Here is a 56,257-nt window from a genome sequence, read left to right on the forward strand (position 1 = left end):
GCGCCGCCGTCCCAAGGCAAAAAGCGCCCCCGCAGGGGCTGCGGTCTTCGCAGCGGTGGAGCGTGGCGCTCTTCTGCTGCCCATCCGGCCCTCCGTCCTGCCTGGCGGGTGCCGGAAGCGGATTCGTGCTTTCCAGGCGGCCGGGAGTGGCAGTATATTGCTGCCGTGCACAATCCTATCGACGGGGATGAATCATGCAGACGACGGCTGTCATCGACCATATCGTCCGGTGGCTGAGGGACTACGCTGTAAAGGCCGGTGTGAACGGCTTCGTGGTGGGCGTGTCCGGCGGCATCGATTCCGCTGTGGTTTCCACGCTGGCCGCGAGGACCGGGCTGCAGACACTGGTGCTGGAAATGCCGATTCGCCAGAAGCCGGACCAGGTCAGTCGTGCCCAGGAACACATCGGCCAACTGAGAGAGCGTTTCAGCAATGTGGAAGAGCAGTGGGTCGACCTGAGTGCCACGTTCGATGCCTTCGTCCGCGCCGTCGGCATCGACGATGAGAGCCAGCCGCATACGCATCTGGCGCTGGCCAACGCCCGCAGCCGGCTGCGCATGATCGCGCTGTATTACCACGCCCAGCAGCATGGTTTGCTGGTGGCCGGCACCGGCAACAAGGTGGAGGATTTCGGCGTCGGCTTCTTCACCAAGTATGGTGATGGCGGCGTGGATATCAGCCCGATCGCCGATTTGCTCAAGACCCAGGTCTATGAACTGGCCAGGGCGCTGGACGTACCGCAGAGCATCCAGGAGGCGCCGCCGACCGACGGCTTGTGGGATACCGACAGGACCGACGAAGAGCAGATGGGCGCCAGCTACCCCGAGCTGGAATGGGCGATGTCGGTGTACGACAAGCACCGCGCCGAGGATTTCGACGGCCGCGAACGGGAAGTGTTCGAGATTTACCACCGCCTGCACCGTGCCATGCAGCACAAGATCAATCCGATTCCGGTGTGCGCCATTCCGCCGGAGCTGCTGCGCTGAGCTGAAAGAAACGGCGGCCAGCCGCAGCAGCGCTGCTGGCCTTCAGCCGGCCGCAGGGCTCACCAGAGCTGCCACCACGGCTTGTCGCTCTCGGGGCCGCCGGAGAAATAGACGCTGTCGGGGAAGTTGGTGCGCATCACCCGGTCGGCGTCGTCACGCAGCTGGGTCATGCCGAGCGCATCGTAGCTCTTGACCAGCAGGAACAGCGCTTCTTCGTTGACGGGCGCCTGCGGGAAATTGGCCACCGCCGTCTGGGCGCGGTTGATCGCGGCGACGTAGGCGCCACGGTTGTAGTAGTAGCGCGCGACGTGGACTTCGTGTGCCGCGAGCGAATTGATCAGGTACTGCATGCGCGCCCGGGAGTCGTCCGCATAGCGGCTTTCCGGGAAGCGGGTGACGAGGTCGCGGAAGCTCTCGAAGGCTTCGTGCGCGCCCTTGGGATCGCGTTCGGACAGATCCTGGCGCGACAGGCCGGCGAGCAGGCCGAGGTCTTCGTTGAAATTAACCAGGCCCTTCAGGTAGTAGACATAGTCCACGTTGGGGTGGTTGGGGTGAAGCTTGATGAAGCGGTCCGCCGCGGCCAGTGCCAGTGCCTGCTCGCCCTGCTTGTAATACGCGTAGGCGACTTCGATCTGGGCCTGCTGTGCGTAACGGCCATAGGGATAGCGCGCTTCGAGTTTTTCGAACATCTGGATGGCGCGATCGTAGGCGCCCTCGGACATCGAGGTCTTGGCTTCGGAATAGAGCCGCTGTGCGTTCCAGCCGGTCGTCTCGTCGATCTGCTCGGGCAGCAGACCGCAGCCGCCGAGCATCAGCGCGCCGATCAGCGCCGCTTTTCCCGCTACACTTCCAAGGGTGAACCTGGCCATCGAAAAAACTCGCGTGAATGAACGCGTCGATTATATAGCAGCGGACGAGTCGAGCCCGTTCGCGGTGCAGACGATTCCTGTCGACCTGGCGGGGCTGCGGCTGGACCAGGCGCTCGCCCGGCTTTTCCCCGAGCATTCCCGCAGCCGCCTGCAGGCCTGGCTGAAGGAGGGGCGCATCCGTGTCGATGGTGCGTCGCCCGATGCACGCAGCAAGGTGCATGGCGGCGAGTGCGTCGAACTCGACCCCGCGCCCGCTCCGGCACCGGGGAGCGAACAGCCCGAGGACATTCCGCTGCAGGTGGTGTTCGAAGACGCGCACCTGCTGGTGATCGACAAGCCTGCCGGGCTGGTGGTGCATCCGGGCAGCGGCAACTGGAGCGGAACCCTGCTCAACGCCTTGCTGCATCATGCCCCGGCGGTGGCGGAGGTGCCGCGCGCCGGCATCGTGCATCGGCTGGACAAGGACACCAGTGGCTTGCTGGTGGTGGCGAAGACGCTGCAGGCCCAGACCGATCTGGTCCGCCAGTTGCAGGCACGTACGGTGAAGCGGCATTACTGGGCCTTGGTGCAGGGGGTGTTGCGTTCCGGAGGGAGCGTCGACGCGCCGATCGGGCGACATCCCGCTCAGCGGACGCGCATGGCGGTGGTCGGCAACGGACGCCCGGCGCTGACCCATTACGTGGTGGCCGAGCGTTTCGCGAAAACGACCTTGGTGGAGTGCCGGCTCGAAACGGGGCGCACGCACCAGATCCGGGTTCATATGGCACACATCGGCCACGCGCTGGTGGGCGATCCGGTCTATGGGGGGCGGCGCTTGCCCGACCCCGCATGTGAAGGTTTTGCCCGCCAGGCCCTGCATGCCTTCCGGCTCGGCCTGTTGCATCCGGCCAGCGGCGAGTTCATGCAGTGGGAAGTGCCGATGGCAGCCGATTTCGCCGCGCTGCTGCAGTGCGTGAGGGCAGGGACATGAGCAGCGCATCGGACGGAACCGTCGCCGGCGTGATCCGGCCCGACTGGACCACGCCGGCGAACGTGCGGGCCTTGCTGACCACACGCCTCGGTGGCTGCAGCCGGCCGCCATATGACGGTTTCAACCTCGGCGAGCATGTCGGCGACGAGCCGCAGGCGGTTGCGCGCAATCGGGCGATGCTGAGGGAATTGCTGCCGGCCGAGCCCCTATGGCTGTCGCAGGTGCATGGTTGCGCGGTGGCCGACGCGGACATGCCGGTGGCGGGTGTGCCGGCCGCCGATGCGGCGGTGGCGCGCGAGCCGGGGCGGGTTTGCGTCGTCATGACGGCCGACTGCCTGCCGGTGCTGTTCTGCGACGACGACGGTTCGGTGGTGGCGGCAGCCCACGCAGGCTGGCGAGGCCTGGCGGGCGGCGTGCTCGAGGCCACGATCGCGAAGATGGCGGTTCCGCCCGCTCGCCTGCGGGCGTGGCTGGGACCGGCGATCGGGCCCGGCAGCTTCGAGGTCGGCGACGAAGTGCGTGAGGTCTTCGTCGCCGCGGATCCGGGTGCTGCGCGGGCCTTCGTGCCGGCGCCGGCGCCGGCGCCGGGGAAGTGGCTGGCGGACCTGTTCATGCTGGCGCGCAGACGCCTGCAGGCGGCGGGCGTCGGGCGCATCGAAGGCGGCGGCGTGTGCACGGTGAAGGACGCCGAACGCTTCTACTCATATCGCCGGGACCGGCGCACCGGGCGTTTTGCCTCCATCGTCTGGCTGGAGCCGGCAGCGCAGGCTGTCTCGAGGGGAGGGGAAGAACGGTGCGAGTGCGAAAAGCGTGCAGGCTATTGATCGGCGTCCGATTCGGCTCTATCGTTGAGTCCTCTCGATTCCCGCTCGCGCTGGCGCCGCCGCCGCGTCGGCGTTCCGAACAGCCAGAAGAACAACGCCATTGGAGCAAGACCGAAAAAAATGAAGGTCAACACGCCCCCCACGACCGTGTTTTCGGTAATGCTTGCCAGCAGCGCGACATAAAGCCAGGCGATTGCGATAAGGTACATGGCGCCATTCTACAGCCCGGTCCGGCCGGGGTAGTCGGGCGCTGACAACAAGGCAAACCCGGGCGCAGGCATGCTGTTGCCCGTGGATAGAGGAGATGAGAATGTCGGATTCCGCAGGCAGTCAGTCGACGGCAGGCATGCAGGCGATGCTGGCCGCTGGCCAGGCCATGGCGCAGAACTTCTTCGATGCGCTGGCGCGCCAGCAGGTTGCGATGCAGGATTCTTCGGGTGTCGCAGTACCCAAGCTGCCGATGCCGGAGTCCGCTGAAATGGCGCGCATGCAGCAGGCGTTCGCCGAGAAGCATGTGGCGCTGTGGTCGTCGATGCTTGCGCGCAAGCCTGGCGGAGAAGCCACGCCGGTGGTGCAGCCCGAACCGGGCGATCGCCGCTTCACCGCGCCGGAATGGTCCGAGAGCCCGGTTTTCGATTACGTCCGCCAGGCCTATCTGCTGAACGCCGGTTTCCTCAAGGAGATGGCCGAGGCGCTGCCGATCGCGGACGGGCGCGCGAAGTCGCGCATCCAGTTCCTGACCCGCCAGTACATCGAGGCGCTGGCGCCGACCAATTTCGCCGCGACCAACCCCGAGTTCATCAAGACCGCGATCGAGACCAAGGGCGAGAGCATCGCGCAAGGCGTTCGCAACATGCTCGGCGATCTCGAGAAAGGCCACATCTCGATGACCGACGATGCCGCCTTCGAGGTCGGGCGCAATCTTGCGCTGACGCCCGGAGCGGTGATCTTCGAAAACGAGTTGATGCAGCTGATCCAGTACGCTCCGCTGACCGAGAAGGTCGCGCAGGTGCCGCTGCTGATCATTCCGCCGTGCATCAACAAGTTCTACATCATGGATCTCCAGCCGGATAACTCGCTGGTGCGTTTCATCATCGAGCAGGGTTTCACGGTGTTCCTGGTGTCGTGGAAGAATCCGCGTCCGGAGTCCGGCGGCCATCATACCTGGGACGACTACCTCGACAAGGGGCCGCTGACGGCGCTCGAGGTGGTGCGTGCGGTGACGCGGGTCAAGAAGCCGAACGTGCTCGGGTTCTGCGTCGGCGGCACCTTGCTCACTTCGGCGCTGGCGGTTGCGCGTGCCAGGGGGGAAGAGCCGGTCGCCAGCCTGACCTTGATGACGACCCTGCTCGATTTCGCCGATGCCGGCGAGATCGGCTGCCTGGTCGATGAAGCGAGCGTCACGGCTCGCGAAGCGACGATCGGCAAGGGCGGAGTGCTGCGCGGCCAGGAACTGGCCAACGTGTTCTCGTCGCTGCGCGCGAACGACCTGATCTGGCAGTATGTCGTCGGCAACTACCTGAAGGGCAAGACGCCTCAGGCTTTCGACCTGCTGTACTGGAATTCCGATTCGACCAATCTGCCCGGCCCCTTCCTGGCCTGGTACCTGCGCAACATGTATCTCGAGAACAACCTGCGCGTGCCCGGCAAGCTCAAGATGCTGGGCGAGAAGATCGATCTCGCGAAGGTGGACATGCCGGCCTATCTGATGGCCGCGCGCGAGGATCACATCGTGCCGTGGAAGAGCGCCTATCTGGCGCGCAACCTGCTCGGCGGCGATACCACCTACGTGCTCGGGGCCAGCGGCCACATCGCCGGCGCGATCAATCCGGCCTCCAAGAACCGCCGCAGCTACTGGACTTCCGATGCCCGCCCGACCGATCCGGACGAGTGGCTGGAGCAGGCCGGCGAGCAGAAGGGCAGCTGGTGGTTGCACTGGATCGAATGGCTGAGGCAGCATGGCGGCAAGCAGGTCGCCGCGCGTGGCCGCCTGGGCAGCACCAAGTACGAGCCGATCGAACCCGCGCCGGGACGCTACGTGAAGGAGCGCGCCTGAGCGGCGGAAGGCTGATCGATCAACGGGACCGCAGTGAGTGGGGAGGGCGCTGCCCGGTCCATGTTCCACCCGCCCCGATAAGAAACCCCATCAAGGGAGAGGAGAAATTCATGTCGAGAGTTGCACTGGTCACTGGTGGCATGGGCGGTCTGGGCGAGGCGATCTGCATCAAGCTCGCAGCTTTGGGCTACAAGGTCGTTACTACGCATTCGCCTGGCAACAGCAAGGCGGCCGATTGGCTGCAGACGATGAACAACATGGGCTATGGCTTCAAGGCCTATCCTTGTGACGTCGCGGATTTCGATTCCGCAAGGGCCTGCGTCGAGCAGGTGACGGCGGAAGTCGGTCCGGTGGATGTGCTGGTCAACAATGCCGGCATCACCCGCGACATGACCTTCAAGAAGATGAGCAAGGCCGACTGGGATGCGGTCATCAGCACGAACCTCGATTCGGTGTTCAACATGACCAAGCAGGTCATGGACGGCATGGTCGAGCGCAAGTGGGGCCGCGTCATCAACGTGTCGTCGGTCAATGGCCAGAAAGGCGCTTTCGGCCAGACCAACTATGCGGCTGCCAAGGCTGGCATGCACGGCTTCACCAAGGCGCTGGCACTCGAAGTGGCGCGCAACGGCGTGACGGTCAACACGATCTCGCCGGGTTACATCGGCACCAAGATGGTGATGGCGATTCCGCAGGAGATTCTCGACTCGAAGATCCTGCCGCAGATTCCCGTGTCCCGTCTGGGCAAACCGGAAGAGATCGCCGGCCTGGTCGCCTACCTGTCTTCGGAAGAGGCTGCGTTCGTGACCGGTGCCAACATCTCCATCAACGGCGGCCAGCACATGTTCTGATCCGCATCTGCGGCCCTGTGCGTACAGGCGGCATGCCCCCGAAAGGGGCATGCCGCTTTTTTTGGTGCGTGTCCCATTGCTCCGCGTATTGCGTTGCAGCAAAAATGGCCGGCAGTAGATATAATGCAGGAGCAAAGCAGCTGATGCGCTGCCGCAAGAACGCCGAGGGGGGCCGTCCGGATCGTGTTTCGTGATGGTTTCTCGGTCACGCAAACAGATCCAGAAGGATTTCAAGATGTCGCAGAAAATCGCTCTCGTCACCGGCGCCATGGGTGGTCTCGGCACCGCGATTTGTCAATCGCTGGCCAAGGAAGGCATGAAGGTCGTCGCGAACTGCCTGCCCAATTTCGACCAGAAGGAAGCCTGGCTCGCTGCTCAGCGCGACCTGGGCTTCGATTTCGTCGCTGCGGAAGGCGACGTTTCCAACTATGAATCCTGCGCCGGAATGGTCGCCAAGATCGAAGCCGAAGTCGGCCCGATCGACGTGCTGGTCAACAACGCCGGCATCACCCGCGACAAGTTCTTCCCGAAGATGGAGAAGAGCCAGTGGGATGCGGTGATCAACACCAACCTCAACAGCCTGTTCAACGTCACCCACCACGTGTCCGCCAAGATGGCCGAGCGCGGCTGGGGCCGCATCGTCAACATCTCGTCGGTCAATGGCGTCAAGGGCCAGGCCGGCCAGACCAACTATTCCACCGCCAAGGCCGGCGTGCTGGGCTTCACCAAGGCGCTGGCGGCCGAGCTGGCCACCAAGGGCGTGACGGTCAATGCGATCGCGCCGGGCTACATCGGTACCGACATGGTGATGGCCATCCGCGAGGACATCCGCCAGGGCATCATCGACACCGTGCCGATGAAGCGCCTGGGCCGTCCGGACGAAATCGGCGACCTGTGCGCCTACCTGGCGTCCGACAAGGCCGGCTACATCACCGGCGCCACCATCAACATCAACGGTGGCCTGCACATGTGCTGATGCTGCACCGTGCCATGCGCGAAATCACGGAACCCCGTCGGAAGGCGGGGTTCCGTTTTCGCAGCGCGATATAATCAGATTAGACATTCAAGACCAAAGAGCGGAGTGGCCACCGCCGAGGAGATGGGGAAATGCCCGAGCAGTCGCGCCTGATCAAGAAGTACCCGAACCGCCGTCTGTACGATACCCGCACCAGTTCGTACATCACGCTTGCCGACGTCAAGGAGCTCGTCCTCAATCACGAGGAGTTCCTGGTCGTGGACGCCAAGACCAACGAGGATCTGACACGCAGCATCCTGCTGCAGATCATTCTGGAAGAGGAGGCGGGCGGGGCGCCGATGTTCACCAGCGACCTGCTGGCGCACATGATCCGCTTCTATGGCAACGCCATGCAGGGCATGATGGGGAAGTACCTCGAGAACAACATCAAGGCCTTCACCGACATGCAGGGCAAGCTGCAGGAGCAGGCACGCTCCATCTACGGCGAGAACAGCCCCGTCGGCCAGGATCTCTGGGCCCAGTTCCTCAGCTTCCAGGGGCCGGCGCTGCAGAGCATGATGGGTGCCTACGTCGACCAGTCCAAGAAGATGTTCGAGCAGATGCAGGAACAGCTCGAAAGCCAGACGCGCAACATGTTCACCGGTTTCAAGTTTCCGAACTACGGCGTGCAGAGCGACGAAACCCCATCCGCCACCCGGCCGTCCTCCGACAAGAGCGGCTCGAACAGATAAAGACAAGCCTGCGCAGGCTTGCCGTCCCGGGCAGCCGCGCCGACCCCGACAGGCCAATCAAGCATGACCATTTTCAAGACCCCGGACCTGCCGCGTGTCGGCTTCGTATCCCTCGGCTGCCCGAAGGCGACCGTCGATTCCGAGCACATCCTGACCCGGCTGCGGGCCGAAGGCTACGCGATCACCGGCACTTATGACGACGCCGATCTCGTCGTCGTCAATACCTGTGGCTTCATCGACGCTGCGGTCGAGGAATCGCTCGACGCCATCGGCGAAGCCCTGAACGAGAACGGCAAGGTCATCGTCACCGGCTGTCTGGGGGCGAAGGACGATGTGGTGCTGGCCGCCCATCCCCAGGTGCTGGCGGTGACCGGCCCGCATGCAACCGAAGAGGTCATGCACGCGGTACACAAGCACCTGCCCAAGCCGCACGACCCCTTCACCGATCTGGTGCCGCCGCAAGGCATCCGCCTGACGCCGCAGCACTACGCCTACCTGAAGATTTCCGAAGGCTGCAACCACCGCTGCACCTTCTGCATCATCCCGTCGATGCGCGGCGATCTCGTCAGCCGCCCGATCCATGAAGTGATGCGCGAGGCCGAAGCGCTCGCCGCTGCCGGCGTCAAGGAGATCCTGGTGATCTCGCAGGACACCTCGGCCTACGGCGTCGACGTCAAGTATCGCACCGGCTTCTGGGGCGGCAAGCCGCTCAAGACCAGGCTCTACGATCTCGCCAGGGCACTGGGCGAGCTCGGCATCTGGATCCGCATGCACTACGTGTACCCCTACCCGAGCGTCGACGAGCTGATTCCGCTGATGGCCGAAGGCAGGATCCTGCCTTACCTCGACGTGCCCTTCCAGCACGCCAGCCCGCGCATCCTGAAGGCGATGAAGCGCCCGGCCAATGCCGAGAACGTGCTCGAGCGCGTGCGCAAATGGCGCAGCATCTGCCCGGAGCTGACGATCCGCTCGACCTTCATCACCGGCTTCCCGGGCGAGACCGAGGAAGACTTCGAGATGCTGCTGAACTTCCTCGAGGAAGCACAGCTCGATCGCGTCGGTGCCTTCGCCTATTCCCCGGTGGAAGGGGCGGCAGCCAATGAACTGGAAGGCGCGGTGCCGGACGAGGTGCGCGAGGAGCGTCGGGCGCGCCTGATGGACTTCCAGGAGGACATCTCCACCCAGCGCCTCGAAGCGCGGATCGGCCGCGAGATGACGGTGCTGGTCGACGACATTGACGAGGAAGGTGCGCTGGCCAGGTCGCCCGGGGATGCGCCCGAGATCGACGGCCTGGTGATCATCCCGGATGCCGAAGGCCTCGCGACGGGCGACTTCGTCCGCGTGCGGATCACCGATTGCGATGTCCACGATCTCTACGCTGAGCGGCTCGACTGATGTTGCGGCCGGCGTCAGGATGATCCGCCATGGATGAGCCTGATCCGCGGGCGCCGGCCAAGCCGCGCGTCAAGCCGCTCCACCGGCACGAGCCGGTCATCGGCCTTGCGCTGGGCAGCGGCGCGGCGCGCGGATGGGCGCATCTCGGCGTGCTGCGGGCGCTGGCGGAGGAGGGCGTCCAGCCCCGGATCATCTGCGGTTGCTCGATCGGCGCCTTCGTCGGCGCTGCCGCAGCGTCGGGCGATCTCGACAAGCTCACCCAATGGGCGGAAACGCTCAAGTGGCAGGACGTGGTCTCCCTGCTCGACGTGTCGCTGCGCGGCGGGCTGATCAAGGGCGACAAGCTCATCGGTTTCTTCGAGCGCAACTTCGTCGACCGTGATTTTTCCGATCTGGAAACCCGCTTCGCCTGCGTCGCCACCGAGCTGACGAGCGGGCGCGAAATCTGGCTGCAGGAAGGCAGCGTTTCCGCGGCAGTACGCGCCTCGATCGCCTTGCCGGGATTGATGACACCGGTGATGCACGAAGGGCGCATGCTGGTCGATGGCGGCCTGGTCAATCCCGTGCCGGTGTCGCTGTGCCGGGCGATGGGGGCAGACATCGTGATCGCCGTCGATCTCGGCTCGGACATGGTGGGCCGTGCTTTCCAGCGTGCCGCGATCGAGCCGGCACCGTCGGAAGAAACCGAAGCGGGCTGGAGCGAACGCCTGCTGTCGCGATTCGGCTTCGGCAATGGCAATGGTAACGGCAGCGGCGAGGAAGCGGCGCCGTCGCTGATATCGGTCATCAGTTCGAGCATCAACATCATGCAGGTGCGGATTGCGCGCAGCCGCCTGGCGGGGGAACCGGCGGACGTCATGATCTCGCCGCGCGTCGGCCAGCTCGGGCTGATGGACTACCACCGTGCAGCGGAAGCGCTGGCCGAAGGCGAAGCGGCAGTGATGCGCATGCGGCCCCTGCTGCGCTACGTATTGGGCCGCGACGCCGATTGAACACCGCCGGATGACGGCAGCCTCGTCCGCGCGGAACGCTGAGCAGGAGTTTGGGCATGGATGAGTTCATTCAGGAACTGCAGCGGATCGTCGGCGACCGCCATGTGCTCACCGATGCCGAAGACACCGCTGCCTGCCTCGTCGACTGGCGTGGCCGCTACAAGGGTGCGGCACGTGCCGTGGTGCTGCCGGCGACGACGCAGGAGCTTGCCGCGGTGGTACGCCTGTGCGCCGCGGCGTGCGTGCCGATGGTTCCGCAGGGCGGCAATACCGGCTTGTGCGGCGGCGCGACGCCATTGAACGACGGGCGTGCGGTGGTGCTGAGCCTGAGGCGGCTCGATCGCATCCGCGCCATCGATGCCGACAACGATACCGTCACTGTGGAGGCGGGCTGCACCCTGATGAGCGTGCAGCAGGCTGCCGCCGCAGCGGATCGGCTGTTCCCGCTGTCGCTCGCGTCCGAGGGAAGCTGCACGATCGGAGGCAATCTGTCGACCAACGCCGGCGGCGTGCAGGTCCTGCGCTACGGCAACATGCGTGAACTCGTGCTCGGGCTCGAGGTCGTGCTGCCCGATGGTCGCATCTGGGATGGTCTGCGTGGCTTGCGCAAGGACAACACCGGCTACGATCTGAAGCAGCTCTTCGTCGGTGCGGAAGGGACGCTGGGCCTGATCACTGCCGCGGTGTTGAAGCTCTTTCCGGCGATACGCAGCCGCTCGACGGCCTGGATCGTGGCGCCGGACCCGCAGGCGGCGGTCGGCCTGCTCGGCTTGATGCGTGATGCCTGCGGCGACCGGGTGACGGCTTTCGAACTGGTCGGCCGCAGCGCGCTCGAACTGGTGCTGGCGCATATCCCGGGCACGCGGGCGCCGCTGCCGTCCGAAGTGGAGTGGAGCGTGCTGCTCGAACTGTCGGACAGTGCCGATGTGCCCCTCGATGAGCTGCTCGCCCGGGCGCTTGCGCTGGCCGTCGAACGGGGGTTGGCGATCGATGGCGTGATCGCGGGCAGCCTCGCGCAGGCACATGCCTTGTGGGCCTTGCGCGAGAACATCTCTGAGGCCCAGCGGATCGAAGGCTTCAGCATCAAGCACGATGTCTCCGTGCCGGTGAGCCGCATCCCGGCGTTCCTCGAACGCGCCCGCATCGCCCTGCAGGCCGTCTGGCCCGATGTGCGCATCGTCGCTTTCGGCCATATCGGCGACGGCAACCTGCACTACAATCTGTCGCAACCCCAGGCGGTCGACAATCAGGAGTTCATGTCCCGGACGTCCGAAGCGAACCGGATCGTGCACGATCTCGTCGCCGAACTCGGCGGCTCCATTTCGGCGGAACACGGACTGGGGCAGCTCAAGCGCGAGCTGCTGCCGCGCTACAAGGCGCCGGTGGAGATCGACATGATGAGGGCGGTCAAGCAGGCTTTCGACCCGGGTGGCTTGATGAATCCGGGAAAGGTGCTGCCACCTGAAGAAAAGAAGGCTTGAAGCTGAAATTGGTGTTTACAGACCGAAATCTGCATCCTATAATTCGCGCTCTTCGGTGACGGGGGTATAGCTCAGCTGGGAGAGCGCTTGCATGGCATGCAAGAGGTCAGCGGTTCGATCCCGCTTACCTCCACCAAACGAAGTAGAGTGGTTTTGCAGCACCGCAGTCCCCATCGTCTAGAGGCCTAGGACACCGCCCTTTCACGGCGATAACCGGGGTTCGAATCCCCGTGGGGACGCCATACAAGGCGTTCCAGCCCGAGTGGCTGGAAGGCAGGGCCGGCAGGAATGCCGGTTGCAGGTCAGTGCGGAGTGGTAGTTCAGTCGGTTAGAATACCGGCCTGTCACGCCGGGGGTCGCGGGTTCGAGTCCCGTCCACTCCGCCAGTTTCATTCGGGCCATGCTCGAGCAAGGTTTTCAAAGGCCGAAAATCTTGCGAAGAGCGCCAGTGGTTGCTATAATCGCCGGCTCGTTGTGGGGGTATAGCTCAGCTGGGAGAGCGCTTGCATGGCATGCAAGAGGTCAGCGGTTCGATCCCGCTTACCTCCACCAAACGAAGTAGAGTAGTTTTGCAGCACCGCAGTCCCCATCGTCTAGAGGCCTAGGACACCGCCCTTTCACGGCGATAACCGGGGTTCGAATCCCCGTGGGGACGCCATACAAGGCGTTCCAGCCCGAGTGGCTGGAAGGCAGGGCCGGCAGGAATGCCGGTTGCAGGTCAGTGCGGAGTGGTAGTTCAGTCGGTTAGAATACCGGCCTGTCACGCCGGGGGTCGCGGGTTCGAGTCCCGTCCACTCCGCCATATCATGTCGTCAAAAAAGGGCTGCACACGCTGTGCAGCCCTTTTTTGTGCCCATTGCACGCCGTTCCGGCGCAACGAAGCCCGTAAAGAAGAAGGCGCAGCTCCGCAGTGCTTTCGCGATCGGCCGGACCTGGTGTCCTGGTGACGTCTTCGCCTCGCACGCCTGGCCGTCATGCCCGGCAGACGGGAAGCTGAACCCCGTTGCGCAGCATGGTTTCGAATTCGCCCGCAGGCACCGGCTTGCTGATGTAATAGCCCTGAATCTCGTCGCACCGCTGCTCGCACAGCAGCCGGCAGTGTTCCGCAGTCTCGACACCCTCCGCGATCACCTTGAACCGGAGATTGTGGGCAAGCACTATCACGGCTCGCACGATGGCGGCGTCGCCCGGCTCGGTGAGCATGTTGCGTACGAAGGACTGATCGATCTTCAGCGTATCCACCGGAAAGTGCTTCAGATAGCTGAGGCTGGAATAGCCGGTGCCGAAGTCGTCGATGGACAGCTTCACGCCGGCATTCTTCAATCGACCGAAGGTTGCGGTCACCTTGTCGACGTCCTGGGCGATCAGGCTTTCGGTCAACTCCAGTTCGAGCAAGTCCGGTGCAAGTCCGGTCTCGTCGAGAATCCCGAGCGCCCATTCGGCCACGTCATGCCGCAGAATCTGGCGCGCGGAGATGTTCACTGCCATCGTGGCGGCCGGCAGGCCTGCGGCGGACCATGCCTTTGCCTGCAGACAGGCCGTTCGCAGTACCCAGTCGCTGATCGGCATGATCAGGCCCGAATCCTCGGCGACCGGAATGAAGCGGCTGGGCGGCACCATGCCGAGCTCGGGATGCTGCCAGCGCAGCAGCGCCTCGCAGCCGATGATCGTGCCGCTTGCCAGGCTCACCTTCGGCTGATACACGAGCTGCAGCTGGCCGGCGGCCACGGCGCCGTGCAGGCAGGTTTCGAGCTTGACGCGCTGCTGCGTTTCCTCCTTCATCTCGTGCGTGAATTCCTGGTACATGTTGCGCCCCAGGCTTTTCGCGCGGTACATGGCGATGTCGGAACTGCTGATCAGCGCTTCGGCCGTCGTGCCGTCGTGCGGAAACATGCTCATGCCGACGCTGCCGGAAAGGTGGATCTCGCGGCCCTGCACGACGAGCGGTTGCCGCAGCGTCTCGGTGATGGCTCGCGCCACGGCGTCGGCGTCGGCAGGCGTGTGCAGGCCGGTCAGCAGGATCAGGAATTCGTCGCCGCCGTGGCGGGCGACGGTATCGCCGTCGCGCACCAGCGCCACGAGTTGCTGTCCGGCCGCCTTGAGCACGGCGTCGCCGAAGGGATGGCCGTAGGCGTCGTTGACGACCTTGAAGCGGTCGAGATCCAGGAACAGCAGCGCGAGCAGACGGCCCGTGCGGCCGGCGTGCGCGATGGCCTGCTCCAGGCGCTCCTGAAGCAGGTTGCGGTTAGGCAGGCCGGTGAGTTCATCATGCGTGGCCAGATGGCGCAGGTGCTGCTCGGCCATCTTGCGTGCCGAGATATCGTTGATGATCAGCGTACGTATGGCCTGCCCATCCTGATGCAGCGCGATGATGCGCAACTCCGCATCGAATGCGCCCCGGGCGCCGAGAAAGCGGAACATGCCGGTGTCCATGGTGGCCAGAATCGCCGCCCAATCGGCGGGGCCGCCAGGAAAGGACACCACTTCCTGGATGGAGCGCCCGAGTACCTGCCTCCGTGCCGCACCAAACAGGGTTTCGGCTGCAGCGTTCCATTCGATGATGGTGAGGCTGTCATCGAGACTGAAGATCGCCGTGTCCGTGGAATCGAATATCGCGCCTTTCAACGCCAGCGAGGCCATCTGCTGCTCCTGAGCCTGCAGTAGCTTGGCGGTGTTTGCTGCGAGCTTGCCTTCCCGATCCCTGATGGCCGCGGCCATGCGGCTGAGCGCTTCTTCCAGCAACTGCGTTTCCCGGAACCCCCCGGCGGCCGGGGTGATGATCGGTACGGTTTCCGCATCGGTGCGGCCGATGGCCGCCACGCTGCGTTCCAATGCGGTCAATGGTTGCCCGAAGCGGCGTGCCAGGCGAACCGAGATCAGCACGAGGCCCAGCCCCATCGCCAGCCCCATGCCGCCCACCTGATACAACTGGCGGCGCAGCGGGGCTTCGATCAGAGAGGCTTCGCGCGACGCAATCACCATCCAGGATGAGCCGCCCTTGAGTTCGAAGCGGCGCGCGGCGGCCCAGCGGCGCTCCTCGCCCGACTGGATTTTCCCCGTGAAGGAATGGGCGGCGGATGCAATCAGCGGCGCCAGTTCTTCCGGTACCGGCAACGGTACGCGGCCGACCTGCGGGCCGCCCAGCAGACGCGGCGCATCCCCCAGTTCGACGATCTGGAGGCGGACATCGTAATCCTTGGCGATACCCGCCAGGAAGCGATTCAGCGCGGGGATGTCGAAGTCCGCGTCCAGCACGCCGAGCAGCCTGCCGTCGTGGTCCCGAAGCGCTTTCACATAGCTGAAACCCCAGAGGGGGGTGGTGCCTGCTTCCTCGAAATGGAGGATCCATCTGTACGACGCAATCCATCTGCCCTCGGCCGGGGCCGTCACCCCTGCGCGATAGAACGGGCGGGTTCGTGGGTCGTAACCGTCGCTGGAACGTTCCTCGTGCAGGGAGAATCCGTTCTCGGTCAGCATGAAATTGCGCGTGAACCTGTCGTCGGGGCGCGTGCCCGGAAAGAGCCAGAGCAGGATTTCGCCGGTGCTGGTGCGCTCGAGGGTGCCATATTCGCCGTCCGCGGGGAGGACGATGCCGAGGTAGCTCAATTCGGGCCGCTGCTCGAATGCGGACAAGGAGCTTTCCAGGGCCGGGCGCAGGCCGGCGCCAGTCGTTCCGGACATGTACAAGGCGCGCGCGGCCGAATCCACCGTCATTTCCGCCGCGGCGGCAAGGATCCGCAGGCGCTCGATCGCCCGGTCGAGCGATTCGTCGATCTTCTGCTGCGCCGATTCTTCGGTGCTGGCGGCGCCTTGCCAGACCAGGATGGCAAACAGGGCGCAGCCGAGTGCCAGGACCACGCCGACGATGTCGAGCAGCAGTGCTCTTGCGAAGGATCGGGTTTGTCTGGCCATCACGAGGCTGGGGCGCGCATGTGCCTTGTGGAATGAAAATCCGTGGTACGGGTGGGAGGCGGCTGCACGCGCAGTGTAATGGACGTGGCGGAAATACGGTGTGCATGAGCGTATGCTGGAAAGAAATGCATTGCAGCAGAGCAGGCTGGTGCCGATGCGATTTATCCGCTAGAGTCGTGGTCCATACGCAGCGGTATGGATTCGTCCCCTGGCGGCGGCTGCATGAATCGAAATCCTGACTGGAGAATGAAGACGATGAGTATCGGCAAGATCGGTGTGGTGGGTGCAGGGACGATGGGCAACGGCATTGCCCAGGCCTGCGCAGTCGCGGGCCTGGATGTGGTGATGATGGACATCGGCGAAGCGCAGGTGCAGCGTGGCCTGGCGACGATCGCCTCGAGCCTCGACCGCCTGATCAAGAAGGACAAGCTGAGCGCCGGGCAGAAGGATGCAGCGATGGCGCGGATCGTGGCGGCGACGTCGATGCCGGCGCTCGGAGACTGCGATCTGGTCATCGAGGCGGCGACCGAGAACCTGCAGTTGAAGCTCGATATCTTTGCCAAGCTCGATGCGGCGATGCGGCCCGATGCCATCCTGGCGAGCAATACCTCGTCGATCTCGATCACCAAGCTCGCCGCGGCGACCGCGCGCCCCGGCCAGGTGGTCGGCATGCATTTCTTCAATCCGGTGCCGATGATGGCGCTGGTCGAACTGATCCGCGGCCTGCAGACCACGGACGAGACCTATGCGGCGGTCGAGGCGGTGTCGAAAGCCATCGGCAAAACGCCGGTACAGATCAAGAACAGCCCGGGTTTCGTCGTCAATCGCATGCTGTGCCCGATGATCAACGAGGCAATCTTCGCGCTCGGCGAAGGCCTGGCGACGGCGGCCGAGATCGACGAAGCGATGAAGCTGGGCTGCAACCATCCGATCGGCCCGCTGGCGCTGTGCGACCTGATCGGCCTGGACGTCGAGCTTGCCGTCATGCAAGTACTGTTCGAAGGCTTCAAGGATCCGAAGTACCGCCCGGCGCCGCTGCTGGTGGAGATGGTGGAAGCCGGCTACCTGGGCCGCAAGAGTGGCAAGGGTTTCTTCGATTACGGTAAGTGATGCGTCCGGCCGGCCCCGCAGCGGACCGGCCGCAAGAAAGCGAACGCCACCCGAGGGTGGCGTTCGTCGTTTCTGCCGCATGTGTGCGCTTCGTTCAGCCGCGGCCGGAGCGCATGGCGTCGAAGAACTCGGCGTTGCCCTTGGTGGCCTTGATTTTGTCGAGCAGGAATTCCATCGCATCGATGTCGTCCATGCCGTACAGCAGCTTGCGCAGGATCCAGACCTTCTGCAGCACGTCCGGCTTGAGCAGCAGCTCTTCGCGGCGGGTGCCCGAACGGTTGACGTTGATCGCCGGATAGACGCGCTTTTCCGCCATGCGCCGGTCGAGGTGGAGCTCCATGTTGCCGGTGCCCTTGAATTCCTCGTAGATCACGTCGTCCATGCGGCTGCCGGTGTCGATCAGCGCGCTGGCGATGATGGTCAGCGAGCCGCCCTCTTCGATGTTGCGCGCGGCGCCGAAGAAACGCTTGGGCTTCTGCAGCGCGTTGGCATCGACGCCGCCGGTCAGCACCTTGCCGGAAGCCGGCACCACGGTGTTGTAGGCGCGCGCCAGCCGCGTCAGCGAGTCGAGCAGGATCACCACGTCGTACTTGTGCTCGGTCAGGCGCTTGGCCTTCTCGATCACCATCTCGGCGACCTGGACGTGGCGGGTGGCGGGCTCGTCGAAAGTCGAGGCCACGACCTCGCCCTTCACCGAACGCTGCATCTCCGTCACTTCTTCCGGGCGCTCGTCGATCAGCAGCACGATCAGCTTGACGTCCGGGTGGTTGGACGTGATCGCATGGGCGATGTGCTGCAGCATCACCGTCTTGCCGCTCTTGGGCGGGGCGACGAGCAGGCCGCGCTGGCCCTTGCCGATCGGCGCGATCATGTCGATCACGCGGCTGGTGATGTTCTCCTCGCCGCGGATCTCGCGTTCGAGCTTCAGGCATTCCTGCGGGTGCAGGGGCGTGAGGTTCTCGAACAGGATCTTGCTCTTGCATTCTTCCGGCGGGCGGCCGTTGATGCGGTCGAGCTTGGTCAGCGCGAAGTAGCGCTCGCCGTCCTTCGGCGTGCGGATCTCGCCTTCGATCGTGTCGCCGGTGCGCAGGTTGAAGCGCCGGATCTGCGATGGCGAGACGTAGATGTCGTCGGTGCCGGCGAGATACGAGGTGTCGGGGGAGCGCAGGAAGCCGAAGCCGTCAGGCAGCACTTCGAGTGCGCCATCGCCACAGATCGGTTCGCCCTTGCGTGCACGGTTCTTCAGCAGGGCGAAGACGAGTTCCTGCTTGCGCAGCCTGTTCGCGCCTTCGACGCCGCTCTCCATGGCCATCTGCAGCAGTTCGCTGACGTGCAGGGCCTTGAGTTCGGACAGGTGAAGCGCGGGGACGCTGGCGTCGCGCGGCGTGGAGTTTTCCTCGCCGGCGTTCTCGACGTCGAACAGGTCGTCTTCGATCTGCGGATTCTGGGGGGAATTACCGTCGCGGTTGCGCGCGCCGCGGCGACGAGCGCGCGAAGCCCCGCGAGAACGGGCCGGAGACTGGTCCGGCTTAGATGTTGCTGTCAATGAAGGCGGTCAGTTGAGATTTGGAAAGGGCGCCCACTTTGGTCGCCTCGATGTTGCCGTTCTTGAACAGCATCAGCGTCGGGATGCCGCGGATGCCGTACTTGGCGGGCGTGTCCTGGTTTTCGTCGATGTTGAGCTTGGCGACCTTGAGCTTGCCGGCATAGTCCTTGGCGACGTCATCGAGGATCGGCGCGATCATCTTGCACGGACCGCACCACTCGGCCCAGTAATCGACCAGAACGGGGGTCTGGGACTGAAGCACTTCGGAGTCGAAGTTGCCGTCGGTCACATAGTGGATATGCTCGCTCATGATTCCTCACATCAGGGTGGCGGGTATGGACGAGGCGGAGGTGCCTCGTCGGGGTACTGCGGGTATGGAGGGGGCAGGGCAGGCAGAGTCGCCCGGCCTGGAGAGAAGCAGGGAGCCTTCTCTCGAAGAATTTCGGCGAAACTTATGCCATGACGCGGCGCGCGTCAAGAGAGTCGATGCGCCGAAAACGATGTTTCGCTCGCGAAGCGTGGTGAAAATGCAAACGACTGCACTATATTGTCGTCTGCAGGGGCCCGAGCCCTGATCTGGCTGGAGAGAACGATGGCTTACGTAGTGACCGAATCCTGTATCCGTTGCAAATATACCGACTGTGTCGACGTCTGCCCGGTGGACTGCTTCCGTGAAGGCCCCAACTTCCTCGTCATCGATCCCGAGGAGTGCATCGACTGCACGCTGTGCGTGGCCGAATGCCCGGTGGAGGCGATCTACGCCGAGGACGACGTGCCGGCGGATCAGCAGCAGTTCATCGCGCTGAACGCCGAACTGTCGAAGCAGTGGAAGCCGATCGTCGAGCGCAAGGATGCCTTGCCGGACGCAGAGGAGTGGGCGCAGGTCAAGGGCAAGCTGGGCGAACTGAAGCGCTGACCCGCCGCAGCGACAGGCGGCCGGATGCCTTCCCGGTCACCGGCCGATGCTCTAAGATGGCGTATCGATGACGCGAACGATCCTGGGGATCGAGGCAGGGAGACGAGATGCTGGTTAGCGAAATTCTCGCGATCAAGGGCAAGGTGCTGTTCACCATTGCGCCGAACAAGAGCATCGCTGAAGCGGTGGACATCATGGACGAGCAGGACGTCGGCTCGCTCGTGGTCTTCTCGCGTGGCCAGATGGTCGGCCTGCTGACCTTCCGCGAAGTCCTGCAGGGCGTCCGGCGCGGCGCGGCGGACTGGCAGTCGCTTGCCGTCGAGGATGTCATGATCGCCGATCCGCAGACCGCGTCGCCGAACATGGAGATGGACGAGCTGCGGCGCATGATGGTCGAGCATCACCAGCGTTATCTGCCGGTGATGGATGGGCATACCTTGCTCGGCGTCGTCAGCTTCCACGACGTCGCCAAGGCGGTGCTCGAGGAACAGAGCTTCGAGAACCGGATGTTGAAGAACTACATCCGCAATTGGCCTTCACAGGAAGAGGAGGCCTGAAACAGGCGAGGGGCTGCGAAGCTCCAGAGTGGTGGCGGCTTCGTGCCGCTGCCCCTCCAATGCGTGCCGCGTGAGGCACGCAGCATCCACGCTCCGCGACACATAACAGGGGTGGGATGATCGTTGGAATGGAAGGCGGGCCACGGGGCCCGCCCGACGCCTCGGGAGGGCGGCCGGTCGAACCTGGTTCGACCCGCTTTTTTCCAACAAAAGGAGGAGATACCGTGGACAAGATCTGGCTGAAAAGCTACCCCGCCGGCGTGCCTGCCGAAATCGATCCCGATGAGTTCCGCTCGCTGGGTGACCTTTTCGAGCAGAGTGTGCACCGCTTCGCGTCGCGTACGGCCTACATCTGCATGGGCAAGGGCATCACCTACGGTGAGCTCGATCGTCTGTCGGCGCAGTTCGCCGGCTACCTGCAGGGGGAACTGAAGCTGCCCGCCGGTGCGCGCGTGGCGCTGATGATGCCCAATCTGCTGCAGTATCCCGTCGCCCTGTTCGGCGCCCTGCGCGCGGGCTATACCGTCGTCAACGTCAATCCGCTGTATACCGCGCGGGAACTCGAGCACCAGTTGCAGGATGCCGGGGCGGACGCCATCGTCATCGTCGAGAATTTCGCCCATACGCTCGAACAGGTGCGTGCGCGGGTGCCGGTGAGGCACGTGGTGGTCACCAGCCTGGGAGAGATGCTGGGTTTCCCGAAGTCGATGCTGGTCGATTTCGTCGTCCGCCGGGTGAAGAAAATGGTCCCGCCCTGGCGTCTCGACGGCGCGGTGCGCTTCAGCGACGCTCTGGCCCGCGGCGGGCGTCATCGCCTGCAGGCGGTGGAACTGGGGCACGATGACATCGCCTTCCTCCAATACACCGGGGGGACGACCGGAAAGGCGAAAGGCGCGGTCCTGACCCACGGCAACATCATCGCCAACCTTCAGCAGGCCCACGCCTGGATCGCCCCTTTCATGCACGAGGGCGAGGAGGTGATCATCACCGCGCTGCCGCTGTACCACATCTTCTCGCTGACGGCGAACTGCCTGACCTTCTTCAAGATCGGCGCGGTCAACGTGCTGATCACCAATCCGCGCGACATCCCGGGTTTCGTCAAGGAACTGGGCAAGCACAAGTTCACCACCATCACCGGCGTCAATACCTTGTTCAACGCCCTGCTGAACAACCCCGATTTCGCCAGGCTCGACTTCTCGAACCTGCGCGTTTCCCTGGGGGGCGGCATGGCCGTGCAGCAGGTCGTCGCCGAGAAGTGGCGCAAGGTGACCGGGGTTCCGCTGGTCGAGGCCTATGGCTTGACCGAGACATCGCCCGCGGTCACGATCAACCCCCTCGATCTGCCCGAATTCAACCACTCCATCGGCCTGCCCGTGCCTTCGACCGAGATCAGCATCCGCGACGATGCCGACGTCGAGCAGCCGATCGGCCAGCGCGGCGAACTCTGCGTGCGCGGGCCGCAGGTGATGCGGGGCTATTGGCAGCTTCCCGAGGAGACGGCGCGTGCCTTCACGCCGGACGGCTTCCTGCGTACCGGCGACATCGCGGTGATCGACGACAAGGGCTTCATCTCGATCGTCGATCGCAAGAAGGACATGATCCTGGTATCGGGCTTCAACGTCTATCCGAACGAAGTCGAGGACGTCGTCGCCAGCCATCCGGGCGTGATCGAGGTGGCTGCGGTCGGGGTGCCGGACGAGCGCAGTGGCGAGGCGGTCAAGGTCTTCGTGGTGCGCAAGGATCCGAACCTGACCGAGGCGGAACTGATCGCCTACTGCCAGCAGAACCTGACCGGCTACAAGGTGCCTCACCGGATCGAGTTCCGCGACGATCTGCCCAAGAGCAATGTCGGCAAGATCCTGCGCCGGGAGTTGCGCGACGGCAGCGCGACGTGAAGGGCGCAGGGCTGGGCGCGCCCGGAGCGCCGGCAAGTTTTTTTGATCACGAAGCGCTTGTGTTGCCGGCGCGTTCGTGGTTTCATTCGAAGCGCAATTCATTTCGAGCCATCATGCGTTCCGTTTCCCGTTTCTTCTCCGTCGTGGTCGTAGCCGTACGCGTAGTAGGCGTAGGCATGCGCGCGTCGTAACGGGACAGAACACTCGAACTGCAGGATTCCAAACCCCCGTCGGCGCGCAAGCCCGGCGGGGGTTTTTGCATTCTGGAGCCTCGCCGGTGATGTCGCTGAAACCAAGAAGGAGAACATCATGACTCAACTCACCGGCGCGCAACTGATCGTGCGCCTGCTCGAACGCCAGGGCGTGCAGACCATCGCCGGCCTGCCCGGCGGTGCCATCCTGCCGTTCTACGACGCCCTCTCGGCCAGCAGCCAGATTCGCCACGTGCTGGCACGCCACGAACAGGGCGCGGGCTTCATGGCCCAGGGCATGGCGCGCGTGTCGGGCGTGCCGCAGGTGTGCGTCGCCTCCAGCGGACCCGGCGCGACCAATCTCGTCACCGCGATCGCCGATGCCTGTCTGGACTCGATCCCGATGGTGATCATCACCGGCCAGGTGCCGCAGGCGATGATCGGTACGGATGCCTTCCAGGAGGTCGATATCTACGGCATCACGGTGCCGATCACCAAGCACAATTTCCTCGTGCGCTCTGCCGAGGAACTGCTCGAAGTCGTGCCCGACGCCTTCCGCATCGCCATGTCCGGCCGTCCCGGCCCGGTGCTGATCGACGTGCCGAAGGACGTGCAGAACCAGCTCATCGAAGTGCAGGAGCTGCCGCCGCCGGCCGTTGCCGACCTGCCGCCGCAACTCGACCTGGCCGCGGTCGAGGAGGCCGCGCGGATGATCAACGAGGCTGTGCGTCCGGTGCTCTACCTGGGTGGCGGCGTGATCCATTCCGGCGCGTCGCCGCTGGCCGTGCAACTGGCGGAGCAGGGCGGGCTGCCGACGACGATGACGCTGATGGCGCTCGGCGCGATGCCGGTCGATCACCCGCTGTCGGTCGGCATGCTCGGCATGCACGGCGCCCGCTACACCAACTTCGTGCTCGAGGAAGCGGACCTGCTGATCTGTGTCGGCGCCCGCTTCGACGACCGCGCGATCGGCCGTGCGGCGCAGTTCTGCCCGAATGCGAAGATCGTGCACATCGACGTCGACCGCTCGGAACTGCACAAGATCAAGAACGCCCACGTCGCCATCCATGCCGACGTCACCGAAGCGCTCGAAGCCCTGCTGCCGCGCGTCAAGGCAGCGCTGCGCACGGACTGGCTGGCCCAGGTCGCGGACTTGAAGCAACGCTTTCCGATGCAGTTCCCCGACATCGGCGATCCGCGCAGCCACTACGGCCTGATCAAGGCGGTGGCCGATGCCCTCGACGACGAGGCGGTGGTCGCCACCGATGTCGGCCAGCACCAGATGTGGGTCGCCCAGGCCTACCCCTTCCGTCGTCCGCGCCAGTGGCTGACCTCGGGCGGGCTGGGGACGATGGGCTTCGGCCTGCCGACGGCGATGGGTGCGGCGCTGGCCGAACCCGAACGCACGGTGGTGTGCTTCACCGGTGACGGCAGCTTCAAGATGAACATCCAGGAGCTCGCCACGCTGGCCGAGGAGGGCCTCAACCTCAAGATCGTGCTGATGAACAACAACGCGCTCGGTCTGGTGTACCAGCAGCAGGCGCTGTTCTACGGCAAGCGCCAGTTCGCCTCCCGTTACCGGGTCGAGCCGGATTTCGTCAAGATCGCCGAAGGCTTCGGCGTGCCGGCCCTCGATCTCGACCAGGCGGACGATCCGCGCGCGGCACTGGCCAAGGCGCTCAGCGAACCGGGACCGTGCCTGATCCACGCGACGATCGATCGCGAACAATTCGTCTATCCCATGGTGCCGCCGGGTGCCGCCAACACCGAAATGATCGGAGGCTGATGATGATCGAACAAGTTGCCGACCCGCTGCCGCAAGCCACCGCTGTTGCCAAGGTCGTCCTCGAGCTGGATGTGAACAACCATCCCGGCGTGATGAGCCACATCTGCAATCTCTTCGCGCGCCGCGCTTTCAACGTCGAAGGCATCCTGTGCATGCCGGTGTCCGACGGCAAGCGTTCGCGCATCTGGCTGCTGGTGTTCGACGATCACCGGCTGGAGCAGATGGTGCGCCAGGTCGAAAAGCTGGAGGACGTGCTCAACGTCCGCCGCCATGGTGCCGAGCACGAGGTGTTCGAGCGGCTGGAAGGCTTCTTCCACTGATTTCCGCGTGCCCGCAGGGGCACGGCGGCCGGTGGGGATGGGGCGCGTGCTAGACTCGCGTCCCATCCTTTTTCGTTTTTTGTGCTGATCAGGCAGGAAGTTCATGTCCGGAAACACGCTCGGTACCCTCTTCACCGTCACCTCCTTCGGCGAATCCCACGGCCCGGCGATCGGTTGCGTCGTCGATGGCTGCCCGCCGGGGCTGGCGCTGAGCGCGGCCGACATCCAGGCCGAGCTCGATCGCCGCAAGCCCGGAACGTCGCGGCACGTGACCCAGCGCCGCGAACCGGACGAAGTCGAGATCCTGTCGGGCGTGTTCGAAGGCCATACCACCGGCACGCCGATCGGCCTGCTGATCCGCAACCAGGACCAGCGCTCGCGCGACTACGGCAACATCGTCGACACCTTCCGCCCGGGCCATGCCGACTACCCCTACTGGCAGAAATACGGCATCCGCGACTACCGCGGCGGCGGCCGCTCGTCGGCGCGCGAGACCGCGGTGCGCGTCGCTGCCGGTGCGATCGCGAAGAAGTGGCTGAAGGAGCGCTACGGCGTCGTCATCCGTGCCTGCATGACCGCGCTCGGCCCGATCGAGATTCCCTTCGTGAGCTGGGACGAGGTCGAACGCAATCCCTTCTTCGCGCCCAATGCCGGCATCGTGCCGCAGCTCGAAGCCTACATGGACGAGTTGCGCAAGGCGGGCGACTCGATCGGCGCGCGCATCGACGTGGTTGCCAGCGGCGTGCCGGTGGGCTGGGGCGAACCGGTCTATGACCGGCTGGATGCCGACATCGCCTATGCAATGATGAGCATCAACGCGGTCAAGGGCGTCGAGATCGGCGCCGGTTTCGCGTCCGTCGCCCAGCGCGGCACCGAGCACGGCGACGAGATGACGCCGCGCGGCTTCCTGTCGAACAATGCCGGTGGCGTGGTGGGCGGCATTTCCACCGGCCAGGACGTCATTGCCAGCATCGCGATCAAGCCGACTTCCAGCATCCGCCTCGATCGCTGTTCGATCGATCGCCAGGGCGAACCGGTCACCGTCAATACCCATGGCCGGCACGACCCCTGCGTCGGCATCCGCGCGACGCCGATCGCCGAATCCATGCTGGCGCTGGTTCTGATCGACCATGCGCTGCGCCATCGCGCCCAGTGCGCGGACGTGACGACGGCGACGCCGAAGATCGCCGCGCTGGCGCCCGAAGGGCAGCAGCGCCTGCCGTCGCCGCGCTGAGCGCTGGCATGGCTGGATGCGAGGCCTGCCTGCCGGGGCAGTCGAATAAGATGGGAACCATGTAGGATGGGTAGAGCCGCCAGGTGAAACCCATCGTTCATGGCATGGGGCTCATTCCTGTGTTGGTGGGTTTCGCCTTTGGCCCTATCTCCGTGGCTCGCCCCATTCTTCTATCGCTTCCATGCTTCCCTATTGGCGCCTGTCGGCCTACTACTTCTTCTATTTCGGCTTCGTCGGCGCTTTTTCGCCGTATTTTGCGCTGTACCTGCAGTCCATTTCGCTGAGCGCGGCGGAGATCGCGCTGCTGATGTCGATGATGCAACTGATGCGCATCGTCGCGCCTTACATGTGGAGCTGGCTTGCCGAGCACTTCGGCAAGCGGGTGGCGATTCTGCGGCTGTCCGCGCTGATGAGCCTGGCCGGTTTCACAGGTTTCTTCATGACCACCGAGTTCGGCGGCCTGCTCGCGGCGATGGCGCTGATGGCCTTCTTCTGGAGTGCGGCGCTGCCGCTGATCGAAGGGCTGACCTTTTCGCACCTGGGGGCGGAGGGGCACCGCTACGGCAGCGTGCGGGTATGGGGCTCGGTCAGCTTCATCGTCGCAGTGCTGGTGCTGGGTCAGGCGCTCGACCATGTGGCCATCGAATCGGTGCTGTGGGTCACGGCCGCCATCCTCGGCGGCGTGCTGCTGTGCTCCTTTTTCGTCCCCGACGCCGCATCGACGCAGGCGGGGCATGTGGCGATGAACCTGCGCGAGGTGCTGCAACGGCGCGAGGTGAGGGCGCTGCTGGGCGCCTGCTTCCTGATGTCGGCGGCTCATGGCGCGTTCTACGTCTTCTATTCGATCTACCTGGTCGGTGCGGGCTACGACAAGGCGCTGGTCGGCTGGATGTGGACACTCGGCGTGGTTGCGGAGATCATCGTCTTCATGCTGATGCCGCGCATCATGCGGCGCTTCGGCCTGCGCAGCATCCTGGTGTTTTCCTTCGCCTGCGCGGTGCTCCGCTTCGTGCTGATCGGCTGGGGCGCGGGCAGCCTGCCGGTGCTGCTGTTTGCCCAGGTGCTGCATGGCGTGACTTTCGGCGCCTATCATGCCGCCGCGATCGCGGTGGTGAACCGATGGTTCACCGGCCGACTCCAATCGCGTGGACAGGCCTTGTACGGCAGCATTTCCTTCGGCGCCGGCGGCATGCTGGGCGCCTTGCTCAGTGGTTACACTTGGGACGCCCCGGGGCCGGAATGGACTTTCACCTTCGGCTCCGTGTTCGCGCTGCTGGGACTCGCCTGGTTGGTGCGCGGTTGGCCCGCGTCCGCGCAGGACGAGGCGCGGAATCCTTGAATCGGAGGGAAAGACATGAAGCTCATTTACGGAAGCCTGTTGCCCGCCGCGCTGGCGGCGACGATCACGGTCGCCTGCCAGACGGTGCAGACCACGCAGGGTGGCGCGGTCGGGGTGCAGCGTTCGCAGATGATGATGGTGTCGGCGCAGGAGGTCGAGCAGGCCTCGAACAAGCAGTACCAGGAGATGATGAACGAGGCGCGCAGCAAGAATGCGCTGAACCGCGATGCCGCCACGGTGCAGCGCGTACGGCGCATCGTCGGCCGGCTGACACCGCATACCGGCGTGTTCCGCAAGGATGCGCCGGCCTGGAACTGGGAGGTCAATGTGCTGTCCTCCGACGAGCTCAACGCCTGGTGCATGGCGGGCGGCAAGATGGCGATCTACACTGGATTGATCGATCGGCTGAAGCTCAGCGACGACGAAATCGCCGCGGTGATGGGCCACGAGATCGCCCATGCCCTGCGCGAACATGCCCGCGAGCGCATCTCGAAATCGATGGCGACCGGCATCGGCCTGTCGGTGGCGGGCGCGGTGCTCGGCGTGGGGCAGGTGGGGCAGGACCTGATGGGCAAGGTCGCGCAGGTCACCTTCGAACTGCCGAATTCGCGCGAGCACGAAACCGAGGCCGATCGCATGGGCGTGGAACTGGCTGCGCGTGCAGGCTACGATCCGCGTGCCGCAGTCACGCTGTGGGACAAGATGGCTTCGCAGTCGGCCGGTTCGCCGCCGCAGTGGCTGTCCACCCACCCGTCGCACGGCACGCGCCAGCGCGACCTCACCGAATACGCGGCGCGGGTCATGCCGCTGTACCAGGCGGCGCGGCGCTGAGGGTTCGTGGGCGAGAGTGGCTATGGCCTGCGCCGGCCGCTTTGTGAAATAATCAATCTCTTTTGTACGGAATACACGGGATGGCAGCGCAAACCCTGTACGAAAAGCTCTGGTCCAGCCACGTCGTCCATGAAGAGGCCGACGGCACGGCCCTGATCTACATCGATCGCCACCTGGTGCATGAAGTCACCAGTCCGCAGGCTTTCGAAGGACTGAAGCTGGCCGGGCGCAAGCCGTGGCGGATCAGCTCGATCGTCGCCACCGCCGACCACAACACGCCGACCGACCACTGGGAGCAGGGCATCCTCGACCCGGTGTCGCGCCAGCAGGTCGAGACCCTGGACGCCAACATCCGCGAAGTCGGCTCGCTGGCCTACTTCCCGTTCAAGGACGAACGCCAGGGCATCGTGCACGTCATCGGCCCCGAAAACGGCGCCACGCTGCCGGGCATGACCGTCGTCTGCGGCGACTCGCACACCTCGACGCACGGCGCTTTCGCCTGTCTGGCGCACGGCATCGGCACCTCCGAAGTCGAGCACGTGATGGCGACGCAGTGCCTGCTGCAGAAGAAGTCCAGGACCATGCTGATCAGGGTCGATGGGCAGCTCGGCCAGGGCGTCACCGCCAAGGACGTCGTGCTCGCGATCATCGGCAAGATCGGCACGGCCGGCGGTACCGGCTATGCGATGGAGTTCGGCGGCAGCGCGATCCGTTCGCTGTCGATGGAAGGCCGCATGACGATCTGCAACATGGCGATCGAAGCAGGCGCGCGAGCCGGCATGGTCGGCGTCGATGAAACCACCATCGAATACCTCGAGGGTCGCCCGTTCTCGCCCAAGGGCGAGGCCTGGGAGCAGGCGGTGGCCTACTGGCGCACGCTGAAGAGCGACGAAGGCGCGCAGTTCGACAAGGTCGTCGAACTGAAGGCCGAGGACATCCTGCCGCAGGTCACCTGGGGCACCTCGCCCGAAATGGTCACCACGGTCGATGGCCGCGTGCCCGATCCGGCCGCGGTGGCCGATCCGGTGCGCCGCGAGGGCATCGAGCGGGCGCTGAAATACATGGGGCTGGAGCCGAACACGCCGATCACCGAGATCGCCGTCGACCAGGTCTTCATCGGCTCATGCACCAACTCGCGCATCGAGGATCTGCGCGAAGCGGCTGCGGTGGCCAAGGGCCGGCGCAAGGCGGACAGCGTCAAGCGCGTGCTGGTGGTGCCGGGTTCCGGGTTGGTCAAGCGCCAGGCCGAAGATGAAGGGCTGCACGAGATCTTCGTCGCCGCCGGCTTCGAATGGCGCGAGCCGGGCTGTTCGATGTGCCTGGCGATGAACGCCGACCGGCTGGAGCCGGGCGAACGCTGCGCCTCGACTTCGAACCGCAACTTCGAAGGCAGGCAGGGCGCCGGCGGTCGCACGCATCTCGTCAGCCCGGCGATGGCCGCGGCCGCCGCGGTGACCGGCCACTTCACCGACGTGCGCCAGCTCGGCTGAGCCGCGCGTTCGCCAGGAGTGTCCCGATGAGGGGAGCAGCAATGGTCCTCGCCGCCGTGCTCGCCGGGCTGTCGCTCGGCGCCTGCAACACCGTGCATGGCATTGGCAAGGATATCGAAAAGGGTGGCGAAGCCATCCAGAGGGCAGTGAAATAATGAATCCGTTTACCAAGCTCGACGGCCTGGTCGCGCCGCTCGACCGCGCCAACGTCGACACCGACGCCATCATCCCGAAGCAGTTCCTGAAGTCGATCAAGCGCAGCGGCTTCGGCCCCAACGCCTTCGACGAATGGCGCTATCTCGACGTCGGCCAGCCGGGCCAGGACAACAGCAAGCGTCCGCTGAACCCGGATTTCGTGCTCAACCAGCCGCGCTACCAAGGCGCGCAGATCCTGCTGACGCGTGACAACTTCGGCTGCGGCAGCTCGCGCGAGCACGCGCCGTGGGCGCTGGAAGACTACGGCTTCCGCGTGCTGATCGGGCCGAGCTTCGCCGACATCTTCTTCAACAACAGCTTCAAGAACGGCCTGCTGCCGATCAAGCTGGATGCAGCCGAAGTCGACGAACTCTTCCGCCAGTGCGAAGCGAACGAAGGCTACCGCCTGGTCGTCGACCTGGCGGCGCAGACCATCACCCGTCCGGACGGCAGGACGATCGGCTTCGACATCGATCCCTTCCGCAAGGAATGCCTGCTCAACGGCTGGGACGACATCGGCCTGACCCTGCGCCATGCCGACAAGATCAAAGCCTACGAAGAGCGCCGGCGCGCCGAGCACCCCTATTACTTTGCCTGAGCCGCTGCGGCGCGGGCCAACAGGAGAAAAGACGGAATGAAGATTTGCGTGCTGCCGGGCGACGGCATCGGTCCGGAAATCATGGCGGAGGCCGTGCGCGTGCTGCAGGCGCTCGACCTCGGGCTGGAGATGGAAGAGGCATTGCTCGGCGGCTGCGCCGTGGATGCGACCGGCACGCCTTATCCCGAGGCGACGCAGAAGCTCGCACGCGAAGCCGATGCAGTGCTGCTCGGCGCCGTCGGCGGCCCGCAGTGGGACAACCTGCCGCGCGAGCAGCGCCCGGAACGCGGCCTGCTCGGCATCCGCAAGGATCTGAACCTGTTCGCCAACCTGCGCCCGGCGATCCTGTACCCCGAACTGGCCAACGCCTCCTCGCTGAAGCCCGAGGTCGTCGCCGGCCTCGACATCCTGATCGTGCGTGAGCTGACCGGCGACATCTACTTCGGCCAGCCGCGCGGCATCGAGACCCGCGAAGTGGACGGCACGCAGCAGCGCGTGGGCTGGAACACGATGATCTACGCCGAGTACGAGATCCGCCGCATCCTCAAGGTGGCCTTCGAGGCGGCGCAGAAGCGCGGCAAGAAGCTGTGCTCGGTCGACAAGATGAACGTGCTCGAATGCACCCAGCTGTGGCGCGACATCGCCGAGGAAGTGGCCAAGGACTATCCGGATGTCGAACTGAGCCACATGCTGGTCGATAACGCCGCGATGCAGCTGGTGCGTGCGCCCAAGCAGTTCGACGTCATGGTCACCGGCAACATGTTCGGCGACATCCTGTCGGACGAAGCCTCGATGCTGACCGGTTCCATCGGCATGCTGCCGTCGGCCTCGCTCGACGCCAACAACAAGGGCCTGTACGAGCCTTCGCACGGTTCGGCGCCGGACATCGCCGGCAAGGGCGTCGCCAACCCGCTTGCCACCATCCTGTCGGCGGCGATGATGCTGCGCTATACCTTCAATCAGGAAGAGGCCGCGCAGCGCATCGAGAACGCGGTCAAGACGGTGCTCGCGCAAGGTCTGCGCACCGGCGACATCTACGAGCCGGGTACGAAGAAGGTCGGTACCCGCGAGATGGGCGACGCGGTGCTCGCCGCCCTGTAAGCTGTCGGGTCCGAACGGATTCTTCGAAAAACGTTTTTGCTGAGAGTGATGAACATGAATCGAGTCGGTCTGGTTGGCTGGCGTGGCATGGTCGGTTCCGTGCTGATGCAGCGCATGGTCGAAGAAGGCGACTTCGCCTTCATCGAGCCGGTGTATTTCTCCACCTCGAACGCCGGCGGCAAGGCGCCGTCCTTCGGCGGCAAGGAAGCGGCTGCGCCCTTGCTGGACGCGACGGACATCGACGCGCTGAAGAGTTGCGACATCGTCGTGACCTGCCAGGGCGGCGACTACACCAAGGAAGTCTTCCCGAAGTTGCGTGCCACCGGCTGGAACGGCCACTGGATCGACGCCGCCTCGGCGCTGCGCATGAACGACGACGCCGTGATCATCCTCGACCCGGTCAACCGCGACGTCATCGACGCCGCGCTGGACAAGGGCGGGCGCAACTGGATCGGCGGCAACTGCACCGTGTCGCTGATGCTGATGGGCCTCGGCGGCTTGTTTCGGCACGGCCTCGTCGAGTGGATCTCGGCGATGACCTACCAGGCGGCCTCGGGCGCCGGCGCGCAGAACATGCGCGAGCTGATCAGCCAGATGGGCACGATCCACGACTCGGTCAAGGACTTGCTCGCCGATCCGGCCTCGGCCATCCTCGAGATCGACCGCAAGGTCGCCGAGACCATGCGCTCGGACGGCTTCCCGAAGAAGAACTTCCGCAACACGCCGCTGGCCGGAAGCCTGATCCCGTGGATCGACGTGCCGGTCGAGCACGGCCAGAGCAAGGAAGAGTGGAAGGGTGGTGCCGAATGCAACAAGATCCTCGGCAACCCGGCGTTCCGCACCCCGGGCTCGATCCCGATCGACGGCTTGTGCGTGCGCATCGGCGCGATGCGCTGCCATTCGCAGGCGCTGACCATCAAGCTGAAGAAGGACGTGCCGCTCGACGAGATCAGCGACATCATCGCCGGCGCCAACCAGTGGGTGAAGGTCGTGCCCAACGAGCGCGAACTCACCGAGCGCGAACTGACGCCGACCGCCGTCACCGGCACGCTGTCGGTGCCGGTCGGCCGCCTGCACAAGATGGCGATGGGGCCGGACTATCTCGGCGCCTTCACGGTCGGCGACCAGTTGCTGTGGGGGGCCGCCGAGCCGCTGCGCCGCATGCTGCGCATCCTGGTCGAGCGCTGATCGAGCGTCAAGAATCGGCATTCCGTGCCGTAATCAGAGGGGGCTGCGGCCCCCTTTGCTTTTCCGGGGGCTGCGATCGCGGTATTAATTCACGCCGTGCATCCGTGAATTGACGTGGATTGCTGCGGCTCACTGGGGAAGATGCTAGATTTCTAGCCCAAACCACGACGCTTTTCGACAGGAAAGCTCGGCTTTCGGGGGAAACGCAGTTTGAAGACCATGATGAAAACCTCGCTCAAGGCATCCCTGATTGCGCTGGCCATCGCTTCGATTCCGCTCGGCTCACAGGCCGCGGGCCTCGGGCAGATCAACGTCTTCAGCGGCCTGGGTCAGCCACTGCGCGCAGAAATCCAGATCAGTGCGACGGCGCAGGAACTGCAGTCGCTGACGGCGAAAATCGCGTCGCCCGAAGCTTTCCAGCGGGCAAGCATCGCGTATTCGGCTGCGGCCGCGGCGATTCGGGTCAGCGTCGATACGCGCGCATCCCGCCCCGTCGTCCGCCTGTCCAGCGACCGGCCGATCAACGATCCTTTCGTCGATCTGCTGGTCGAGCTCGATTGGGCCAACGGCCGCGTCGCCCGGGAATACACTTTCCTGCTCGATCCGGTCGATCTCACCGCGCCCCAGCCGCTGGCGGCGGCCGTCGATATGCCGGCCACGCCCGCCGCACGCAGCCAGGCGCCGACACGGTCGGCACCGCCGCCTGTCGCGCGAACGCCCGTCGACTCCTACACGGTCCGCCGCGGCGATACCCTGAACCGGATCGCGACTGCCAATGCACAGCCGGGCGTGACGCTCGACCAGATGCTGGTCGCCTTGTATCGCGCCAACCGCAATGCCTTCGATGGCGGCAACATCAACCGCCTGCGTGCCGGTGAAGTGCTCGCCATTCCCGATGCCGATGCAGCCCGCGGCATTGCGCCTGCCGAGGCTCGGCGCGAGATCCGGGTCCATTCCGCCGATTTCGATGCCTACCGCCGCGGCCTGGCTGCCGCCGCGGCCCGCCGCGCACCGGCACAGCAGGCCGAGGCCGGGCAGGAAAGCGCGGGCAGGATCGTGCCGCGCGTCGAGGAACCGCAGGCGCCCGCGGACAATGGCGACCAGTTGAGGGTTTCCCGCAGCCAGCCGGCGCAAGGCTCCGCCGATGCAGACAGCCGCCTGCAGGCGCTCGAGGAAGAACTGGCCGCACGCGAGCGGGCGCTGGAGGAGGCCAATGCCAGGCTGGCGCAGCTCGAAGCGAGCATCAACGACATGAAGAAGCTGCTCGAGCTGCGCAGCGCACCGCTCGCCCAGCTGCAGCAGGAAGCGGAAGGCATGCCGCCGGTAGCCGAACTGCCGTTGTCGCCCGTTGCCAGCGAATCTGCAGCCGAGCCGCTGCTGTCGGCGGCTGCGGTGGACACGCCCGCCGCGGCCGAGGAGCCGGCGGCTGCATCGGATGCCACCCAGCCGGCCGAGGCGGGCCAGGCCGAGCCTGCCCAGCGTGCAGAAGCTCCGGCCGCAACCGCCAGCGCGGAGGCTGCCGCGCCGGAAGCCGCCAAAGTGGCCGAGGCTGCGGCAAAGGAGGCGCCGCCGAAGCGCCCGGTGCGCAGGGCGCCGCCGCCACCGCCGCCACCCGAGCCGAGCTTCATGGAGTCGATGATGGAAGACCCTTCCGTCATCGCGGGAGGTGGCGGCATCCTGGCCTTGTTGCTCGGTTATGCCGGCCTCAAGCTGCGGAATCGGCGCAAGGCGGCTGCCGCTCCTGCGCCGGCAGCCTTGAGCGAGCTGGCCCCGGGTGGACAGAGCGTGTTCGACTCGACCGGCGGGCAGAGCGTCGATACCGGTGCCAGCAGCATCATGCAGACCGACTTCAGCCAGACCGGGCTGTCGGCGATCGATGCCGACGAAGGGGTCGATCCGGTTGCGGAAGCCGATGTCTACATGGCGTATGGCCGCGACGTGCAGGCGGAGGAGATTCTGCAGGACGCGCTGAAGGCCGATCCCGCGCGTACGGCGATCCACCTGAAGCTGCTGGAAATCTACGCCCAGCGCAAGGATCCGCGCCAGTTCGAGACCGTCGCCTCCGAACTGTTCGCACAGTCCGGCGGCCAGGGCAGCGACTGGGAGAAGGCCGCGGCGATGGGCCGCAAGCTGGATGCCGACAATCCCCTGTATGCCGAAAAGCCGAGCGAGAACGAAGTCCCGACCGAGATGCCGCTGGGCGTCGCGGCAGGTGCGGCGGCCGCGGTTGCGGGCGCAGTCGGATCGGCTGCAGCCGAGGCGCCGGCGGACAGTTTCAGCGTCGAAGCCGAGCCCGCAGCGCCGGCGCGGACTTCCATTCCGGTGTCCGAGCCGGCCTCGCTGGCCGATCTCGATTTCACCAGCTCCTTGCCCATGGGGCCGAGCCAGTCGCAGATGCGCGACACCTGGATGGTGCCGGGCGAACTGAGCCAGCTCGGTGGCGAGAAGGAAAGCGGCGAGGAAGGAGCCGATGCCTTGCCCGATTCCGTGCAGGCCCCGGCTGCAGTCGATGCCGCTGCGGAAGCAACTGCCCCGGAAGCCGAAGTCGCCGGAACGCTCGACGCCGGGGTGATCGACTTCGAACTCGACCTGGGGGGCGAAACGCCGGCAGCGCCGGTCGCAACGCAGGCGGCTGAGGATGCAGGCCTGACTTTCGATCTCGAGATCGACGAAGCGGGCAGCGCCGGCGGGGCGGCAGACGCCGCGACCGAGTCCGCAGCGCGTGCGGCCGAAGAGAGTTCGCAAGCGGCGGCGACTGCGGATGTGGGCCTGGCGTCCGCGCTCGATTTCGAGCTGCCCGATCTCGATCTGACGCCCGCCGGACCCCAACCCGGGGGCGGATCGGACGATGTGCCGATGCCGGTCGTTGACATCGAGCAGACCAGCTTCGACAGCAGCTTGCTGGATTTCGATTTCGACATCGATGCACCGGTGCCGCCTCCGGCGGCCGGTGCCGCGAGCCTCGACCTGACCTCGATCGATCTGGATCTGGACAACTTCGGTACCTCGCCGGCGGAGGATGGAACGACCGTTCCGATCTCGATCGAAGCGACCCAGCTCGGCCAGTCCCAGGTGGATTTCGCTGCGGCCGACACTCTCGATGCCGATTTGGCGGCGTCCGGTGACGAAGTGGAGACCAAGCTCGAGCTGGCGCGCGCCTACGACGACATGGGCGACAAGGAAGGCGCGCTCGAACTGCTGGATGAAGTGCTGCGCGAAGGCTCCGCAGCGCAGCAGGCAACCGCCCGCGAGATGATCGAGCGCCTGTCCTGAGTTCGAATCCGGATTTGCCCCCGCAGGGCCGTAGCTCTGCGGGGGCTGTCTTTTTTTGCCGCGGCAAGCGTCGGCAGGCAGAATGCGCCCCAGGCAAAATATTCCCTCTTCGCCCCCGCCGAGGGCTTCTTCATTACAGGCATGCATTCAGGACTTCTGCTGTCGTTGTGGTTCGCCGGCGTGGCGTCGGTACAATTCCTCGGCCCGGTGGCGCTGGCGTGGGTCGCCGCCGCCAGCCTGGCGCTCGCACTCGGTTTCGCCCGTGACAGGGCGTTGCGCCTGCTGCGCCGGGTACGGGTGCTGATGTTTGCCATCGTGCTGCTGTTCGGCTGGTTCACGCCGGGCGAAGCGGTGTTCCCGTCCTGGCCACAGCTTTCACCCAGCCGTGAGGGGGCGATGCTCGCCCTGGTCCATGGCGGGCGCCTGATCGCGGTGGTGTGTGCGGTGGCGCTGTTGCTCGAACGCCTGCCGGTCGAGCGTCTGGTTGGCGGGCTCTACAGCCTGAGCCGTCCTTTTTCCGTGATCGGCCTGCGTGCCGGTGACCTGGCCTTGCGTCTGATACTGGTGCTGCGCTTCGTCGAGGCTTCGCCGCGTGGCAGTGCGACGCACTGGAAGGACTGGCTGCGCGACACTGGTGACGATGGCGCCGGTGGCGAGCTGGAGCCGGTCAGGCTCGTCCGCGAGCGACTGGGGCCGCTGGATGTCGCCGTTGCCGCAGCATTGGGGCTGCTGGGCCTGGGGGTGTCGCTGTGGAGCCTGCCATGGGCCGCATAGCGCTCGGCATCGAATATGCCGGCGATGCCTTCTGCGGCTGGCAGAGCCAGGCGCATGGCCGCACGGTGCAGGACGTGCTCGAACGGGCGCTGACGGAGATCGCCGCCGCGCCGGTGCGCCTGCACTGCGCGGGGCGCACCGATGCCGGTGTCCACGCGAGCGCCCAAGTGGCGCATTTCGATACCGAGGCGTCACGGCCGATGACGGCCTGGGTGCGCGGCGTGAATGCCTTGCTGCCGGCGGCGGTGGTCGTGCGCTGGGCGGTGGCGGTGGATGAGGATTTCCACTCGCGCTTTCTCGCCTATGAGCGCCAGTATCGCTACATCCTGCACAACAGTCCGACGCGGCCGGCGATGCTGGCCGGGCGGGTCGGCTGGTTCCATGCGCCGCTGGACGAACTGCGGATGGCCGAGGCGGCCGAATGCCTGGTCGGCACGCATGATTTTTCGTCCTTCCGTGCCGCCGGCTGCCAGTCGAAGACACCGGTTCGCGTCATGCGCGAAGCGCGCGTCGCCCGCCAGGGCGAATACCTGCTGTTCGACTTCCGCGCCAATGGCTTTCTGCATCACATGGTCCGCAACCTGGTCGGGGCGCTGGTCTATGTCGGCAAGGGGCGTTACCCGGTGGAGTGGATGCAGGCGCAGCTCGCAGCGCAGGATCGCATCCATGCTGCGCCGACCTTTGCACCGGACGGCCTGTACCTGTGCGGTGTTGCCTATCCGCCGCGCTGGCCGCTGCCCGGCGATGGGCGTATCATCGCGCTGCCTCAGCTCCCCCTCACCTGAATGCCCCGTACCCGAATCAAGATCTGCGGCCTGACGCGCCCGCAGGACGTGCGTGCCGCCGTCGAACTCGGTGCCGATGCGATCGGTTTCGTCTTCTATCCGCCCAGCCCGCGTGCGCTCAGCATCGATCGGGCGGCCGAACTCGCGGCCTTGCTGCCGCCTTTCGTCACCGCCGTTGGCCTGTTCGTGAATCCCGTGCGGGAAGAGATCCAGGCCGTGCTCGAGCGTGTGCCGCTGCAACTGCTGCAGTTCCACGGCGACGAGAGCGAGGCCGATTGCGCCGGCCACGGCAGGCCATGGATCAAGGCCGCGAGGATGCGGCCGGGGGTCGATCTGGTAGAATTCTCGGCTTCGCATCCGCACGCCAGCGGGATCCTCGTCGACGCCTTCGTCGAGGGTTATGGCGGCGGAGGGAAAACTTTCGACTGGTCGCTGATTCCTGAGGGCTTCGGGCGGCCGCTCGTGCTTTCCGGCGGGCTCGACGCGGACAACGTCGCCGAGGCGGTGCGGCGCCTCCGGCCGTGGGCGGTCGACGTCTCGAGCGGAGTCGAAAGCGGCAAGGGAATCAAGGATGCGGCCCGGATCGCCGCGTTCATCGATGGAGTTCGACAAGCAGATGGCTGACATGCCTTACCAGTTTCCCGACGCAAGCGGGCATTTCGGCCCTCACGGCGGCGTTTTCGTCGCCGAGACCCTGATGCCGGCGCTGGCCGAGCTGCGCGAGGCCTATGCCGCGTGCCAGGCCGACCCCACCTTCATGGCCGAGTTCGAATACGAGCTCAAGCACTACGTCGGCCGTCCGAGCCCGATCTACCACGCCAAGCGCTGGTCGGAGACGCTCGGCGGCGCGCAGATCTACCTGAAGCGCGAAGACCTCAACCACACCGGCGCGCACAAGGTCAATAACTGCATCGGCCAGGCGCTGCTGGCCCGTCGCATGGGCAAGCAGCGGGTGATCGCCGAGACCGGCGCGGGGCAGCACGGTGTCGCCACCGCGACCATCGCCGCGCGCTACGGCATGGAATGCGTGGTCTACATGGGCTCGGAAGACGTCAAGCGCCAGGCCGCCAACGTCTATCGCATGAAGCTGCTCGGCGCCACCGTGGTGCCGGTCGAGTCCGGCTCGAAGACGCTGAAGGATGCGCTGAACGAAGCGATGCGCGACTGGGTCACCAATGTCGCCGACACTTTCTACATCATCGGCACCGTGGCCGGGCCCCATCCCTATCCGCTGCTGGTGCGCGACTTCCAGACCGTGATCGGCAAGGAATGCCTGGTGCAGATGCCGGAGATGGCCGGGCGCCAGCCGGACTACGTGATTGCCTGCGTCGGCGGCGGCTCCAACGCGATCGGCATCTTCCATCCCTACATCGGTGCCGAAGGCGTCCGCCTGGTCGGCGTCGAGGCGGCGGGCGACGGCCTCGAAACCGGCCGCCATGCGGCGCCGCTGACCACCGATGCGCCCGTCGGCGTGCTGCACGGCAACCGTACCTACCTGATGCAGGACGAGGACGGCCAGATCATCGAGACGCATTCGATTTCAGCCGGCCTGGACTATCCGGGCGTCGGCCCCGAGCATGCCTGGCTGAAGGATTCGAAGCGCGCCGAGTACGTCGCCGCGACCGATGCCGAAGCGCTGCAGGCTTTCCACGACCTGTGCCGCTACGAAGGCATCATCCCGGCGCTGGAGTCCTCGCACGCGCTGGCTTACGCAGCCAAGCTGGCGCCGACGCTGCCGCGCGACCAGATCCTGCTGGTGAATCTGTCGGGCCGCGGCGACAAGGACATGCACACCGTCGCCGAACGTTCCGGCATCCAGTTCTGAACCTCCCCGGGCCGCCTTGCGGCCCGCTGCGTGATCGAGACGTGACATGTCAAGAATCCAGACCGTTTTCCAGCGCTTGCAGGCCGATGGCCGCAAGGCGCTGATTCCCTTCGTCACCGCTGGTTTTCCCGAGCCCGCGCTGACCCTGCCGCTGATGCGCGCCCTGGTCGACGGCGGCGCCGACGTCATCGAGCTGGGCGTGCCCTTCTCCGACCCGATGGCCGACGGCCCCACCATCCAGCGCGCCTCCGAGCGTGCGCTGGAGCAGGGCATGAGCCTGCGCAAGGTGCTCGACACCGTCCGCGCCTTCCGCGCCGGGAACGCCGAGACGCCGGTGGTGCTGATGGGCTACGCTAACCCGATCGAAGCCATGGGCGTTGGAAACTTCGTCGCCGCCGCCAGCGAAGCGGGCGTGGATGGCGTGCTGGTGGTCGATTATCCGCCCGAGGAATGCACCGGCTTCACCCGCGCGGCCAAGGCCGCCGGCCTGGATCCGATCTTCCTGCTGGCGCCGACGTCGACCGAGCAGCGTTTCGCCGACGTCGCCGCGGCGGGCAGCGGCTACATCTACTACGTCTCGCTGAAAGGCGTGACCGGCAGCGGCAGGCTCGACATCGACGAGGTCGCGCGCCGCATTCCGCAGATCCGCGCCGCGGTCGGCCTGCCGGTCGGCGTCGGTTTCGGCATCCGCGATGCCGAGAGTGCCCGGCGCATCGGTGCCGTTGCCGACGCGGTCGTCATCGGCAGCCGGATCATCGAGGAAATCGAGCAGGCCCCGGCAGGCGAAGCCGTCGCACGCGTGCATGCCTTCATGCGCAGCATCCGCGCAGCGCTCGACGCCATCGAACCGGCAACAGGAGTGAAATCATGAGTTGGTTGCAGAAGCTGCTGCCGCCGAAGATCAAGCGCAGCGACAACGCAGGGCGCGGCAAGTCGACGATTCCGGAAGGGCTGTGGAGCAAGTGCAGCGCATGCGAAGCCGTGCTCTATCGCTCCGACCTCGACAGCAACCAGGGCGTGTGCCCGAAGTGCGGACACCATAACCGGCTGCGCGCGCGCCAGCGTCTCGACATGCTGTTCGACATCGGAGGGCGCGTCGAGATCGGCGCCGAAGTGAGGCCGATCGATGCGCTGAAGTTCAAGGACTCGCGCAAGTATCCCGAGCGCCTGTCGGCTGCGGGAGCCGAGACCGGCGAGGTCGACGCGATGGTCGTGATGCAGGGGCTGATCGGCGGCGTGCCGGTGGTGGTGGCCTGTTTCGAGTTCGAGTTCCTCGGCGGTTCGATGGGGTCGGTGGTCGGCGAGCGCTTCGTGCGCGGCGCCAAGGCCGCCTATGAGCAGCGCCTGCCCTTCATCTGCATCACCGCCTCGGGCGGCGCGCGCATGCAGGAAGGCCTGTTCTCGCTGATGCAGATGGCCAAGACCACGGCGGCGATCACGGGCCTGGCCGAGCGCCGGCTGCCTTTCGTCACCGTGCTGACCGACCCGACCATGGGCGGCGTGTCGGCGAGCTTCGCCTTCATGGGCGACGTCGTCATCGCCGAGCCGGGCGCGCTGATCGGCTTTGCCGGCCCGCGCGTGATCGAGCAGACGGTGCGCGAGAAGCTGCCGGAAGGCTTCCAGCGCGCTGAGTTCCTGCTGGAGAAGGGCGCCATCGACCTGATCGTCGATCGCCGCGAGATGCGGCAGGAGCTGGCCCGTCTGCTCTGCCTGCTGCTGCGCCAGCCCGCCGCCTCGGCTGCCTGATGGTTTCTTCGTCCACTGCCGTTTCGCCGCGCACGCTGGCCGGCTGGCTGCAACTGCTCGAACAGCGCCATGTGCAGACCATCCAGCTCGGCCTGGAGCGTGTCGCGCGGGTGCGGGCCGTGCTCGGAGCCGATCCCGATGCGCTGGTGATCACGGTGGGCGGCACCAACGGCAAGGGATCGTGCTGCGCGATGCTGGAGGCGATCCTGCTGGCCGAAGGCTATCGCGTCGGCTGCTATACCTCGCCGCATCTGCTGCGCTACAACGAACGTGTCCGCGTCGATGGCAAGGAAGTGGCCGACGAGGCGCTGGTCGCGGCTTTAGATGCGGTCGAAGCCGCCCGCGGCGACACGCTGCTGACGTATTTCGAGCATGGCACGCTGGCCGCCTGGGAAGTGTTCCGCAAGGAGGCGCCGGACGTCGTCATCCTCGAAGTCGGCCTGGGCGGCCGGCTGGACGCGGTGAACGTGTTCGACGCCGATTGCGCGCTGGTGACCAGTATCGCGCTCGACCACATGGATTATCTCGGCGACACCCGGGAAGCGATCGGCTTCGAGAAGGCCGGCATCTTCCGTTCCGGCCGGCCCGCCGTGTGCGGCGACCCGCAACCGCCGGCCAGCTTGCGCGACCATGCCGAGGCGATCGGCGCGCAGTTGTGGATCAGCGGCCGCGATTTCGGCTTCGGCGGCGACCGCCAGCAGTGGGGCTACTGGCGCTACCAGGCGCCGCCTGCGCAGGGTGCGCTGGTCAAGCGCGGCGGCCTGGCCTATCCGGCGCTGCGGGGGGCCAACCAGTTGCTCAACGCCGCTGCGGTGATGACGGTGCTCGACACCGTGCGTGACCGCATCCCGGTATCGATGCAGGCCATCCGCCAGGGCCTGATGCTGGTCGAGGTGCCGGGCCGCTTCCAGGTCCTGCCCGGCCGTCCGGCGGTGGTGCTGGACGTTGCCCACAACCCGCAGGCGGCCGGCGTGCTGGCCGAGAACCTGGGGAGCATGGGTTTCCATCCGGAAACCTGGGCGGTGCTCGGCATGCTCGGCGACAAGGATGTCGAAGGCGTCGTGTCGCTGCTGAAGGGCCGGATCGACCACTGGCTGCTTGCCGATCTGCCCGGCCCGCGCGGCCTCAAGGCGGAAGAGCTGGCGCTGCGCCTGCATATGGCGGGCATCGAAGCCGGCATCCGGTGTTTTCCCTCGCCGAAGGATGCTTATGCTGCGGCGCAGCAGGGTGCAGGGGAGGGTGATAGAATCGTGGTCTTCGGCTCCTTCCTGACCGTAGCCGAAGTGCTCGACGTGGTGAAAGCGGGCAGACACTGACGAGATCGTTTCGTGAGCGACGCAGAAAACCTCGACATCAAGAAACGCGCCCGGCGCCGGCTGGTGGGCGCGATCGCACTTGCGCTGCTGGCGGCGATCATCCTGCCGATGATGATGGAGCAGGAGCCGCATCCGGTCAGCGGCGACATCCAGATCACGATTCCGGACCGCGACGCACCTGCCGGCCAGGTCCGCCCGAATGCGGCTGCGGAAGATCCGGTGCCCGCAACCACGCCCTCGCCCGAGGAGCAGGCGCCGCCATCCCCGCCTCCCACCGTCGACGCGCCGCCGCCTGTGCCGGCGAAGCCCGAGGCGCCGGCCGCCGGAGCACCGACTCCTCCCGCGAAGCCCGCTGCGACGAAACCCGAAACGCCCAAGCCCGCACCCGCACGCTCCGCTGCCGATGAGGCGGCCGAAGCCGCGCGCGCGCGCGCCGCGATCGAAGGCCGCGAAGTGCCGAAGGCCCAGACGCCGAAGGGCGAAAGCTTCATCCTGCAGATCGGTGCCTTCGGCGACGCCGCCAGGGCCTCGCGCATTGCTGCCGATCTCAAGAAGCAGGGATTTGCCGCCTATACCGAGAAGGCTGGCAACGTCACGCGCGTGCGCGTCGGCCCCATCACCGGCAGGAGCGCCGCCGACAAGACGGCCGAGCAACTGCGGGCGCTGGGTTTCAGTACCGTGATCACGCCGCGCTGACGGTTTCCGCATGACGGTATTCGACTACGTGTTCCTCGGCATCCTGGCCTTGTCCGCGGCAGTGGGCATGTGGCGCGGCCTGGTCAGCGAGGTCATGGCCGTGATGGCCTGGGTGCTCGCGCTTTTTGCCGCCTGGCGCTATAACGAACAGGCGGCCCGGGTCTTTGCCGGGCTCATCGCCGAACCCTTGTGGCGGCAGGTGGCCGGCGGTGCGCTGGTCGTCCTCGGGGTGCTGATCCTGACTGCGCTCGTCCGCTACCTGCTGCGCCAGCTGCTGCATGCCGCGGGCCTGGGGGCGACCGACCGCTTCTTCGGCGCGCTGTTCGGCATCGCGCGTGGCCTGCTGGTGGCGCTGGTGGTCGTGCTGATCGGCGGCCTCGCCGGTCTGTCCCGTGAACCCTGGTGGACGCAGGCCTTGTTCTCGCCACCGTTGGAAACGGCGGTTCTTGCCGCCAAACCCTGGCTGCCCGAAGTGGTGGCCGACAAGATTCGATTCAGATAGGCGAAATCCTCATGTGCGGAATTCTCGGAGTCGTCGCGACCTCCCCAGTCAACCAGCTTCTGTACGACGGTCTTCAGGTGCTGCAGCACCGCGGGCAGGATGCGGCAGGCATCGCCACCGCCGAAGGCGGGCGATTCCACATGCACAAGGGCTCGGGCCTGGTGCGCGACGTGTTCCGCACGCGCAACATGCGCAACCTCGAAGGCAACTGGGGCATCGGCCACGTCCGCTATCCGACGGCCGGCTCAGCCTACAACGCCTCGGAAGCACAGCCCTTCTACGTCAATTCGCCCTTCGGCCTGCTGCTGGCGCACAACGGCAACCTGACGAATTCCGATGCGCTCAAGCGCGAGATCTTCCTGTCCGATCTCCGCCACATCAACACCAGCAGCGATTCCGAAGTGCTGCTGAACGTGCTGGCGCATGAGCTGCAGGCGGCCTGTAATGGGTTGAAGCTCGACGAGGAGGCTGTGTTCCGTGCCGTGGCCGGCGTCCATCGCCGCTGTCGCGGCGCCTATGGCGTGGTGGTGATGATCTCCGGCTACGGCCTGCTCGCCTTCCGCGACCCCTACGGCATCCGCCCGATGGTGATCGGCCGCAACGAGGCCGAGGCCGGCACCGAATGGCTGGTGGCGTCCGAGTCGGTGGCGCTCGACGTGCTCGGCTTCAAGCTGCTGCGCGACGTCGCGCCGGGCGAGGCGGTGCTGATCGACACCGAAGGCAACTTCCACAGTCGCCAGTGCGCCGAGCAGACCGTGCAGGCGCCGTGCATGTTCGAGTTCGTCTATCTGGCGCGGCCGGATTCGATCATCGACGGCGTGTCGGTGTACGAGTCGCGCATGAAGATGGGCGAGTACCTCGCCGACAAGATGAAGCGCACGATGCCGCACGTCGATATCGACGTCGTGATCCCGATTCCGGACTCCAGCCGGCCGTCGGCGATGCAGATGGCCGAGCGCCTGGGGCTGCCCTACCGCGAAGGCTTCGTCAAGAACCGCTACATCGGCCGGACCTTCATCATGCCGGGACAGGCGACGCGCAAGAAGTCGGTGCGCCAGAAGCTGAACACCATCCATCAGGAGTTCAGGGGCAAGAGCGTGCTGCTGGTCGACGACTCCATCGTGCGCGGCACGACCAGCAAGGAGATCGTCAACATGGCGCGGGAAGCCGGCGCGCGGAAGGTTTATCTCGCCTCGGCGGCGCCGCCGGTGCGCCATGCCAACGTCTATGGCATCGACATGCCGACGCGCGGCGAACTGATCGCATCGGATCGCACCGAGGAGGAAATCTGCCGCGAGATCGGCGCCGACGGCCTGATCTATCAGGATCTCGACGATCTGAAGGCTTCGGTGCGTGCGCTGAATCCCGCGCTCAGCTTCTTCGAGACGTCCTGCTTCGACGGCTGCTACGTGACCGGCGACATCACCGCCGAATACCTGAACGGCGTCGAGAACCAGCGCGGCGAGGACAAGCCCGCCAAGGTCGACCTCCACGACGACGAGGGCGGCCAGCTCGACCTCAACCTCGCTTCCGGCTCCGACAACTGAACCGATATCCTCTGCGAACTGCGATGACGCTCCCTGACGATCTTCCCCTTCATCCGGACACGCTGGCAATCCGCTCCGGTATCGAACGCAGCCAGTTCGGCGAACACGGCGAAGCGATGTACCTGACCTCGAGCTTCGTGTTCGAGAATGCGGCGCAGGCGGCGGCGCGTTTTTCCGGCGAGGAGGAGGGCAACGTCTATGCCCGTTTCTCGAACCCGACCGTGACCGCGATGCAGACGCGGCTCGCCGCGCTCGAAGGCGCCGAAGCCTGCGTGGCGACGGCGTCCGGCATGTCGGCGATCCTGTCGCTGGCGATGGCGACCTTGCAGGCCGGCGATCACATCGTTGCCTCCAACGGCCTGTTCGGCGCCACCCAGCAGTTGTTCGGCGGCATCCTGTCGAAGTTCGGCATCGAAACCAGCTTCGTGGCGGCGACCGATCTCGATGCCTACCGCAAGGCAGTGAGGCCGCGCACCCGCCTGTTCTTCATCGAGACGCCGTCCAATCCGCTGACCGAAGTGGTCGACATCGCTGCGGTGGCGGAGATCGCCCACCAGGCCGGCGCACTGCTGGCGGTGGACAACTGCTTCTGTACGCCGGCCTTGCAGCGTCCGCTGGAGCTCGGCGCGGACGTGGTCGTGCATTCGGCGACCAAGTACCTGGACGGCCAGGGCCGCGTGCTGGGCGGCGCAGTGGCGGGCCGGAAGGCGATCACCGAAGAAGTGTTCCGCTTCCTGCGCACGGCAGGGCCGACCCTGTCGCCCTTCAACGCCTGGGTGATCTTCAAGGGCCTGGAAACCCTGCGCATCCGCATGGAAGCGCAGTCGGCCGCGGCGCTGGAACTGGCCCGCTGGCTCGAGACCCAGCCCGGCGTGGCCCGCGTGTATTACCCCGGCCTGCCTTCGCATCCGCAGCACGAACTGGCGATGCGCCAGCAGAAGTCCGGCGGCGCCATCGTCAGCTTCGACGTCAAGGGCGGGCGCGAGGCGGCATGGAAAGTGGTCGATTCGACCCGGCTGATCTCGATCACCGCCAACCTCGGCGACACCAAGACGACGATCACTCACCCGGCGACGACCACGCACGGCCGCATCACGGCGGAAGCACGCGCCGCGGCCGGCATCGGCGACGGCCTGCTGCGCGTTGCGGTGGGACTGGAAGCCGTGGAGGATCTCAAGGCGGATCTGGCGCGGGGGCTGGGCGGCTGAACGCCAGCCTTCTGCACCAATGCCTGCCAACGGCTCCGTGTTGCGGAGCCGTTGGCTCGTTTACAGGCCGCCAGTCGCCGGCGCTCGAGCCGTGTGCGGCACTCGGGGGGCATGGCAAGTCCTGCATCCGCACCACACGGCGGCATCAAACGGCTGGCGTCCGGCTTCCATGCTCGTTCTTGCTACTTGCGCCTCGCCTAAGGATTCGCCGGAGCATTCTTTTCCAGCATTCCGGCCATTGCGCCATCCACCGCCACCGTGGCGACGAATCCACGTTCCAGATAGACCCAGAGCAGGAAGGGGATCAGCGTGGGGAAGAGCAGGAAGCCGAGCTGGTATGCCAGGCCGAACAGATTGGCGTGGAGCGGGGTGAAGCGGGTGACGGAGGAGGTCAGGTTCGCCATGTGCACGGCGACGTCGACGAGCCAGTCGAAGCTGATTCCCCAGGCCTGGAAGGGCAGCATGGCGAGCAGGCCGACGGGGAATTTCCACCAGATGCCTTTGGCGCGGGACGCCAGCAGCAGGGCCAGGAACAGGGGTGGGCCGTAGCAATAGGTCAGGGCGCGGACTTCCGGCGTCAGCGTGCCCATGCGGCCATCCTCGGCGAAGATCGTGATGCGGGTGAGCAGCACCACCATGTTGCCTTCCTGCTCGACGCCTGCCACCCAGGACGGAAAGAAGAACTCCATTGCATGGCCGGCCAGCCAGCTTGCGGGCAGGGCGAAAACCTCACGTTGCCAGTACCAGATGCTCAGCAGCACGCCGAGCCACAACAGGGCGCGGACGAAGAGCCCGCCGATGATGCTGAACGGACTAGGCAAGGGCAAGCTCCCGGGAGGCTTCGCTACGGGCGACCTGGCGTACCCAGATCAGCCAGACGATCAGCACGTCGAGCATGATGAGTGCCTGCCACAGATAGAGGTGGGCGAATTCGAAAGCTTCGTGGTTCCAGGCGGCGAGGTAGAACAGGGTGATGACCCGGAGGATGTTGACTGCCTGGATGGCGGCAAAGCCGGCGACGATGCCGATGAGCCGAATTCTCCAGCCGGCCGGGTAGGCGAGGATGGCAGCGCTCAGGATGATGCAGGCTTCGATGCCGTTGCAGCCCGCTTCGATCGACACGCCGATGCCGGAAGTGGCGTGCATCAGCACCTTGTCGTACGCGATCACGCCGGGATCGAAGAAGGACACCAGTGTGGCGCTGATTCTGGCGAGCAGGAAAGTCCAGGGCGTGACCAGAGCCTCCTGCACCGGCTTGGTCAGCTCCAGTGCAAACAGCCCGACGAGCAGCGCGACGAAGATGGCGATGAAACGGAACATGGGTGACGTTTCCTTCAACTCGGGTGGTATTCGCTGGTGCTGAGCTGCTGGCCGTCGAAGGCCAGATGAGGCGCCGAGCCGTGCCAGTCGGCGAGCACATGGCGCGAGCAGGCATGGCCGTCGATCTGGATGCGGTGGTGCGCTGGACGATGGGTGTGACCGTGGATCAAGGTCGGGTAGTGGTGCGCGCGCAGCAGCGCGGCGACTGCATCGGCATTGACGTCCATGATCTCCATCGACTTCCGGGCGTTTTCGGCGGTGCTGAGCCGGCGCAGGTTGTCGATCAGCGCCTTGCGCTCGCTCAGTGGCCGGGCGAGGAAGGCGGCCTGCCAAGCCGGATCGCGCACCTGGGCACGGTAGGCCTGATAGGCGGCATCGTCGGTGCAGAGGATGTCGCCGTGGCTGAGTAGCAGCCGGCTGTCGCCGGTCTGGAGCAGCCATGGGTCGGGCAGGATGTCCATGCCGGCGCGGGCGGCGTAGTCGGCGCCGAGCAGGAAGTCGCGGTTGCCTGGCATGAAATGGATCGCGGTGCCGGCGCGGGCAGTGGCGGCCAATGCGCTGGCGATGTCGCGGTTGAGCGGTGCGTCGCCGTCATCGTCGCCGGCCCAGTATTCGAACAGGTCGCCGAGAATGTAGAGTGCCCGGGCTTCGCGCGCCGGCCCGGCCAGAAACGCGAGAAAGGCTGCCACGGTTTCCGGATGATCTTCCGATAGATGAAGATCGGAGATGAAGAGTAGTCGCACGGGCCGGTCTCGTCCTGGCCGGACGTCCGGCCAGGGGTGTCAAACGACAGTAGGGATCGGACGCGGGTTTCAGACCACTTCGGCGCGTTCGATGATCACGTCTTCCTTCGGCACGTCCTGGTGGAAGCCGCTGGAGCCGGTCTTGACCTTGCGGATCGCGTCGACCACGTCCATGCCTTCGCTGACCTTGCCGAACACGCAGTAGCCCCAGCCTTGCGGGTCGGGCGAGCGGAAGTTCAGGAAGTCGTTGTCGGCGACGTTGATGAAGAACTGGGCGGTGGCCGAGTGCGGCGCCTGGGTGCGGGCCATGGCGATGGTGCCGCGCTCGTTCTTGAGGCCGTTGTCGGCTTCGTTCTTGATCTGCTCGCCGGTCGGCTTCTGGTCCATGCCCGGGGTGAAGCCGCCGCCCTGGATCATGAAGCCGTCGATGACGCGGTGGAAGATGGTGTTGTCGTAGTGGCCGGCCTCGACGTAGGCGATGAAGTTGGCCACCGTCTGCGGCGCCTTGTCGGCGTCGAGTTCGAGGGTGATGACGCCGTGGTTGGTATGCAGCTTGACTGCCATGTGCTGTTCTCCTGGGGAAAGCTGTTGGGGATGCAGGCGTGCTTACTTGCCCGCTTTCTTCGGCGCTGCGTTCTCGAGCACGCTCGCGCTCTCGATGACGACCGCCTCGACGGGCACGTTCTGGTGGAAGCCGCGGTTGGCGGTCTGCACCTTGGCGATCTTGTCGACCACGTCCATGCCCTTGACGACCTTGCCGAACACCGCGTAGCCCCAGCCGTCGCGCGAGGGATAGTCGAGGAAGGTGTTGGGCACCAGGTTGATGAAGAACTGTGCGCTGGCCGAATGCGGATCGGCGGTGCGGGCCATCGCCAGCGTGCCGCGCTCGTTCTTGAGGCCGTTCTTGGCTTCGTTCTCGATCGGCGCGCGGGTGCTCTTCTGTTTCAGGTCGGCATCGAAGCCGCCGCCCTGGACCATGAAGCCGTCGATGACGCGGTGGAACACGGTGCCGTCGTAGAAGCCGTCCTTGACGTACTGGACGAAGTTCTCGGCGGACTTGGGTGCCTTGTCGGCGAAGACTTCGACGACGATCTCGCCCTGGTTGGTCTTGAGCTCGACCATGGGGTTGGCGGCAAGGGCGCCGAGGCTGGTCAGGGCGGTCGATGCCAGCGCGGCAAAGGCGATCAGGTGCTTTTTCATGGAATCTCCGGTGCGCGGCCGTGGTGGCCGGATGGGCGGCGGACGTCGTGGCGGCCGGGAAAATGGCAGGCATTGCGGCCGTGGTATATTTGCGGCCTTCGACTGCCGGCCCGGCGCCTGGGTGACGCGGGATTCTAGCAACAAGCACCCCCCCCTCACAATTGCGCCGCCGACGAACCGGTTTTCAACCGATCTTCCCCACCGTTTTTCCATTCGCCGATGCTTTCCATCTACAACACCCTGACGCGCAGCAAGGAAGTCTTCACCCCGATCGAGCCCGGCAAGGTCCGCATGTACGTGTGCGGCATGACGGTGTATGACTTCTGTCACCTCGGCCATGCGCGCGTGATGGTGGTGTTCGACATGGTGGCGCGCTGGCTGCGGGCCAGCGGGCTGGATGTGAACTACGTGCGCAACATCACCGACATCGACGACAAGATCATCCGCCGGGCGCAGGAGAACGGCGAGTCGATCCGCCAGTTGACCGACCGCTTCATCGCCGCGATGCACGAGGACGCCGACGCCCTCGGCGTGCTGCGCCCGGACCACGAGCCGCGCGCCACCGACTACGTCGTCCAGATGCAGAGCCTGATCTCGCGCCTCGAGCAGAAAGGCCTGGCCTACGTCGCCGCCAACCGCGACGTCTGCTACGCGGTGCGCAAGTTCGACGGCTACGGCAAGCTGTCGGGCAAGTCGCTCGACGAGCTGCGTGCCGGCGAGCGGGTGGATGTCGCCCAGGACAAGAACGATCCGCTCGATTTCGTGCTGTGGAAGCATGCCAAGGCCGAGGAGCCGGGCGAGGTGAAGTGGGATTCGCCCTGGGGTGCCGGCCGTCCGGGCTGGCACATCGAATGCTCGGCGATGAGTTCAGAACTGCTCGGCGACCATTTCGACATCCACGGCGGCGGCATGGACCTGCAGTTCCCGCACCACGAGAACGAGATCGCCCAGTCCGAAGGCGCGCACGGCCACGCCTTCGTCAATTACTGGATGCACAACGGCTTCGTGCGTGTCGACGACGAGAAGATGTCGAAGTCGCTCGGCAATTTCTTCACCATCCGCGAAGTGCTGCAGCAGTACGACGCCGAAGTGGTGCGCTTCTTCATCCTGCGCGCCCACTATCGCAGCGCGCTGAACTACTCGGATGCGCACCTCGAGGATGCGCGCAGCGCGCTGACGCGGCTCTACACCGCATTGAAGAACGTGCCGGCCGAAGGCGAGGGCGAAGTCGATTGGAACGAAGCTCATGCGAGGCGCTTCCGCGCGGCGATGGACGACGACTTCAACACGGCCGAAGCGATGGCGGTGCTGTTCGAACTGGCCAACGAGGTCAATCGCAGCGCGTCGCCGGGGCTGGCGCGGCAACTGAAGGCGCTGGGCGCCGTGCTCGGCCTGCTGCAGCGCGATCCGGTGGCTTTCCTGCAGGCGGGTACGCCGGATGCCGGCGGGCTCGACGCTGCGGCGATCGAAGCACGGATTGCTGCGCGTGCCGCGGCGAAGAAGAACAGGGACTACGCCGAAGCCGACCGCATCCGTGCCGAACTGGCCGAAGCCGGCGTCGTGCTGGAGGACGGCGCGGGCGGCACGACCTGGCGCCGCGCCTGAGCGGTGCCTCGTCGGGGCGGAAGGGCCCCGATGATGAAAAAAATGGCCCGCCATCGGAGTGATGGCGGGTCATTTTCATGCCTGGACAGGCGGCGCTGCGCGCCGCCAGGGTTCAAGTACCAAAGAAGTCCTTCACCTTGTCCATCCAGGACTTGGCCTTCGGGTTGTGGCGGTCGGCGTTGCCGCTGGAAATCTCCTCGAATTCGCGCAGCAGTTCCTTCTGGCGTTCGGTGAGCCTGACCGGCGTCTCGACCACGACGTGGCAGAGCAGGTCGCCATGCACGTGGCTGCGCACGTTCTTGATGCCCTTGCCGCGCAGGCGGAAGACCTTGCCGCTCTGCGTCTCGGCCGGGATCTTCAGGCGGGCCATGCCTTCCAGCGTCGGGATCTCGATTTCGCCGCCCAGCGCCGCGGTGGTGAAGCTCAGCGGCATCTCGCAGTGCAGGTCGTCGTGGTCGCGCTCGAACACCGCGTGCTTGCGGATGTGGATCTCGACGTAGAGATCGCCCGGCGGGCCGCCATTGACGCCCGGTTCGCCGTGGCCGCCGTGGCGCAGGCGCATGCCTTCGTCGATGCCGGCGGGAATCTTCACTTCCAGTGTCTTGTGCTTCTTGACCCGGCCGGCGCCGCCGCAGTCGCGGCAGGGGTCGGGGATGATCTTGCCGCTGCCGTGGCACTTCGGGCAGGTCTGCTGGATCGAGAAGAAGCCCTGCTGCACCCGTACCTGGCCGTGGCCGTTGCAGGTGGGACAGGTCTTGGGCTGGGTGCCGGGCTTGGCGCCGCTGCCGTGGCAGGTGCCGCATTCCTCGACGGTGGGGATGCGGATCGTCTTCTCGGCACCGCGCGCGGCTTCCTCGAGCGTGATCTCGAGGTTGTAGCGCAGATCGGCGCCGCGATAGACGTTCGAGCGCCCGCCGCGGCCGCCGCCGAACAGGTCGCCGAAGATGTCGCCGAAGGCATCGGCGAAGCCGCCTTCGAAGCCCTGGCCGCCTCCCATCGATTGGTCGACGCCGGCATGGCCGTAGCGGTCGTAGGCGGCCTTCTTCTGCGGGTCGGAGAGCATCTCGTAGGCCTCCTTGGCCTCCTTGAACTTCTCCTCGGCTTCCTTGTTGTCCGGATTGCGGTCCGGATGGTACTTCATGGCCAGCTTGCGGTAGGCCTTCTTGATCTCGTCGTCGCCGGCATCGCGATTGACGCCGAGAACGTCGTAGTAATCCCTTTTGGACATGTTGCTTCGCTCAGTCTGGTATCACGCAAAGGCCGAGCCGGCGCCGGAGCAGGGCTCCGGCGGGGCTCGGCCGAGAAGGATTCGCCAGAGTGACGATTACTTCTTGTCCTTCACTTCGGTGAATTCGGCATCCACCACGTCGGCGTCGTCGGCCTTGCTGCCGGACGACTGGGTGCCGGCGCCAGCCTGATCACCGCCCTCGGCCTGGGCCTGGGCATACATCTGCTCGCCCAGCTTCTGTGCGGCCATCGCCAGGGCCTGGCTCTTGGCTTCGATGCTGTCCTTGTCGGAGCCCTTGATCGCCTCTTCGGCATCCTTGATCGCGGCTTCGATCCTGGCCTTCTCGTCGTCGGGCAGCTTGTCGCCGTACTCGCCCAGGGCCTTGCGCGTCGAATGCACCAGCGCGTCGCACTGATTGCGGGCATCGACCAGTTCGTGCGCCTTCTTGTCTTCCTCGGCATGGGCCTCGGCGTCGCGCACCATGCGTTCGACTTCCTCGTCCGACAGGCCGGAGTTGGCCTGGATCTTGATCTTGTTCTCCTTGCCGGTGGCCTTGTCCTTGGCCGACACGTGCAGGATACCGTTGGCGTCGATGTCGAAGGTGACCTCGATCTGCGGCATGCCGCGCGGCGCCGGCGGGATGTCGGACAGGTTGAACTGGCCCAGGCTCTTGTTGCCGGAAGCCATCTCGCGCTCACCCTGCAGCACGTGGATGGTCACCGCGCTCTGGTTGTCGTCGGCGGTGGAGAACACCTGCGAGGCCTTGGTCGGGATCGTGGTGTTCTTCTGGATCAGCTTGGTCATCACGCCGCCCAGGGTTTCGATGCCGAGCGACAGCGGGGTGACGTCGAGCAGCAGCACGTCCTTGACCTCGCCCTGCAGCACGCCGCCCTGGATGGAGGCGCCCACGGCCACGGCTTCGTCCGGGTTCACGTCCTTGCGCGGCTCCTTGCCGAAAAACGCCTTGACCTTCTCCTGCACCATCGGCATGCGGGTCTGGCCGCCGACCAGGATCACGTCGTCGATGTCGGAGACCTTCAGGCCGGCATCCTTCAGCGCCACGCGGCAGGGCTCGATCGAGCGCTCGACCAAGTCTTCGACCAGTGCCTCGAACTTGGCGCGGGTGATCTTGACCGCCAGGTGCTTCGGCCCGGAGGCGTCGGCAGTGATGTAGGGCAGGTTGACTTCGGTCTGCTGGCCGGAGGACAGCTCGATCTTGGCCTTCTCGGCCGCTTCCTTCAGGCGCTGCAGCGCGAGCACGTCGTTCTTGAGGTCGACGCCCTGATCCTTCTTGAACTCGGTGACGATGTAGTCGATCAGGCGCTGGTCGAAGTCCTCGCCGCCGAGGAAGGTGTCGCCGTTGGTCGCCAGCACTTCGAACTGGTGCTCGCCGTCGAGGTCGGCGATCTCGATGATCGAGATGTCGAAGGTGCCGCCGCCGAGGTCATACACCGCGATCTTGGAGTCGCCCGGCTTCTTGTCCATGCCGAAGGCGAGCGCGGCCGCGGTCGGCTCGTTGATGATGCGCTTGACTTCCAGGCCGGCGATGCGGCCGGCGTCCTTGGTGGCCTGGCGCTGGCTGTCGTTGAAGTAGGCCGGCACGGTGATGACGGCTTCGGTCACTTCCTCGCCGAGATAGTCCTCGGCGGTCTTCTTCATCTTGCGCAGCACTTCGGCCGACACCTGCGGCGGCGCGATCTTCTTGCCGCGCACCTCGACCCAGGCGTCGCCGTTGTCGGCCTTGGTGATGGTGAAGGGCATCAGGTCGATGTCCTTCTGCACTTCCTTCTCTTCGAAGCGGCGGCCGATCAGGCGCTTGATCGCGAACAGGGTGTTCTTGGCGTTGGTGACGGCCTGGCGCTTGGCCGGCGCACCACACAGGATTTCGCCGTCTTCGGCGTAGGCGACCACCGACGGGGTGGTGCGCGCGCCTTCGGAGTTCTCGATGACCTTCGGCTTGCCGCCTTCCATCACGGAAACGCAGCTGTTGGTGGTGCCGAGGTCGATGCCGATGATCTTGCCCATGAAAGTTCCTTTGTCTTCTGACTTTGTTTTCTGAATGTGCTGGCGGAGCGGCGCCGCCGTCCGGTCTGGTTCGAATATGGGGTGGTGCGGCAGCGTTTCAAGCCGCCGCGTGCAGATTGCTCGCTGGTTCGGCCGCCCTTACTGTTCCTTCGCCTTGGCGACCATCACCAGCGCCGGGCGGATGACGCGTTCGTTGAGCAGGTAGCCCTTCTGCAGCACGGTGACGACGGTGTTGGGTTCGGCATCCGCCTCGACGGTGCTGATCGCCTGGTGCTTGTTCGGGTCGAACTTCTGGCCGAGCGGATTCTCTTCCGCCAGGTTGGCGCCTTCGAAGGCGGCGACGAGTTGCTTCAGCGTCAGTTCGACGCCTTCGCGCAGATTCTCGAGGGTCTGGTTTTCCACCGCGAGTGCGGCTTCGAGGCTGTCCTTGACCGGCAGCATCGCGCTGGCGAACTTCTCGGCGGCGAACTTGCCGGCCTTGACGATGTCCTCCTGCGCGCGGCGGCGGACGTTCTCGGTCTCGGCCTTGGCGCGCAGCCAGGCGTCATGATGCTCGGCGGCCTTCAGTTCGGCCTGGCGCAGGCTCTCTTCCAGGCTGGGCAGGGTGTCCGGCTTGTTCTCTTCGGTGTCCTGCGCGGCCGCTGCGGGAGCGGCCTGCTGTCCGGTTTCCGGAATGGCGTTTGGATTCTGGCTCAGGTCCTGCATGGGTTCTTGCTCCCTGTTGATGGCTGTTCCTGGCCGGCATGTTGGGGCGGGCGATTCGATTTCAAGAGGAAACCTTTGGTGAAGAAGCAGCCATTGCGGCAGGCTGCGCGCTGGCGCACAATAGCCTGTCCGGAACTGGTTCGCGTTCCGAGTTGGAGATGGCCGGTTCAACGGGTCTTCACCATTCCGGAATTCCACGTGATGCCCGGCGTTTGCCTGTGTCATCGTTGCAGTTGAGTTTTTTCCTGCTCGTCAGGAAACCATGGGAGATATCGATGAAACTGAAGAAAGTTGCCGCCTGCGTTCTGCTGTCCGCTGCCGTCGCGCCGGCCTGGGCTGCCTGCGAGGCCACCATCGAAGGCAACGACATGATGCAGTTCAATATCAAGGAGATCGTGGTCGACAAGAGCTGCAAGGAGTTCACCCTCACGCTGAAGCACACCGGCAAGCTGGCCAAGGCTGCCATGGGCCACAACTGGGTGCTGGCGAAGGATGCCGACGTCAAGGACCTGGCTGCCGACAGCGCCAAGGCCGGCCCGGCCAAGGACTACCTCGTCGATGGCGATGCCCGCATCATCGCCCACACCAAGCTGATCGGTGGCGGCGAAACCGACTCGGTCACCTTCGACGTATCCAAGCTCGCGGCCGGTGAGAAGTACACCTATTTCTGCTCCTTCCCGGGCCACTGGGCAGTGATGAAGGGTGAGCTGAAGCTCAACTGAAGCTCTGATCGCCCATCGGCCACTGGAGCCTGACCGGGTTCCGGTGGCATCGCAGCATGGGGAAGAGTGCGTGGCCCTCCTCTCGCTGCTGATGAAATGCATGTGGCAGGCATCGTCCTGTCATGACCCGGCTGCGCGGACGATCTCTGCTGCGTGCCCTTCAGGCGCGCCTTCTTCGCGCCTTTGCTCGTTGTCTCCCTGACGGAAGCGTGCTTCCTTTGGAGTCGTCTGCGGCTGTAGGGCAGGGCTCTCGTGGTAGCATTGACCGTTTTGATTCACGCGGCTTTCGCCGCCTTCGAGCATGACCCAGTTCGCCAAGGAAACCCTGCCGATCAGCCTCGAAGAGGAGATGCGGCACTCCTACCTCGACTACGCGATGAGCGTGATCGTGGGCCGCGCACTCCCCGATGCGCGTGACGGCCTCAAGCCTGTGCATCGCCGTGTGCTGTTCGCGATGCACGAACTGTCCAACGACTGGAACCGTGCCTACAAGAAGTCCGCGCGCATCGTCGGTGACGTCATCGGTAAATACCATCCGCACGGCGACACCGCGGTGTACGACACCATCGTGCGCATGGCGCAGGATTTCTCGCTGCGCTACATGCTGGTCGACGGCCAGGGCAACTTCGGTTCGGTCGACGGCGACAACGCCGCGGCGATGCGTTACACCGAAATCCGCATGGCGCGCATCGGCCAC

General features: G+C 65.6%; 52 protein-coding genes and 6 tRNA genes (1 of these 58 cut by a window edge). 45 read left to right on the top strand and 13 right to left on the bottom strand.

From position 1 onward, the window contains the following. The first annotated feature begins 194 nt into the window (after window positions 1–194). Window positions 195–986 carry an NAD(+) synthase gene (gene nadE / locus TBU01S_RS12695; RefSeq protein WP_068637004.1) on the top strand — a complete coding sequence of 264 codons (792 nt, stop codon included), beginning with the start codon at window positions 195–197 and terminating at the stop codon, window positions 984–986. 59 nt (window positions 987–1,045) lie between these two features. Here nadE and TBU01S_RS12700 read toward each other — a convergent pair whose 3' ends face one another. Then, window positions 1,046–1,855, bottom strand: a complete 810-nt coding sequence (locus TBU01S_RS12700; RefSeq protein WP_068637005.1) for an outer membrane protein assembly factor BamD — start codon at window positions 1,853–1,855, stop codon at window positions 1,046–1,048. Between the two features lie 13 nt (window positions 1,856–1,868). Here TBU01S_RS12700 and rluD point away from each other — a divergent pair, with 13 nt between their 5' ends. After that, window positions 1,869–2,825, top strand: a complete 957-nt coding sequence (gene rluD / locus TBU01S_RS12705; protein ID WP_245650917.1) for a 23S rRNA pseudouridine(1911/1915/1917) synthase RluD — start codon at window positions 1,869–1,871, stop codon at window positions 2,823–2,825. After that, a complete protein-coding gene (gene pgeF, locus TBU01S_RS12710) occupies window positions 2,822–3,649 on the top strand; it encodes a peptidoglycan editing factor PgeF (RefSeq protein ID WP_068637006.1) in 828 nt (275 codons plus the stop codon). The genes rluD and pgeF overlap by 4 nt, the downstream gene beginning before the upstream one ends. Here the strand turns inward: pgeF and TBU01S_RS12715 are convergent. Then, window positions 3,643–3,858, bottom strand: coding sequence for a hypothetical protein (locus tag TBU01S_RS12715; protein ID WP_068637007.1), 216 nt, complete (start codon window positions 3,856–3,858; stop codon window positions 3,643–3,645). The genes pgeF and TBU01S_RS12715 overlap by 7 nt on opposite strands. 101 nt (window positions 3,859–3,959) lie before the next feature. Between TBU01S_RS12715 and TBU01S_RS12720 the strand changes: the two genes are divergently transcribed. The 13 genes from TBU01S_RS12720 (at window position 3,960) to TBU01S_RS12780 (ending at window position 12,933) form a co-directional block, all read left to right on the top strand. Further along, window positions 3,960–5,705: a PHA/PHB synthase family protein gene (locus TBU01S_RS12720; RefSeq protein WP_068637008.1), complete on the top strand. Its 1,746-nt coding sequence runs from the start codon at window positions 3,960–3,962 to the stop codon at window positions 5,703–5,705. Between the two features lie 110 nt (window positions 5,706–5,815). Then, a complete protein-coding gene (gene phbB / locus TBU01S_RS12725) occupies window positions 5,816–6,556 on the top strand; it encodes an acetoacetyl-CoA reductase (protein ID WP_068637009.1) in 741 nt (246 codons plus the stop codon). Window positions 6,557–6,791: 235 nt separating this feature from the next. Beyond that, complete coding sequence (locus TBU01S_RS12730) at window positions 6,792–7,532, top strand: beta-ketoacyl-ACP reductase (protein WP_068637010.1); 741 nt, start codon at window positions 6,792–6,794, stop codon at window positions 7,530–7,532. 131 nt (window positions 7,533–7,663) lie between these two features. Next, window positions 7,664–8,263, top strand: coding sequence for a polyhydroxyalkanoate synthesis repressor PhaR (gene phaR / locus TBU01S_RS12735; RefSeq protein WP_068637011.1), 600 nt, complete (start codon window positions 7,664–7,666; stop codon window positions 8,261–8,263). Between the two features lie 63 nt (window positions 8,264–8,326). After that, complete coding sequence (rimO, locus tag TBU01S_RS12740; RefSeq protein WP_068637012.1) at window positions 8,327–9,658, top strand: 30S ribosomal protein S12 methylthiotransferase RimO; 1,332 nt, start codon at window positions 8,327–8,329, stop codon at window positions 9,656–9,658. A gap of 29 nt (window positions 9,659–9,687) precedes the next feature. Continuing rightward, entirely contained in the window at window positions 9,688–10,650 is a 963-nt protein-coding gene (gene rssA, locus TBU01S_RS12745) for a patatin-like phospholipase RssA (RefSeq protein ID WP_068637013.1), read from the top strand. A gap of 56 nt (window positions 10,651–10,706) precedes the next feature. Next, on the top strand, window positions 10,707–12,131 hold the full coding sequence (locus tag TBU01S_RS12750; RefSeq protein WP_068637014.1) for an FAD-binding oxidoreductase: 1,425 nt from the start codon (window positions 10,707–10,709) through the stop codon (window positions 12,129–12,131). 60 nt (window positions 12,132–12,191) lie between these two features. Further along, a tRNA-Ala gene (locus TBU01S_RS12755) sits at window positions 12,192–12,267 on the top strand. A 30-nt stretch (window positions 12,268–12,297) separates the two neighbouring features. Beyond that, window positions 12,298–12,373, top strand: a tRNA-Glu gene (locus TBU01S_RS12760). Window positions 12,374–12,440: 67 nt separating this feature from the next. After that, window positions 12,441–12,517 (top strand) — tRNA-Asp (locus TBU01S_RS12765). A gap of 90 nt (window positions 12,518–12,607) precedes the next feature. Then, window positions 12,608–12,683 (top strand) — tRNA-Ala (locus TBU01S_RS12770). A 30-nt stretch (window positions 12,684–12,713) separates the two neighbouring features. Continuing rightward, window positions 12,714–12,789: transfer RNA gene (locus tag TBU01S_RS12775), tRNA-Glu, on the top strand. A gap of 67 nt (window positions 12,790–12,856) precedes the next feature. Continuing rightward, window positions 12,857–12,933 (top strand) — tRNA-Asp (locus TBU01S_RS12780). A 170-nt stretch (window positions 12,934–13,103) separates the two neighbouring features. On the opposite strand, the gene TBU01S_RS12785 is transcribed toward TBU01S_RS12780, so the two are convergent. Then, on the bottom strand, window positions 13,104–16,043 hold the full coding sequence (locus TBU01S_RS12785) for a bifunctional diguanylate cyclase/phosphodiesterase (RefSeq protein WP_068637015.1): 2,940 nt from the start codon (window positions 16,041–16,043) through the stop codon (window positions 13,104–13,106). 255 nt (window positions 16,044–16,298) lie between these two features. On the opposite strand from TBU01S_RS12785, the gene TBU01S_RS12790 reads away from it, so the two are divergent. After that, a complete protein-coding gene (locus TBU01S_RS12790; RefSeq protein ID WP_068637076.1) occupies window positions 16,299–17,153 on the top strand; it encodes a 3-hydroxybutyryl-CoA dehydrogenase in 855 nt (284 codons plus the stop codon). 94 nt (window positions 17,154–17,247) lie between these two features. Here the strand turns inward: TBU01S_RS12790 and rho are convergent, their stop codons facing one another. Further along, window positions 17,248–18,507 carry a transcription termination factor Rho gene (gene rho / locus TBU01S_RS12795; RefSeq protein ID WP_281178443.1) on the bottom strand — a complete coding sequence of 420 codons (1,260 nt, stop codon included), beginning with the start codon at window positions 18,505–18,507 and terminating at the stop codon, window positions 17,248–17,250. 175 nt (window positions 18,508–18,682) lie between these two features. Further along, window positions 18,683–19,009, bottom strand: coding sequence for a thioredoxin TrxA (gene trxA, locus TBU01S_RS12800; RefSeq protein ID WP_068637016.1), 327 nt, complete (start codon window positions 19,007–19,009; stop codon window positions 18,683–18,685). 282 nt (window positions 19,010–19,291) lie between these two features. On the opposite strand from trxA, the gene fdxA reads away from it, so the two are divergent. The 25 genes from fdxA to TBU01S_RS12925 all read left to right on the top strand — a co-directional run bounded on the left by fdxA (window position 19,292) and on the right by TBU01S_RS12925 (window position 46,012). Further along, window positions 19,292–19,615 (top strand): ferredoxin FdxA, encoded by a 324-nt coding sequence (gene fdxA / locus TBU01S_RS12805; RefSeq protein WP_068637017.1) that lies wholly within the window; start codon window positions 19,292–19,294, stop codon window positions 19,613–19,615. A gap of 107 nt (window positions 19,616–19,722) precedes the next feature. Next, window positions 19,723–20,172: a CBS domain-containing protein gene (locus tag TBU01S_RS12810; protein WP_068637018.1), complete on the top strand. Its 450-nt coding sequence runs from the start codon at window positions 19,723–19,725 to the stop codon at window positions 20,170–20,172. A gap of 224 nt (window positions 20,173–20,396) precedes the next feature. Further along, complete coding sequence (locus TBU01S_RS12815) at window positions 20,397–22,067, top strand: long-chain-fatty-acid--CoA ligase (RefSeq protein ID WP_068637019.1); 1,671 nt, start codon at window positions 20,397–20,399, stop codon at window positions 22,065–22,067. 309 nt (window positions 22,068–22,376) lie between these two features. Then, a complete protein-coding gene (gene ilvB / locus TBU01S_RS12820) occupies window positions 22,377–24,044 on the top strand; it encodes an acetolactate synthase large subunit (protein ID WP_068637020.1) in 1,668 nt (555 codons plus the stop codon). Next, window positions 24,044–24,364, top strand: a complete 321-nt coding sequence (gene ilvN / locus TBU01S_RS12825) for an acetolactate synthase small subunit (RefSeq protein ID WP_068637021.1) — start codon at window positions 24,044–24,046, stop codon at window positions 24,362–24,364. The genes ilvB and ilvN overlap by 1 nt, the downstream gene beginning before the upstream one ends. Before the next feature lie 103 nt (window positions 24,365–24,467). After that, a complete protein-coding gene (gene aroC, locus TBU01S_RS12830) occupies window positions 24,468–25,598 on the top strand; it encodes a chorismate synthase (RefSeq protein ID WP_068637022.1) in 1,131 nt (376 codons plus the stop codon). A 181-nt stretch (window positions 25,599–25,779) separates the two neighbouring features. Beyond that, window positions 25,780–26,937 (top strand): MFS transporter, encoded by a 1,158-nt coding sequence (locus TBU01S_RS12835; protein WP_068637023.1) that lies wholly within the window; start codon window positions 25,780–25,782, stop codon window positions 26,935–26,937. A gap of 15 nt (window positions 26,938–26,952) precedes the next feature. Next, the gene (locus TBU01S_RS12840) at window positions 26,953–27,768 is read left to right on the top strand and encodes a M48 family metallopeptidase (RefSeq protein ID WP_068637024.1); all 816 of its coding nucleotides are present in this window, start codon (window positions 26,953–26,955) and stop codon (window positions 27,766–27,768) included. A gap of 80 nt (window positions 27,769–27,848) precedes the next feature. After that, the gene (leuC, locus tag TBU01S_RS12845; RefSeq protein WP_068637025.1) at window positions 27,849–29,258 is read left to right on the top strand and encodes a 3-isopropylmalate dehydratase large subunit; all 1,410 of its coding nucleotides are present in this window, start codon (window positions 27,849–27,851) and stop codon (window positions 29,256–29,258) included. A gap of 26 nt (window positions 29,259–29,284) precedes the next feature. Continuing rightward, the gene (locus TBU01S_RS12850; RefSeq protein WP_068637026.1) at window positions 29,285–29,413 is read left to right on the top strand and encodes an entericidin A/B family lipoprotein; all 129 of its coding nucleotides are present in this window, start codon (window positions 29,285–29,287) and stop codon (window positions 29,411–29,413) included. After that, window positions 29,413–30,051, top strand: a complete 639-nt coding sequence (gene leuD / locus TBU01S_RS12855) for a 3-isopropylmalate dehydratase small subunit (protein WP_068637027.1) — start codon at window positions 29,413–29,415, stop codon at window positions 30,049–30,051. Before TBU01S_RS12850 ends, leuD begins: the two co-directional genes overlap by 1 nt. 36 nt (window positions 30,052–30,087) lie before the next feature. Next, the gene (leuB, locus tag TBU01S_RS12860) at window positions 30,088–31,152 is read left to right on the top strand and encodes a 3-isopropylmalate dehydrogenase (protein WP_068637028.1); all 1,065 of its coding nucleotides are present in this window, start codon (window positions 30,088–30,090) and stop codon (window positions 31,150–31,152) included. Between the two features lie 54 nt (window positions 31,153–31,206). Beyond that, on the top strand, window positions 31,207–32,340 hold the full coding sequence (asd, locus tag TBU01S_RS12865; RefSeq protein ID WP_068637078.1) for an aspartate-semialdehyde dehydrogenase: 1,134 nt from the start codon (window positions 31,207–31,209) through the stop codon (window positions 32,338–32,340). A gap of 219 nt (window positions 32,341–32,559) precedes the next feature. Further along, complete coding sequence (locus TBU01S_RS12870; protein WP_369404208.1) at window positions 32,560–35,613, top strand: motility hub landmark protein FimV; 3,054 nt, start codon at window positions 32,560–32,562, stop codon at window positions 35,611–35,613. Window positions 35,614–35,754: 141 nt separating this feature from the next. Then, window positions 35,755–36,387 carry a CbiQ family ECF transporter T component gene (locus TBU01S_RS12875; protein WP_068637029.1) on the top strand — a complete coding sequence of 211 codons (633 nt, stop codon included), beginning with the start codon at window positions 35,755–35,757 and terminating at the stop codon, window positions 36,385–36,387. Then, the gene (gene truA, locus TBU01S_RS12880) at window positions 36,375–37,172 is read left to right on the top strand and encodes a tRNA pseudouridine(38-40) synthase TruA (protein ID WP_068637030.1); all 798 of its coding nucleotides are present in this window, start codon (window positions 36,375–36,377) and stop codon (window positions 37,170–37,172) included. The genes TBU01S_RS12875 and truA overlap by 13 nt, the downstream gene beginning before the upstream one ends. Then, window positions 37,173–37,796, top strand: coding sequence for a phosphoribosylanthranilate isomerase (locus tag TBU01S_RS12885; RefSeq protein ID WP_068637031.1), 624 nt, complete (start codon window positions 37,173–37,175; stop codon window positions 37,794–37,796). Further along, entirely contained in the window at window positions 37,789–38,997 is a 1,209-nt protein-coding gene (gene trpB, locus TBU01S_RS12890; protein WP_174524537.1) for a tryptophan synthase subunit beta, read from the top strand. Before TBU01S_RS12885 ends, trpB begins: the two co-directional genes overlap by 8 nt. Before the next feature lie 46 nt (window positions 38,998–39,043). Beyond that, window positions 39,044–39,868 (top strand): tryptophan synthase subunit alpha, encoded by an 825-nt coding sequence (gene trpA, locus TBU01S_RS12895; RefSeq protein WP_068637033.1) that lies wholly within the window; start codon window positions 39,044–39,046, stop codon window positions 39,866–39,868. Continuing rightward, window positions 39,865–40,743, top strand: coding sequence for an acetyl-CoA carboxylase, carboxyltransferase subunit beta (gene accD / locus TBU01S_RS12900; RefSeq protein ID WP_068637034.1), 879 nt, complete (start codon window positions 39,865–39,867; stop codon window positions 40,741–40,743). Before trpA ends, accD begins: the two co-directional genes overlap by 4 nt. After that, a complete protein-coding gene (folC, locus tag TBU01S_RS12905) occupies window positions 40,743–42,059 on the top strand; it encodes a bifunctional tetrahydrofolate synthase/dihydrofolate synthase (RefSeq protein ID WP_068637035.1) in 1,317 nt (438 codons plus the stop codon). The genes accD and folC overlap by 1 nt, the downstream gene beginning before the upstream one ends. 12 nt (window positions 42,060–42,071) lie before the next feature. Then, window positions 42,072–42,755 (top strand): SPOR domain-containing protein, encoded by a 684-nt coding sequence (locus TBU01S_RS12910; protein ID WP_068637036.1) that lies wholly within the window; start codon window positions 42,072–42,074, stop codon window positions 42,753–42,755. Window positions 42,756–42,765: 10 nt separating this feature from the next. After that, window positions 42,766–43,257, top strand: a complete 492-nt coding sequence (locus tag TBU01S_RS12915; protein WP_068637037.1) for a CvpA family protein — start codon at window positions 42,766–42,768, stop codon at window positions 43,255–43,257. A gap of 11 nt (window positions 43,258–43,268) precedes the next feature. After that, entirely contained in the window at window positions 43,269–44,804 is a 1,536-nt protein-coding gene (gene purF / locus TBU01S_RS12920; protein ID WP_068637038.1) for an amidophosphoribosyltransferase, read from the top strand. 23 nt (window positions 44,805–44,827) lie between these two features. Continuing rightward, window positions 44,828–46,012 (top strand): O-succinylhomoserine sulfhydrylase, encoded by a 1,185-nt coding sequence (locus tag TBU01S_RS12925; RefSeq protein WP_068637039.1) that lies wholly within the window; start codon window positions 44,828–44,830, stop codon window positions 46,010–46,012. A 197-nt stretch (window positions 46,013–46,209) separates the two neighbouring features. Here the strand turns inward: TBU01S_RS12925 and TBU01S_RS12930 are convergent, their stop codons facing one another. The 5 genes from TBU01S_RS12930 to TBU01S_RS12950 form a co-directional block, all read right to left on the bottom strand. Next, window positions 46,210–46,833 carry an exosortase H-associated membrane protein gene (locus tag TBU01S_RS12930; protein WP_068637040.1) on the bottom strand — a complete coding sequence of 208 codons (624 nt, stop codon included), beginning with the start codon at window positions 46,831–46,833 and terminating at the stop codon, window positions 46,210–46,212. Beyond that, entirely contained in the window at window positions 46,826–47,332 is a 507-nt protein-coding gene (gene xrtH, locus TBU01S_RS12935) for an exosortase H (RefSeq protein ID WP_068637041.1), read from the bottom strand. Before xrtH ends, TBU01S_RS12930 begins: the two co-directional genes overlap by 8 nt. Window positions 47,333–47,346: 14 nt before the next feature. Next, on the bottom strand, window positions 47,347–48,075 hold the full coding sequence (locus tag TBU01S_RS12940; RefSeq protein ID WP_068637042.1) for a UDP-2,3-diacylglucosamine diphosphatase: 729 nt from the start codon (window positions 48,073–48,075) through the stop codon (window positions 47,347–47,349). Between the two features lie 69 nt (window positions 48,076–48,144). Further along, window positions 48,145–48,639, bottom strand: a complete 495-nt coding sequence (locus tag TBU01S_RS12945; protein WP_068637043.1) for a peptidylprolyl isomerase — start codon at window positions 48,637–48,639, stop codon at window positions 48,145–48,147. A 42-nt stretch (window positions 48,640–48,681) separates the two neighbouring features. Beyond that, the gene (locus tag TBU01S_RS12950; RefSeq protein WP_068637044.1) at window positions 48,682–49,275 is read right to left on the bottom strand and encodes a peptidylprolyl isomerase; all 594 of its coding nucleotides are present in this window, start codon (window positions 49,273–49,275) and stop codon (window positions 48,682–48,684) included. Between the two features lie 219 nt (window positions 49,276–49,494). On the opposite strand from TBU01S_RS12950, the gene cysS reads away from it, so the two are divergent. After that, on the top strand, window positions 49,495–50,880 hold the full coding sequence (gene cysS, locus TBU01S_RS12955; RefSeq protein WP_068637045.1) for a cysteine--tRNA ligase: 1,386 nt from the start codon (window positions 49,495–49,497) through the stop codon (window positions 50,878–50,880). Between the two features lie 112 nt (window positions 50,881–50,992). Here cysS and dnaJ read toward each other — a convergent pair whose 3' ends face one another. The 3 genes from dnaJ to grpE form a co-directional block, all read right to left on the bottom strand. After that, window positions 50,993–52,108: a molecular chaperone DnaJ gene (gene dnaJ, locus TBU01S_RS12960; protein WP_068637046.1), complete on the bottom strand. Its 1,116-nt coding sequence runs from the start codon at window positions 52,106–52,108 to the stop codon at window positions 50,993–50,995. Between the two features lie 96 nt (window positions 52,109–52,204). Then, the gene (dnaK, locus tag TBU01S_RS12965) at window positions 52,205–54,133 is read right to left on the bottom strand and encodes a molecular chaperone DnaK (RefSeq protein WP_068637047.1); all 1,929 of its coding nucleotides are present in this window, start codon (window positions 54,131–54,133) and stop codon (window positions 52,205–52,207) included. A 138-nt stretch (window positions 54,134–54,271) separates the two neighbouring features. Then, window positions 54,272–54,838: a nucleotide exchange factor GrpE gene (gene grpE / locus TBU01S_RS12970; protein WP_068637048.1), complete on the bottom strand. Its 567-nt coding sequence runs from the start codon at window positions 54,836–54,838 to the stop codon at window positions 54,272–54,274. A 275-nt stretch (window positions 54,839–55,113) separates the two neighbouring features. Between grpE and azu the strand changes: the two genes are divergently transcribed. Together azu and gyrA are read left to right on the top strand one after the other, a co-directional pair. Continuing rightward, window positions 55,114–55,560 (top strand): azurin, encoded by a 447-nt coding sequence (gene azu / locus TBU01S_RS12975; protein WP_068637049.1) that lies wholly within the window; start codon window positions 55,114–55,116, stop codon window positions 55,558–55,560. A 301-nt stretch (window positions 55,561–55,861) separates the two neighbouring features. Beyond that, window positions 55,862–56,257, top strand: the start of a protein-coding gene (gene gyrA / locus TBU01S_RS12980) for a DNA gyrase subunit A (protein ID WP_068637050.1). It continues 2,268 nt past the right edge of the window; the window shows 396 of its 2,664 coding nt (coding positions 1–396); it begins with the start codon at window positions 55,862–55,864; the stop codon falls past the right edge of the window.

Source organism: Thauera butanivorans NBRC 103042 (assembly GCF_001591165.1).
Classification (GTDB): Bacteria; Pseudomonadota; Gammaproteobacteria; order Burkholderiales; family Rhodocyclaceae; genus Thauera; species Thauera butanivorans.

What these genes read in the sequence shown, in the direction of transcription:
- nadE (WP_068637004.1), top strand. Translation starts at nt 195, where the DNA reads ATGCAGACGACGGCTGTCATCGACCATATCGTCCGGTGGCTGAGGGAC.
- TBU01S_RS12700 (WP_068637005.1), bottom strand. Translation starts at nt 1,855, where the DNA reads ATGGCCAGGTTCACCCTTGGAAGTGTAGCGGGAAAAGCGGCGCTGATC.
- pgeF (WP_068637006.1), top strand. Translation starts at nt 2,822, where the DNA reads ATGAGCAGCGCATCGGACGGAACCGTCGCCGGCGTGATCCGGCCCGAC.
- TBU01S_RS12715 (WP_068637007.1), bottom strand. Translation starts at nt 3,858, where the DNA reads ATGTACCTTATCGCAATCGCCTGGCTTTATGTCGCGCTGCTGGCAAGC.
- TBU01S_RS12720 (WP_068637008.1), top strand. Translation starts at nt 3,960, where the DNA reads ATGTCGGATTCCGCAGGCAGTCAGTCGACGGCAGGCATGCAGGCGATG.
- phbB (WP_068637009.1), top strand. Translation starts at nt 5,816, where the DNA reads ATGTCGAGAGTTGCACTGGTCACTGGTGGCATGGGCGGTCTGGGCGAG.
- TBU01S_RS12730 (WP_068637010.1), top strand. Translation starts at nt 6,792, where the DNA reads ATGTCGCAGAAAATCGCTCTCGTCACCGGCGCCATGGGTGGTCTCGGC.
- phaR (WP_068637011.1), top strand. Translation starts at nt 7,664, where the DNA reads ATGCCCGAGCAGTCGCGCCTGATCAAGAAGTACCCGAACCGCCGTCTG.
- rimO (WP_068637012.1), top strand. Translation starts at nt 8,327, where the DNA reads ATGACCATTTTCAAGACCCCGGACCTGCCGCGTGTCGGCTTCGTATCC.
- rssA (WP_068637013.1), top strand. Translation starts at nt 9,688, where the DNA reads ATGGATGAGCCTGATCCGCGGGCGCCGGCCAAGCCGCGCGTCAAGCCG.
- TBU01S_RS12750 (WP_068637014.1), top strand. Translation starts at nt 10,707, where the DNA reads ATGGATGAGTTCATTCAGGAACTGCAGCGGATCGTCGGCGACCGCCAT.
- TBU01S_RS12785 (WP_068637015.1), bottom strand. Translation starts at nt 16,043, where the DNA reads ATGGCCAGACAAACCCGATCCTTCGCAAGAGCACTGCTGCTCGACATC.
- TBU01S_RS12790 (WP_068637076.1), top strand. Translation starts at nt 16,299, where the DNA reads ATGAGTATCGGCAAGATCGGTGTGGTGGGTGCAGGGACGATGGGCAAC.
- trxA (WP_068637016.1), bottom strand. Translation starts at nt 19,009, where the DNA reads ATGAGCGAGCATATCCACTATGTGACCGACGGCAACTTCGACTCCGAA.
- fdxA (WP_068637017.1), top strand. Translation starts at nt 19,292, where the DNA reads ATGGCTTACGTAGTGACCGAATCCTGTATCCGTTGCAAATATACCGAC.
- TBU01S_RS12810 (WP_068637018.1), top strand. Translation starts at nt 19,723, where the DNA reads ATGCTGGTTAGCGAAATTCTCGCGATCAAGGGCAAGGTGCTGTTCACC.
- ilvB (WP_068637020.1), top strand. Translation starts at nt 22,377, where the DNA reads ATGACTCAACTCACCGGCGCGCAACTGATCGTGCGCCTGCTCGAACGC.
- ilvN (WP_068637021.1), top strand. Translation starts at nt 24,044, where the DNA reads ATGATGATCGAACAAGTTGCCGACCCGCTGCCGCAAGCCACCGCTGTT.
- aroC (WP_068637022.1), top strand. Translation starts at nt 24,468, where the DNA reads ATGTCCGGAAACACGCTCGGTACCCTCTTCACCGTCACCTCCTTCGGC.
- TBU01S_RS12835 (WP_068637023.1), top strand. Translation starts at nt 25,780, where the DNA reads ATGCTTCCCTATTGGCGCCTGTCGGCCTACTACTTCTTCTATTTCGGC.
- TBU01S_RS12840 (WP_068637024.1), top strand. Translation starts at nt 26,953, where the DNA reads ATGAAGCTCATTTACGGAAGCCTGTTGCCCGCCGCGCTGGCGGCGACG.
- leuC (WP_068637025.1), top strand. Translation starts at nt 27,849, where the DNA reads ATGGCAGCGCAAACCCTGTACGAAAAGCTCTGGTCCAGCCACGTCGTC.
- TBU01S_RS12850 (WP_068637026.1), top strand. Translation starts at nt 29,285, where the DNA reads ATGAGGGGAGCAGCAATGGTCCTCGCCGCCGTGCTCGCCGGGCTGTCG.
- leuD (WP_068637027.1), top strand. Translation starts at nt 29,413, where the DNA reads ATGAATCCGTTTACCAAGCTCGACGGCCTGGTCGCGCCGCTCGACCGC.
- leuB (WP_068637028.1), top strand. Translation starts at nt 30,088, where the DNA reads ATGAAGATTTGCGTGCTGCCGGGCGACGGCATCGGTCCGGAAATCATG.
- asd (WP_068637078.1), top strand. Translation starts at nt 31,207, where the DNA reads ATGAATCGAGTCGGTCTGGTTGGCTGGCGTGGCATGGTCGGTTCCGTG.
- TBU01S_RS12870 (WP_369404208.1), top strand. Translation starts at nt 32,560, where the DNA reads ATGATGAAAACCTCGCTCAAGGCATCCCTGATTGCGCTGGCCATCGCT.
- TBU01S_RS12875 (WP_068637029.1), top strand. Translation starts at nt 35,755, where the DNA reads ATGCATTCAGGACTTCTGCTGTCGTTGTGGTTCGCCGGCGTGGCGTCG.
- truA (WP_068637030.1), top strand. Translation starts at nt 36,375, where the DNA reads ATGGGCCGCATAGCGCTCGGCATCGAATATGCCGGCGATGCCTTCTGC.
- TBU01S_RS12885 (WP_068637031.1), top strand. Translation starts at nt 37,173, where the DNA reads ATGCCCCGTACCCGAATCAAGATCTGCGGCCTGACGCGCCCGCAGGAC.
- trpB (WP_174524537.1), top strand. Translation starts at nt 37,789, where the DNA reads ATGGCTGACATGCCTTACCAGTTTCCCGACGCAAGCGGGCATTTCGGC.
- trpA (WP_068637033.1), top strand. Translation starts at nt 39,044, where the DNA reads ATGTCAAGAATCCAGACCGTTTTCCAGCGCTTGCAGGCCGATGGCCGC.
- accD (WP_068637034.1), top strand. Translation starts at nt 39,865, where the DNA reads ATGAGTTGGTTGCAGAAGCTGCTGCCGCCGAAGATCAAGCGCAGCGAC.
- folC (WP_068637035.1), top strand. Translation starts at nt 40,743, where the DNA reads ATGGTTTCTTCGTCCACTGCCGTTTCGCCGCGCACGCTGGCCGGCTGG.
- TBU01S_RS12915 (WP_068637037.1), top strand. Translation starts at nt 42,766, where the DNA reads ATGACGGTATTCGACTACGTGTTCCTCGGCATCCTGGCCTTGTCCGCG.
- purF (WP_068637038.1), top strand. Translation starts at nt 43,269, where the DNA reads ATGTGCGGAATTCTCGGAGTCGTCGCGACCTCCCCAGTCAACCAGCTT.
- TBU01S_RS12925 (WP_068637039.1), top strand. Translation starts at nt 44,828, where the DNA reads ATGACGCTCCCTGACGATCTTCCCCTTCATCCGGACACGCTGGCAATC.
- xrtH (WP_068637041.1), bottom strand. Translation starts at nt 47,332, where the DNA reads ATGTTCCGTTTCATCGCCATCTTCGTCGCGCTGCTCGTCGGGCTGTTT.
- TBU01S_RS12945 (WP_068637043.1), bottom strand. Translation starts at nt 48,639, where the DNA reads ATGGCAGTCAAGCTGCATACCAACCACGGCGTCATCACCCTCGAACTC.
- TBU01S_RS12950 (WP_068637044.1), bottom strand. Translation starts at nt 49,275, where the DNA reads ATGAAAAAGCACCTGATCGCCTTTGCCGCGCTGGCATCGACCGCCCTG.
- cysS (WP_068637045.1), top strand. Translation starts at nt 49,495, where the DNA reads ATGCTTTCCATCTACAACACCCTGACGCGCAGCAAGGAAGTCTTCACC.
- dnaJ (WP_068637046.1), bottom strand. Translation starts at nt 52,108, where the DNA reads ATGTCCAAAAGGGATTACTACGACGTTCTCGGCGTCAATCGCGATGCC.
- dnaK (WP_068637047.1), bottom strand. Translation starts at nt 54,133, where the DNA reads ATGGGCAAGATCATCGGCATCGACCTCGGCACCACCAACAGCTGCGTT.
- grpE (WP_068637048.1), bottom strand. Translation starts at nt 54,838, where the DNA reads ATGCAGGACCTGAGCCAGAATCCAAACGCCATTCCGGAAACCGGACAG.
- azu (WP_068637049.1), top strand. Translation starts at nt 55,114, where the DNA reads ATGAAACTGAAGAAAGTTGCCGCCTGCGTTCTGCTGTCCGCTGCCGTC.